Origin of the sequence: Mesobacillus selenatarsenatis SF-1 (genome assembly GCF_000813125.1) — a bacterium.
GTDB lineage: Bacteria > Bacillota > Bacilli > Bacillales > Cytobacillaceae > Mesobacillus > Mesobacillus selenatarsenatis.
The window spans coordinates 1-57,671 of record NZ_BASE01000113.1 but is presented as its reverse complement, the minus strand read 5'-3'; the positions used below and the strand labels follow the sequence as shown (position 1 = coordinate 57,671).

The window sequence follows — 57,671 nt, the reverse complement described above, 5'->3', positions numbered from 1 at the left end:
TACGCTTCCCCACTTTCCTAATTAAATAACATCCATATTGTTTCAAAGTCAGAACAAATAAAACCATCAATCCCCGGACAACCTAACCGTCAGCAAATATATTTTGACATCCACTAAGACCCAGGAATCATCCATTTTCTTAGAAATCTCGTAAGACGAAAGAAGCAAAAGGTACGTCCCCACGCTTCACCATGCTGTCATTCCTAACTTATTTGTTATAATTGAAAATTGATTGTTATAGGTTAATCACTAGGTTGGTTATTAAAACTTCAGGATATGTAGATAATAATCTGTCAGGAGGGAAATGATGAAGAGTTATTCTAGAATACATAAGCTTTTTCTTTTATTATGCCTTATGGTATTTAGTACCATAGTTAGTGTTATACCTGTATTTGCTGATGATTTCGGTCCTTCAGAATGGAGCCAATACAGATTGAATCCTGAAAATAATCCAGTTTACCACAGTGAGTTCGATTCTAGATTAAAAGATATTATTAATACCGGTGATGAAATTCGTTCAACTCCAGTTGTTATCGGAAATAATGTTTTCATAGGAAATCATAATTCTGGAGGCATATACTCTTATAATTTAATTAATAAAAAAATGAACTGGCAAACAAAAGCACCCAATTGGATTCATTCTGAAATTATAAATGTAAACAATCAATTATTTGTTGGTTTCGGAAATCGTTTCTATCAAGAAGATGGGTCGAGAGGTACAGGGAAAAGTGGGCTGATGAGTCTTGATCCTAAATCAGGAGAGATTTTATGGACTTTTGAAACAAAAGGTGAAGTAATGCCGACTCCTGCGTATTATGATGGTACTGTTTTTATAACTACAGGGGATAAGCATCTATATGCTATTGATCCCAAAAGCGGTACAGAAAAATGGAAATTAAAATTAGGTCATGTAGTTAGCATGTCTTCACCCAACATAAAGGATGGAAAATTATATGTTGGTGGTGGTCTTCCCCATCCATACAGTTTCTTTGGGATTGATTTAACTACTAAGCAAATATTATGGGAGACTGAATTTAATAATGTATATGCTGGCTTAGATGATGTACCACCGGTTATTTTTGAAAATTTAGTAATAACAACAGCACTAGAAAGAACTGATGAAATATTAAGTGTAAGAGAAGTATATGAGAGAAAAGGAATAGTCCAAGCCTATAAACAAATGATTAAACTTGCAATAGGAGACTTCATTAACAAACCTCCTCTGTCATTACCGAATCATGTAATGTATGCTATGGATATTAAATCTGGAGAAGTTATTTGGAAAGATAGTCTCGGTATTGGTCCTATGGTTACTAATAACAAATCTGGTGCACCCATTGTCTATGACGGGAAAATATTCGTAGGGAGCCCAATTAACGAAACTTTCTATTCCTATGATGCTAAGACAGGAAAAAAGTTATGGACCTATAAAAGTAATGTAAACAAGGTACCACCAGTAGCAGATAAAGGTGTCGTATATTTCACAGATACCAAAGGTCTGGTTTATGCTTTTAATGTAGAAAATGGTGAGTTATTAGGAAAGAAATATTTAGGCGGAAAGCTATCGCCCTCTGGACCTGTCCTAATGAATGATCATTTAATTGTGGGAAGCCAAAATTCAAATGTCTATGTTTTACCTACTAATGAGATCAATGGTGAAAATGATAGTAGTCCTGAGCAGCCTAATGTCAATGAGCAGACAAAGAAAAGTATATATTCATTTATCTTCTTAGTATATGTAGTTCCAATCCTAGCTCTCATAATCTTCCTGGGACTAACCATCTTTGTTATTAAAAAACTTAGAAAATAAATAGAAGAAAAACCCCAAGTTGTTCTGTTAATACTGAACAACTTGGGGTTTTTCAATTTTTATAATTCTTGCCTGTTTTTAGCTTAAACTCAGGATTATAGTGGATTGATCTTTCAGAAGTGCTCAAAACAGGAACTTGGACTAATACTTTCTTTTAGACTATCCCATATTACACGACAAACAGCCCTACCTACGAAAAATCAAAAAGAAGCAAAAGGTACGTCCCTACGCTTCCCCGTCATTCGTCCCAATACCAATCAGCAGGTTAGAGAAAAAGGCTGCTCGTTCAGGGATTGAGCTGATGATTATGTGTTCGTTTCTTGCATGGATTCCGTCTCCAATGGTACCTAGGCCGTCTAAGGTTGGGACTCCCATGCTGGCTGTGAGGTTTCCATCACTTCCTCCCCCAACAGAAGCTTCTTTTAACTTGATGCCTTCTTCTTTTGCTGCTTCTTTGGCGGTCTGGAATAGATCTTTCGTATCTTGATTTCGTTCCATCGGCGGGCGGGAGACGCCTCCTCTAACGTCGAGACTTGTCCCTTCTGTGAAAGGTGTCAGCCCATGAATTATTTCATCGATTCTTTCTTGTTCTTCACTAGTCCCTGCGCGGACATCGATGCCAATCTCTGCATGATCAGCCACAACATTCAGCTTTCCTCCGCCTTTAACAAATCCAACATTGACGGTGGTTCCAACCTCGTAATCTGTTAAGGACTCTAAAAAATCGATGGCCTTGGCAGCCTCTTGAATAGCACTAACTCCTTCATGATGGTTGTTGCCAGCGTGGGCAGCCTTGCCTGTAATATCAATATAATAACGAGCTGAACCCTTTCTTTCCGTTTTTAAGGCACCCGTCCGAACAACGGGCGGTTCCGTAACTAATGCATAATCGCAATCCTTCGCTATCTCTTCGATGACATAGCGTGATGTCGGACTGCTCACCTCTTCATCACTGGTAAAAAGGAAAACAATCTTCTTTGAGAACGGAATTTTCAGTTCCTTAATGGCTATTATTGCCCAAATCGCTTGTACAAGGCCTCCCTTCATATCCAGGATGCCAGGCCCGTATGCGCGATCGCCTTCGATTTTAAACTCTAAATCTCCAGGCTCCCATACTGTATCAAAATGGGAAAGGATTAAGATTGTTTCGTCTCTTTCCCCGTATTCAAATTTCAGATGATTTCCGAATTTCTCTTCTTCCAACACTTCTGCCCGTTTACCAAAGTAGCGATATAAAAGCTCCTGGATCCTCTCTCCACACTCGTCCATGAGTTTTTTATTCAATGATGGAGAATCACATTCGACCAGAAACTTGATATCCTCTATAATCTCTTGCAAATGGTCCTCCATAAACTGCCTTATGGAATCCATTATTATCACTCTGCTTTCCTATATTAATAATAAGGCTGCATAATATCTATGCAGCCCCATAATATAACTATTTTACTATTATATCATTCATATTATTAGTTTGTAGCCTGTCATCATAGCGATTCTAAGCATAATCGTAGAAACATCGGGACGTTGTTTCATCCAAACTAATAATCCCAATAGGGTGCGCCCTATTGGGATTTCATATTTCTAGGAGTAGCCACTTTTTATTCTGGGTAAGTTTTTCTAAATGGAAGTGAATCCTTGTGCCTCTCCCCCAATGTATATTCAACCCAGTCCCTCCCAGAAACTAACTTCTGGGACTCATACTTTATATAAAACTTTTTCTCATGACTTGAGAAACCTTCCCGCCTATGAAAAATCAAAAAGAAGCAAAGGGTACGCCCTCATATATCTTTCGCAACGCGAAAGAAGCAAAAGGTACGTCCCTACGCTTCTCAATCTGTTATCCTATTAATAGAATGAATAATTTACCATAGCAGTGAGGGGGAACAAATTTGAACAGGATATTTTTCTTATTATTAGCATTATTAGCAATGTCAATATTCCCAGCAGATGCATCTGCTCAGGAATTGGATCGTATTGCTGGGGACAATCGTTATGAAACGAGCTTGGAGTTTTCAAAACGTATACCAGCTAATAGACTGGATTATGTAATTGTTTCAAGCGGGAATAACTTTCCTGATTCATTAGCGGGAGGAGTATTGAGCAATACTTTAAATGGAAATGTTATTTTAGTAGATGATAGTAAAGTAAGTATGGTTATTACTGAAGCTGAACGGGTGTTGAAGAGTAACGGAAAAGTCCTCATCCTTGGTGGAGAGATGGCTGTTTCAAAAAATGCAGAAAATGTACTAAAAAAACATTTTAGTGTAGAACGTATCGGTGGGGTTAATCGAGTTGATACTTCGATAAAAATCGCTGATCGTGTAAACACAAATCCATCTGAAATCATTATAGTGAGTGGTAATAACTTCGCGGATGCATTATCAATCGTACCATATGCAGCTCTACAATTTATTCCCATTCTATTAAATACAGATTCAAATGATTTGAATCAAGAAATAAAAGACTACATAGAAGCACATTCTACTTCAAAAGTAACCATTATTGGTGGTGAAGCTGCCGTACCAAATCAAGCACAAAAGTATTTAGAAAACAGAGATATTGTTGTGGAGAGGATAGCGGGCAGCAGTCGTTATGAAACATCTTTAGCAATAGCAAATACCTACTTCCCTGGAGCGAAAAAAACAGGAATTGCAAGTGGGACCAATTTTCCAGATGCACTTAGTGGAAGTGGACTAGCATTAAGACAATCTATGCCTATCATATTAACTCATCCTGTTAATAGTAATAACGCTGTACTAAATTATATGAAAAAAATGGATAGTTTATATGTGTTTGGAGGAGAAGCGGCCTTACCAAATAAGGCGGTCGGCCGTTATACAGTGTTAGACATTCCGTTTGATGCTAGAACGGAGCTAACCTATTTTCATAAAGACCTTGGAAATTTGACTATGGTTTTTGATCCGAAGTTTGCCAAAGATAAACCAACTCTAGAGGGCAGAGGGATCAAGACTATCGGAGTCAAAGGAAATGGAGTAGCAAAGAGCTATTATGAATTAGATGATAAATTAATAAGACATGAAGTTTTTATTACTCTTGAAGGGACCTTGGAAAAAGGTGATTTTGGAGTTGGAATTGATGCTCAAATAAATGCAAGCAGAAAAAGGGAAATAAGAACTGATGGCAAACTAACTCATATAGATAATGCTACCATGAAAATGCAAAGCGTTTTTTGGGATATAGCATACTTACAGAAAACAACTCGAAATGGTACGACCGTATATACGGGTACGATCAATAACCATCCAGATTTTATTTTAAACTAAATTAAAACTTTATCTTTTGTGTAAAATCAAGATCGTGGGAACCTTCGTTTTAAGCATGAAAAGCTTGAGGTGCACTGGATAAGTTTTGGACCTTTTCATGAAAAAGTAAAAAAACTACTCGAGCTCATTATCCCAATAGGTTGAATCCTATTGGGATTTCATTTCTAAAAGATACTTTCGCATAAAAAAACTACACCTCCAATTGTTAGGTGTGTCTAACAATTAGGGTGCAGTTCACGTCCCCATGCTTCTACAGTGGGAGGAATTCACGCATGAATTTTTCTAACCCTTCTGAATCATAATATCCTGGGGAACCTGCGACAGGCTGTCCTTGATCTATCAGGATGGTATATGGGGTTGTGTTCACTTGGAATTTTTTTGCTAAGTCTGGAAATTGTTCTATTGGAATATTAACAAATATCATGTCTGGAACACGTTTTTTCATTTCTGGCTGATTCTGAATCATGTTGTAAGATGGCTGTGTATTTGCAAAACAGGAATTATCATAGAAAGTCATGGTTAAATACTTTGTATTCGCTGCCAACATATTAAGGTCTTCCATATTCCTTATTTTATAAATATTTCCTTGTTTCAAAATCTCCTGGTGCCTTTGTTCAATAGATATAGCCTGCGGGCTTTCCTGTTTTTGAACATCGATCTTTTTCTGCTCTTCTTTCTCAATATTCTCTGAAGGGATTGTAACAGCCACTTTTTCAGCCTCCGTTACCGCTTCTGTAACAGGTTCCTCATGAACCGGTATCACTTCAGCTTTAACAGATTGGTCTTCCTTTTTAATCAACTCATTTTGCTCTTCATTCCTAAACAGTACCAGGCTTACGCCTATTATTATAATCGGTATGAGTAATAAAAGGCTCTTTTTCATGTTTTTCCTTCCTAATTATCATTTTTCTTTTAAAGGGTTTCCGCAGAGTCTCCTGGGTGCCTGTCGGGAAAGTCTTATGCTGCTTCCGAAGGACATGCGCAGCCCCCACTTCCATTAAAGCGGAGAAAAGCATTTACCCCGCCTTCCTCTATTCCACATTCTCCCCTGTCAGATCAATTGAAAATTCTGTTGGACTTCCCAATCCAAAGAATACATCATGGAAGGTGATTGATTGGAGATCCCCACCTTCCAAATCAGATTGAATGATATAATTTTTCGATACCTGGCCAGGTTCAATCCTGAAAGCAAGCGGAACTTCCTTTTCCGAATCTGCTGATTTAAAGGTCGCACTTCCGTTCATGCTCCAGCCAACCTGGAATCGATCAGCGCTAAGGTTCGTGATATCGGCCATGAAAGCCATGCCTTTCACGGTTTTTACTTGTTTCATATTTTCGAATTTATAATAACCCTCATTCTCTACATAAAAATCATAGGGCTTTACTTCCAGGATGCCAATCGTGTCAAATTTCCATTTATTATCTTCATTTACATAATAAATAATAGATTCGTTTGTAAATGGCCCATTATTATTATCGCCTTTGACGATTAAAACAACTTTTTTGATTGAGCTGTCAATATTCTCTACATTCTTAATTAGATAATCATTAAAAGTTACATTATTTATGAAAATTATTTCTTCCTGTTGTTTAATGAATTCTTCTTTGGTTTGCCCTAACAAATTCCGCAGCTTCTCTGAAGATGAGGTATACACCCAATCCCAATTTCCTTCTTTATTCGCATTGAAATAGTGTTCGAAGGCTTTCTCTATATCCTCATTTGTCAGTTCTTCGTTTTGAGGTTTTTCATTTTCTTTACTTTGATTTCCTCCAGGTTCTTTACTTTCAGACACATCGGCTGCGTTGGCTTCAGAACTTTGTTGTTCACCACTGGAGCAGGCAGTTACGAGCAGGACAGAAGCCAGAAGGAAGTACATCAAATACAATGATTTTCTTTTCATGATATTCTCCTTATCATTTTATGTAATATATTGATTACTGTAATATATTGAATACGCGTTGTCAATCTTATTTTTACAAAGGAAAATAAACGTTTTGTAATCACAGTTTTACAAAGCAGAAAGATTACATTATACTAACGTTAGGAATTTTTTATAGGAAGTGAAGGGAATGAATGAGGCAGGCTCGAGAACATTGGGGGAAGTCCTTTATGATATCAGAACGAACAAACTTAAATTATCCCTGCGCAAGGCTTCAGATCTGGTGGGGATCTCCCATAATTATTTAAATTTATTGGAAAAGGGCATTGATCCAAGAAACCAAAGACCCATTCAGGCTACCCCGGAAATTTTAAAAAGATTATCAGAAGGATATGATTATCCATATTCAGAATTGCTATCCTTAGGCGGGTTTATGATAGAGCATGAGGAGACTTCGAATAAGGTGAACCTTAAAGAAATATTGCAGGGGTCAAAACAAGTAACCTTTGAAGACAAAGAACTAAACAGTAAGGAAAAAAGAAAGATAATCGATATAATTAAAGTACTTTTAAGCTAAAAAAAGGAAAACGAATTTGTTTTCCTTTTTTTATTCAAACTGTTTTATCCTTTAAGGTTCTTGCCAGTTCTTCAGCAAGAAAGTAAAATTCTTCTGCCACAATAAACTGGTGAATATCCTTTAAAGGCAAATCAAAAACTTCGAATTCCAAGGGCATCTCAATGGCATTTATCGATGTTGGACCATCCATCTCAATATATCCTTTTAAAAATAGATAATCCATGATTTCTTCCCGGTCATATCTGAAATCTGGCCAGTACTCCTCCGGTACATACAAAATAAGGTCGAAACTGTTTGGGTGCTTGGTATTGCCAACCAGCCATCCATCAAATTTTTCCTCATTAAAGAATACAACTAAATCATGTATTCGTAAAAATTCATTTCTATTATCTGTTATATGAGCACATAGTTTAAGAAAGGATTTCGGGATAATTTCCTTTAGCGGACGATTTAAAAATGTACTCAAATAAACTTCATACAAACCCGTACTGTTCAAGCCAAAAATAGTTGAGTATTTCATCATAAGTGACTTCATATTTTCTTCAAAGCTTATAGTTCTCAAGACATAGCCCCCACGATTATTCTTAGGACTATTTTAATATTTTTGTCGAATTTTATCTAGACTTCTTAAGTTTTTCTTTTCTAGTTGTCTGTGACTCAATATTAAAAAGAGCGAGTTTGGCAGTTTAAATGGAACCAAAGAGACGCAGGGACGGTTCTAATGTCTCAAAGAGGAATGAAAGACATAGAACTGTTCTTGTGGTCCAAATGTTAAGTTAGTTTTTACTTTCCTGTTAAAACTAGAACCTTCCCTATACTCCACATGCTCTATGCACTAGATCCTTGGATACGCCCAAAATCCTGGCTGCCTGTCGGAGGGTGATGCCTTCAATAGTTTTGACTTGCATGAGATAGTGATCCCTCTGCCATCCGGGCAGGCTTTTTACCTGGGCAATGCCCATGCCGCCGAGCAGCTGTTTGATTTCTTGCCGTGCCTGTTCATCTGTCAATTTCCGTCTACGATAGGTATCTTCAAGGCATTCATCATGATTGGATCGCTCATTGAATTCTTTGAAACGTTCTACAGCGGATGGACGATTTTCTCCAAACATATTCAACACTATATTTCGATCCAACAACCCTCCTGGAAAATACTTCTCGCCATAATATCCCGCACAGCTGCTCCATTCCCAGTCTTCCAACAGTGAACAGATACCTGCCTTGACGGGATTCTGGTGGATATACCGAACAACGGTGAGAAAGTATTCCTCGGTTTCGACATTTTCACTTTTGAACCGGTCCTGGAATAGATGTCCTGTGGAAACACAGGGACGGTTCTGTCGTTTCACACAATTACATTTTTTTACTTTTAACGAAATGAAAAGCCATTCCCCTGTCTTGTCCTTGTCTCTTCCCTTCAAATCCCCGCCCTATAAACCAGACTAACTGATACCCCTAATATCCTGGCAGCTTGCCGAAGGGTGAGGCCTTCGATTGTTTTGATTTTGATTAGTTGGTGGTCCCTTTGCCACCCTGGCAGGCTCTTCACCTGGGCAATCTCCACCTCTCCGAGCAACCGCTTGATTTCCTCCCTTGCCTGCTCGTCTGTCAGTTTTCTTTTTTTATAGATGTCTTCGAGGCATTCGTCGTTATTTGTTCGCTCGTTGAATTCTTTGAATTGATCTTTCGCAATGGAACGGCCTTCACCAAACATCTTGAACACCTTATTACGATCAAGCATTCCTCCTGGGTAATATACCTGGTCATAGTACCCAGCGCAGCTGCTCCATTTCCATTCTTCGACCCTGGGACTGATCCCTGCTTTCACAGGATTCTGATGAATATACCGAACGACGGTAAGAAAATACTGATCAGTTTCAACATTTTCGCTTTTGAACCGGTCCTGGAAAAGATGACCCGTCGTGCGATATTTCCAATTGTAAAATGAAGCGTAACTCACCCCGATACGCTTCATGGTTGTGTCGAGACCTTCTTCGCCTTCTTTTAAAAGCAGGTGGACGTGATTGCTCATCAGGCACCAGGCATACAGGGCAAATTTCGAGATCCTTTTATACTTTTTCAAAATATCAAGGAATTTCATATTGTCTTCGTCATCATGGAAAATTTCCTGCCGGTTCGCTCCCCGCAGCATCACATGATAGACCTCGCTTGCACTTTTCCTTCTCGCTTCTCGAGGCAAAGTGACCACCTCACTTTCCTATTTTGCGCAGCGTTAGCGCTTCTTCGATTGCCTCATCAGAAATAAACCGCTGACTTCTCATGTCAGAAATCGTTCTCGCCAGACGGATGAGCTTGATCTGAAACCTGTTGCTGAGACCAAACTTTATGGACAAGTCCTGCAATCGACTCTGCTGCGAGCTCGTGAGCGGACTGTTGCCAATAAGGTGCTCATACGGAACGCTGCTATTACAGATTTCTTTACCATATCGTTCATATTGCCTTTCCCTGGCAGCCATGACTCTTTTTCTAACAGTTTCTGATGATTCATTTCTGTTAAAATCGTGCCCTTTAAGATTGACAGCCTTTAAGGAAAGGAGAATATCGATTCGGTCTAAAATAGGCCCCGATACTCTGTTCTTGTATGACTTAATTTGTTTTTCCGAACAAGTGCAGTAATGACTGTCTGACCCTAAATATCCACATGGGCAGGGGTTCATGGCTGCGATGAAAATAAATTTAGCCGGATAAGTCACAGTAGAGTGGATTCGGCTGATAGTCACCTTTTCACTCTCCAAAGGCTGACGGAGCATATCCAATGTTTTTTTGGAAAACTCGCCTAATTCATCAAGGAAAAGAACACCGCGATGGGCAAGGGATACTTCACCAGGTTTGGGGTTCGTGCCGCCTCCTATGATCGAGACAGCAGATGCGGAATGGTGTGGATGGCGGTATGGGGGAAGAGTCAGCGAGGAGAACGGTGCACCTGCCAATTGATATAGACTGATTTTTTCTAGCTGCGCCTCTTCCGAAAGCGACGGAAGGATTGATGGGAATGTCTCTGCCAAGAGGCTCTTTCCACAACCTGGCGGCCCATCCATCAAAACATAATGGCCTCCGCTCGCTGCTATCTCAAGTGACCTTTTCGCAAATTCATGGCCAATGACCTGGCTGAAGTCTCTGTCGGTAATCTTTGGCTCCTCTACCACATCCACATCCTGCAGCAAAGGCAACATTTGCTGACCAGCCAGCAAATTCATCACATCCTGTAAGGTTTCAACATATACAAGTTCCAAATGATCGATTTCAATCCTTGGAATGGTAGGATCAAAAGGAAGTACCAGCCTTTTTAAATTCAGCTTCTTAGCCGCCAATATAGCAGCAATCATACCCTCAACCGGATGAATCGTCCCATCCAACGACAAGGCGCAGATAAAACCCGCATCCATCGGGATTTCATCCTGTATGAATCCCCCGCTTTTAAGAATGCCAAGAGCAATCGCAAGATCAAACAAAGGTCCGTTCTTCCTCTGCTCAGCCGGTGACAGGTTGATAATCACCTTCTTCTCAACCAGCGGGAATCCCAAAGTATGCAAGGCTGCAGAAACCCGCTCCTTAGACTCCTTCACAGAAGCATCAGCATCAGGCAGCCCAACAATCACAATCGACTCAAAACCTTCCTTCACCTGCACCTCAACCTCAATACGGTATCCCTCAAGACCCTTCAAACCAACACTTACAACCTTTGCCGACATAAACAAACCTCCATACAGGTCAATTTAGAAAAAGAAAAAGTAATTGCGCATAACAAAATGGGTGCAAAACATAATGAGGAAAAAACAATCGTAGGTAATAAAATAAATAGATTGGGAATCCAGTAATACAGAATGAAAACAGGAGACAACATACTTACAGGAGATTAAAAGGAAGAATAGGAGGAGAAATCTTCAAAACTATCATATACCAATTATCAGAAGTTAGCACTCATAAATTCCCAGCCAAACACCATTGGTTAACAAAGAAAGAGAGAAAAAACTCTCCTCCCAACAAACCAAGTCCTACTAATGATTGATTTTATTTTCCATAAGGGATTTAAAAAATAAGAATATGAGAATTAACTGTAACTATTTAAACTCTCGAATGAAAACGTGAGACCCGTCCTTGTGTTATGGGATTCTGCCTAAAAACAGGACTACCTTACCAATCCATAAAAATTTTCTGTAAACAAGCGAAGTGGTACGCGAACGCGTACCACTTCGCTTATCCAAAGATGATAGTTTTGGCTTATAGTCATTAGGAATGGGTGTAAGCTATGGCAGAAAAACAGGTGAAAATCAATTTGAATAAACTGTTAAATGATCATGGAATCTCATTAAGGGAATTATCAAGATTAGCAGACATCCGCCATGCAACACTAAGTGAATTGGCTAACAATAAGAGAAAAAGCATCCATTTTGACCACATCAAACGAATTAGCGAAGCACTTAACATCACAGACATCCGTAAAATCATCGAGATTGTTACCATAGAAGATGAACAACATTAAATATCCACAATAAAACACAAAGGTGATTATCATGATAACATCCGACTACCTCTCCTGGGATGTAATTCAGTTCATAAACGAATACAGTGACGAAATAGAAATGGATATCATTCAATATCCACACGAATATCAAATCACCGTCAATATCTGCGACGAACAACCACCATACAGAGACATAACCGCCACAGCCATACACCCCAGAAGCAAAAAACAAGCAGCCAAAAAAGCAATGATTCTACTATATAAACAAGCCTATCCAGAATTATTCACCGAAACAAACGTTAAATAAAGGACACAACATCCCACTCCAAAAATATTCCGATACCCGAAAGAAACACAAGAACCGTCCCTGTGTTTCTGACACAGCTGAAAGACAGCTATTTGCCGTTCTGAGTGGGGATAGTGGTACAGGAAAGACCACGACAATCCGTAAGTTTGTGGACAAATTGGATAAAGGGAAATTCCACATCCTTTACCTGTCCGACTCTAAGTTAACGCCTCGTCATTTTTACAAAGGTCTTTTGGAACAGTTAGGTTCTGAAGCGAAGTTTTATCGAGGAGATGCAAAACGGCAGCTTCATCGTGAGATTGAATTAATGAAAGGCATAGGAGGGCTACAACCTGTGGTGGTAGTGGACGAAGCCCATCTTCTGGACCGGGAAATGCTTGAAGAGGTTCGTTTCCTACTGAACTTCAAAATGGACTCGCAAAGCCCGATGGCACTCATTCTCGTCGGTCAAAGTGAATTGTGGGATCGGCTTCGACTCCAATCATACGCAGCGATACGTCAAAGAATCGATATTCAATTCCAGTTAGGACATCTCGATCGTGCTCAGGTTGAGGAATATGTTTCTAGGCATCTTCGTTATGCCGGAGTTGAACAACCAATATTCTCTGATGGGGCTCTTGACGAAATCCATCGGTTTTCTGGTGGTGCCGCAAGGCTCATAAATAAACTCTGCACACATAGTCTACTCTATGGCTCACAAAATGGCCGAAGAATTATTGACGACCATATGATTAAGCAAGTCATCCAGGGTGAGCTTTCATGAAAAGTCGCTTGAAAGAAATGAATTACAATGAAGAGTTGGATCGTTGGGTTGTGTTTTGGGGAGAAAATTCTGGTTATAAGATGCGATGTGGTGAATGGTTTGATCTACATCTAGGAAATGGGAAGACTCTTTCCTGCCGCCTGGAATTGGGCAGAGACTGGTATATTCTCACGGGTCGAAATGACGTTAGATTCTACCTTAAGAAAAATGAGACTTATCAAGTTGATTTGTAAAAACTTTTGGGAAGCATGTGAACTGCTTCCCTTTCATTTTTGGACAGTAGATCCGTCAGTTTTAGGACAATTAACATCGTCAAGTTCTGGACATTCTAGAACGTCATTAACACTATGCAAGAGAAATCAATCCCAGCAAACTTGGCTTAAATTATATTTAATTCGCCACCATAAACCAAAACAAAAGTTACAGTACAAAGGATCTAAAATAGAGTGCCACCATTATAATCAAAAACAAAAAACCATGTCAGAACCCCTTCCGACATGGTTTTAGATTATGCATTCACTAAGACTTATGTTGTTTCAAAGATCAAGACTAATAACACCGTCAAATCGCGGAAAAACTGATCGCCAGCAAACTATTTCGACTTACGAAGGGACATGAAAACCGTCCATGTGTCCCAGTGAAAAATGTTATGAAATTTATAAACTCACTTTAAAGCACTTGAAATCCATTTTTATTAATCTTAAAACCATTTAAATACTGTTTATAGTTTTCCAAAACAATACCATCCATATCTTCCCATATCGGTTTTTTTCCTCTTAAATGCGCGCTATTAGGTTTCCAATTCATAAAGTGGAAATATAAAAATTGTCTATTCCCATTTATATTATTTGTAAGTATCCCATTCTTCCAATACCATTCAGTGGGATGATTATCCCACACACCTCCATCTATCCAAGGTATCCTAGTATATGGCGTTGTATATTCTTCTCGAAACAAATACCTTTTATTAGAATTCCTTAACTTTCTTAATCTCGTTATTATACTACTTTGCTTTCCTAATATCTTACTTAATATTCTATACCTGCCTGCTAAATCTACCCCAAAGTAAAATTCATCAAATGCAACGTGTTTGTTACTTTCCAGTATTTCCTTCCAATTTTTAATTCTCTTAAAATATTCCCTATATTTTTGTGTGTTCTTTAAAAGTGCAAAGTGCCCACTTAAAAAGTTTTCATGTGTTGAAAAAACTTCATACTTACTAAGTAATTCATCTGTATAAATACTTTTAATATTTCCATAAATTAAATCTATATCACCATACCCAAAAAAATCATATCCAGCTAGATGCTCTTCATGTATATATCCTAAAGCAGGTTTTAAATCACAAAGCTTATATGAATTTGAAGGGTTAAAGTTAATTAATAGTTTTTCCTCAACTATTTTTTTGTAGTCAGCAAAAGTAATTTTATGATACTTTATATTTTCCGCCTTATTTTCTGGTTCATCACAATCCGTAAAAAATAGCCAATCTATTGAAGGGTTATTTTTACAAGACTCTATATATAGATTAAACCAGCTAGGCCACTCACCAAAATACGGAATAATAATTAATATCTTTTTCATCAATATCTCCCTTACTTTTTCTTATTTAACAATGTATTCAAAATAGGAATCATTGGTTTGCTATATGAAATTAGGATAAAGAATAATATACAGACAGCTATTAGCATATTATAAATAGACCAAACGTAAAAGGTACTATAAAGTGCGTAAAAGAACAATATAATAATTATTGAGTAAGTTAGTTTAAGATTATACTCTACTTTATATAAGCGTTCAGAAATAAAAGTTCTTAATATAAAGAACAGTATATATGAGATACCTGTCGATACTGCAGCGCCTTTGGCACCAATAATAGGAATTAATAATATGTTACCCAATCCATTTACAAGGAGTGTAGTTATATCGATAATTAAATTTAGCTTCACCCTTTTCTTAAAGGTTATTCCCATTACTGTGACTTCAGAAATTGTACGCATAATAGGAATAAATACTAAAAATGGCATTAACATCGCAGCTCCACTATAACTGTTACCTAGCAATAAACCAATAAAGTCTTTTGATGCAATAATTAATAGTGCTAAAATAAACATAATAAATGATACTATTGTGAAAGCTTTCTTAAAGAAAGCCTTATTTTCCGGTTTTTTCTCGTAGGTCTCTAAAGCAACTGGTACCCAAAAAACGGAAAATGAAGTTTGAATTATAGTCAGTAAGGCAATTATTTTAAAAGCTGCAACATATAGTCCTAATTCAGTAAAATTCGCTAATTCTTTTAACGCTAATCTATCAACAACCTGAAACAACATTCCTATTAAAGTAGTAAGCATAATTGGAAATCCATACTGCAGCATTTCTTTTCTTGAATGCCTAGAATTAACATTGGTAGTTTTTAAAATAGTCCAACTATACTTATCTAATAATATAGATAGTAAACTAATACTAACAAAGGTAATAACCGTTGAATAAATCATTATTTCGTATTGCGACCCAATAATATAAAATAAGAAAATAACCATTACAAAGTTAATAAGTTTATTAGCAATTTGCAACAAAGAGTATAACATTCCCTTTTGTTGCATCCGGATCGATAAACTTCCAAACCTATAGATAATATTAAAAAGCAAACATATCAGTAGTAAGTAAATTATTTTGGGAGAATATTCACCTAACAAAAATACAGAAACTGACTCTTTAAAAATAAAAACTAACACAGTGACAATAAAATATACAAACAGGGAGATTTTCAGACTATTTCTTAATAGTAGATTTCTTTTCTTTTCATTCTCTTCGTAATAAAATCTAACATAAGCTTGATCTGTACCCAAAAGTGAAATAACCAATAGGACTTCTAAAGCTAAGGTAAACATTGATGCTATTCCTAGTTGATTTGGATCAAGAATGCGGGTAAGTATTGGTGTTAATAAAAAACTTATAATTAAACCTACCCATTTACCATAAGAGAAAGACAAGAATTTTTTTAATAATACGTTCACTCAAATTTTTCCTTTCTCGAAACTAAACGCTATTATAAGTTATTAACTTGTTATTAGAAAAATCCTTAATTACTGAGACAAAATCTTTAAGATGGTATCAGGTAATTAAGGTTGAAAAATTTTTACATGTAACTTAATTATAGCTATTCTTTTTTAAGACTCTTTGATATAGTGATGCTAACTTCTCAATTACTGCCTCATTACTATACTTATTAATACAATCCGTTCTAATTTTAACCTCATCATACTCTTTTCTGTTGAAAAATAGATACTTCATTGCCTTTGCTAATTCTGCTGTATTTTCAATAGGCACAATTAATCCGTTATTCTCATTTACGATGTCTAATGGTCCTTCACACGAACTTGCAATAATTGGCTTACCGACTGCTAATGCTTCAATAAAAACAACTCCAAAAGTCTCGTGTCTACTTGGTAAGACAAAAGCATCACATACATTCATGTATTTATTTACCTCTTCCCTAGAAAGTGCGCCTAGAAATTCTACACGTTCCTCAAGACCAAGGTCTTTTACAAGGTTTTCCAAGTGCACCCTTTCCTCCCCATCCCCGCCGATTAGGAGTTTAACATCTAACATATTAAGTCTACTTAATGCTTTAATTAATATATCAAATCCTTTTTTATAAGTAAGGAAACCCACTGATAAAAAGTAAAAACAATTATTATCTTTTTTGTAGATGTCCATTTTTTTAAATTTATTTATATCAACCATATTTGGTATAATACTTATCTCTTTACTTGTATATTCTTTTAAATCATTGTATAAGCCCCTACCAACTGCAATAATTTCTTCTGATTGTTCTAGTACTTTCTTTAATACTGATAACTGGTTTTCAGAAAAAATACCTCTAGAAAATCCAGTGTGGTGCTCAGTTATTACATAAGGGATCTTATATTTTCGGCTTAATTTCTCAACTGCATATCCTGCACCGACAAAAGAATGTAAATGTATTACATCTGGCTTTCCCCTATCTTCAATTATCTTTTTCAGAAGAAGATCTAACTTTTTATAAATGATAAAATTCGTCCCATTTTTTATTAAAGGCAAATAGTTAAGTGCTTTGTATCTATAGGTAGATACATCAGTTTCATAACTTTTTTTATATCCGTATTTACAAAAGTCAAAAACATCTTTACTAAACATACTTTTCGTTTCTGTATATGCGACAGTAATTTTAAATCCATTATCTTTTAAAGCAATTGCCTGCTCCTTAAAAAAAGAGCCCAATACTGGGTTTTCATCTGATGAATACCATGAAGGGATGATTAAAATATGCATAGGAACTCCTTATCTTCTAGTTTAAAAATATTTTATGATCGAATAGAAAATAAAAAGGAAGATGAATATAGTGTAACTTATTATTAGGACTGTTTTCTTTATCTCTCTTCCACTTTCAAAGTATGCTTGTCCACTTAAAAGTATTGCAAATGGTAAATACATAACTATATGTCTAAATGTAAAGGTGGTGGTAATAATACTTATAAATATCAAAACAAAAATTATCTTCAACTCAAAATATTTGTTATTTTTAAAAGCTATAAATAAATATGGCAAAAATAATAATTGAAATATTGTACCTATGCTTAGCCACAAGCTTTCTATTTGTTCTAGATTAGGAAACGGAGTAATAAATGCATACGCTGTTCTAAAAATAATACCAAATGGAAATAAATCCATACTAAATATTAGATTGCTTAATCCATCTGCCCCTGAAACTAAGTATTCGCTATACCTACCATACGTATTGTAAAAAAAGAGTATAAACTCTTCATAAAAAAGCACATATAATATTAGAAGTAAAATTAAAGACTGAGTTATAGATCTTATATTTAACTTACTGTACCTAAGTATAAATAAAAATGGAATTACTAATAAATAATATGCGACAACCGCTCTAATCTCTAGAGAAATAACTATAAAAGCAACAGTTACTATAACGGTCAGAAGCTTGCCAAAAAAATTATTTCTTTTAAATTGTGACCACAAATAAAAGGTACATATGATAATAAAAACTAACATTATATCTCTAAAAGTATGGGCAGCTGTGTACCCTAATATAGGAAAAACTCCTATAATAAAAGCTAGTATCTTAGAGTTTTTATTGTTTAAATTTAGATATTTGGTTGAGATACTAAAAGCTAATACACTTATCAACCCCACGAGGAATCCATTAAATATCCTAGGCAATAACGTATGAAACTCTCCTACAAGGTTAGAAAAGCGCATAATTAAGCTGACAACATAAATATACCCAACAGAATTATGATATTTTGTTACTATATTTCCCCTAATATCTGAGTAATTAAAAAAACCTGTATTTTCTACTACTTCGTATGCATCTAGCTCATAGGTTAAATCATCTGAACCACCCTTATAGTAAGGTGAATCATACTGAACTATAGATACACAATATATAAAAATTATTATTATTAAGCTTATAAAAAAACCTTTTGGAATAATAAAGATTTGTTATAACTTTTATTCAGTGAAATGCTTGCAATTAAGTTTAATAATAACCCGAATATGAATATACTTATATTCACAAAAACTGCAGATAATATACTTAGAAATATCCAAGTGATTATCATATATAATAAGAGTGATTTTTTATTCGTATTTGAGAGCATATAAAATCTCCTATATACTATTTAAAAGTTCCCTTGCGATACATTCATCACTATAATCAACAAGTGCCTTTTTATTTCCTTCTAGTATTTCAGATTCTAATAAATTTAGTTTAGATAAAATTTCATTTTCATCATTTCTAACTATCACTGTTCTACCTGTATCATGAATAAACTTAGATACATTGTCTTTCAAATCATCAACAACAGCTAGAATACTTCGGTTTGTACCAAAATAGTCATACAATTTCCCTGGAATCTGGTGTGCACCTTTTTTATTTGAGAGAAACAATAATACATCTGAGTTTTTGTAGACATCTATAATTTTTTTATAGCTTACAGGTTGATTCCAATTAACAAAATCTTCGTATTGTTTTAGCTGTTTTTTTGTTTCATCATCACAAACACCATATATCTCCAACTGGAATTTCCTTACGGACTTTGAGTTAAATGCTTTAATAGCTTTTAATAAATTCATTATATTTCTTCCATAGCTTATAACACCGGTATACGACATTACATAACAATCAGAGGAAATTTGTTTTTCACTATTAACCTTCTGCAAATAACCTCTAGGTATATAACCCATTTTTGAAGAATAATTAATATTCTCCTTTTCCATACGTCTTAGAGTTGGTAATGACACATAAAAGATTTTATCTGCTAATTTCAATAATCTTTTTTCGGCATTCTTAGCTCTTAGCTTACTCAAACCTTTTATACCTATATCCTCAGCCCAAGGATCACCCCAGATTTGGACCCACTTTACCGTATTAAACTTCTTTTTTATTTTCATTGCAACAAAATGTGCAGTTTTCGAATCTGAAGACGAGATTATATAGTCATAATCCTTGAAATTCAGTTGTTCATTATAATTCTTTATCCACTCTTTATCAACTTCTGGAAAAAACAAAATGTCCCTTATTATGCTTTTCACCAATTTATAAATCTTTTTTCTTACATTTTCATTATGTTCAACGTACATCCCTTTTTTTAGTTTATTATTAAAATACTTATCTAAAATAAACAATTTATCTCTATATATATTTACCTTTTTAGAAATAATAGATTCTAAATAATCATCAATAATGTCCATTGGCCAATCTATAGTTAAAGCATCAACTTCAGCACCATTCTTAACGAGTCCATTTATTAGCGATATATTTCTAATTGATGCCGAATTAGCTTCCCTAGTTAACGTTGAAGTAATGTATAAAATTTTCATTGCAATCACCCTGCTTGTTCAACAAGAAACTGTTTTAAATTGTTTTTGAATTTTTCTTCCTCAATTTGTACTCTGTTCAAGAACTCAATACAACCTAATTTATAAGTCTCATAGTTAAATGAACTAATATAACTATTAATTTTTTCTTCAAGATTATCTGATTCTATATCAACCACTAACCCTAAATTATACTCCTGTACCAAATTAGACATATAACTATTATTTGATATTATTACGGGACGTTTGGCAACACAAGCATTATAAAGCCTATTTGACATTGAAGTCTGGGGACCCAAATCCTTGGTTGGCATAATTAAGTTTATAAGATCACTTTTATAATAAAAATCCAACTCTTCTTCTCTACTATATCTTCCGTGAAAATATACATTGTTTATTTTATTGTTTACGCAGTACAATTCTAAATCTTTTTCACAAATTCCAGTTCCTATATAACGCAACTGGAATTTAGTAGAATTTTTAAACATATCTAATATCTTTATGTTTTCTTCATAGTGTCTAATTGACCCAATATTACTGAACACAATTTCATTTTTATTTTTTAAGTTAGAGTTCAAGTCCTCTACTTGTTGGAGTCGGTTTATAAAGACATTATGTGATATGGTGTATCGGTCGAAACTAGGTAACCACTTTCTATAGCCTTCAGAAGAAATCACTGTGAAATTAGAGTTCTTAATAATTGCATTATATTTCCCAGCAAATCTATTCATCTTACTATAGTCCCTTATATCTAGTATATAATTATTTTTATAATGTTTTTCTAAATAATTTGCTAAAAAGAGCCCAATTTGTGGAACAAGGATAATAAGCTTATCATAGTTCCGCCTTTTAATTTCTCTAATTACAAACCTCGAAAATAGATAATAACCTATTAACTTTTTTACATTACCTGAATCATAGGAACAAGTATGATTAAATGCAATTGAATTTTTAACATTCTCATCTAAGTTTACTTTGTTCCAGTAAATAATATTATAGTTTATATTTTCATCATCTAATATCTCTGTATAATATTCCAAATAGGGTGCATGTAAAATATTTGCTGGTAAAACTAAACCTACCTTCATTACTCTCCTCCTAAAAATCTTTTACTATTATCAATCTATAGTATTCAATAGTTTCTTGTAAGCTTATAATTTTAATTAGTTATAATAAAATGGAATCTTTTAAATCAATTTTTTCTGGAGGACACCCTCTTAACCTCATTAACCCACATCGCAATTACTAATTTTCTTCCAGTATATCCGCGATCCGTACACTTGCTTGACCGTCTCCATAAGGATTACTTGATAGACTCATTTTTTCATATGCAAGATTATCTTCAAGTAATAGCTTAAAAGATTTATAGATATCTTCTTTTTCTGTACCTACTAATTTGAGCGTTCCTGCAGCTATACCTTCTGGACGTTCCGTGGTATCACGCATAACCAACACTGGTTTACCTAAACTTGGGGCTTCCTCCTGAATACCACCACTATCAGTCAAAATTAAATATGATTTCGATAGAAAATTATGGAAGTCCAAGACATCTAAGGGTTCAATAATCCTTACCCTATCACTATTTCCAAGAATTTCATTGGCAGACTCTCTTACAACCGGGTTCATATGAATAGGGTATATTGCTTTAATATCTGGATGTTCATCAATAATTCTTTTAATGGCTTTAAACATATTTTTCATTGGCTCACCTAGATTTTCCCTACGATGAGCTGTTATCATAATAAGTCGGCTATCTGCTGCCCAATCTAGATGTTCATGAGAATAATCATCCCTTACAGTAGTTTTTAGTGCATCAATTGCAGTATTACCTGTTACATATACTGTTGATGGACTTTTCCCTTCTTTTAAAAGATTCTCTTTAGACATATCAGTTGGGGCAAAATTATACTTTGCTATAATGCCAACTGCCTGACGGTTAAATTCTTCGGGATATGGTGAATAGATGTTGTAAGTTCTAAGCCCTGCTTCAACATGTCCAACAGGAATTTGCAAGTAAAAACATGCTAATGATGTAACAAAAGTTGTCGATGTATCACCATGAACTAACACCACATCTGGCTTTACTTCTTCCAAGATTTCTTTCATTTTTTCAAGAATATTGACGGTAACATCAAATAGCGTTTGCTTCGCTTTCATAATTGATAAATCAAAATCTGGTATGACACTAAATGCATTTAATACCTGATCTAGCATTTCTCGATGTTGACCTGTAACACATACAATAGTGTCTAAACTATCTCTATTTTTTAGTTCTTTGACAAGAGGACACATCTTAATAGCTTCAGGTCTTGTCCCAAAAACAACCATTACTTTTTTCTTCAACTTTTTCTACCTACTTTACTTATAATTTATAGACACCTTCAAAAGAACTAATATTTTTAGTATCAAGAACAATCTTGTTCTTGATGAGATCCATATTGTTTTTAATGTGATCATGTCCCACCATAACAACAAGAATTTCTATTTCATTTAAAAAGTCTTCAAAATTCATAAACTGGTGGTCTACAATTCTTTCTTTTACGAACGGGTCATATACCTTTACTCCAAATGCCAAGTGCTCATCCATTCTTTCTAATAATTGAAGAGTTGGACTTTCTCTTGTATCATCTACATTTTCTTTATAAGCTAAACCGTATAGACCAACTTTTGATATATCTTTAATATCATGCTCTCTCATGATATCTCTGATTAGTCCTAATACATGTCTTGGCATAGAATCATTAATTTTTCGAGCTGCCAAAATGAGGTTTGTTAAATCTGGGTAATCCCCAACTAAGAACCATGGATCCACAGAGATGCAATGACCTCCAACTCCTGGTCCTGGTTGCATAATATTAACTCGTGGGTGCATATTTGCTATTCTAATAATCTCATAAACATCCATATTGTCTGTATGGCAAATCTTAGCTAACTCATTTGCAAAGGCAATATTGATATCACGATAAGTATTTTCAACTACCTTTGACATTTCCGCTGATCTTATATCAGTTACAACAATTTCAGCTTTACAGAAGTTTGCGTAAAGTCCCTTAACCTTCTCACCTATCTCTTCATTATCAGCACCAATTGTTCTTGAGTTATGTTCAAGCTCGTAGATCATATTTCCGGGAATAATTCTTTCTGGAGCATGCAGCAAATGAACATCTTCACCGATAACATAGCCTCTTTTTTCAATTTCAGGGCGTATATATTTATCGATTGTTCCCGGTGATACTGTTGACTCAATAATTAGTACAGCCCCTCTTTCACAAACATCAAGAACACTATTGACAGCAGAAATTACATACTTCGGATCAAGTTTCTTACTATCTTTAAGGAATGGTGTTGGAACTGCAATAATATAAGTATGAGCCTTCTGATATTCGGTTGTAAATTTAATCCCATTCCCATTAGCTGCTTGAAAAAGTTCTTCCAGTCCTTCCTCTTCAAATGTAAGCTCACCTTGACATAAAGAATTAACTAATTTTTCATTGAAGTCAGTTCCAACTACCTTAATTCCAGATTTTGCAAACATAAGTGCTGTGGGTAATCCTATATATCCTAATCCAATTACATTAATCATTTGTATAACTTCCCTTCTGGTTTTTTAGTTTGTATCTTTTAACTCTATCAAGAGCTCCAAACTGCAATTTTTATCAATCATATTAGTACTAACAACTACACAGTTTATTTCTTCTTTCTTTAAATAATATAGGCTTCTATAGGCCTTTTTAACTTCTATATCCCCTACCGCTCTTACACTACATATAGGCTTATTATTTTTATAAAGCTCAAACCCATCTTTTACTTTTATTACATCACAAGGAGTGTGAAAATAAAATTCACAAACTTCTCCAACTCCTACAACAGAATCAGTTATCAAGTAACCAAGCTCATTTTTTTTAATTCTTCTTGTATGTGAATAATTATTTTTAGAATTCATTGTCCCTATAAAACTATCAGCATCATACTCTACTTTTCCACGCATGGTCCAATCATAGATTAGAAAAGGGCCATGTTTTTTCATTTGCTCCCTGCCTTGTATCACAGCAGTATTATGAGCTCTTGTTAGGGCCATCTTTTTACCAATATCAGTTGCATAAGAGTATGTACCACTATCACAAAATACATTAATTCCTCTATGCCATAAGTCAATGTGAAGTTGATCCATCTGTGCAGGACGAGTCTCATAATTTTGTAATACAGTCATTAAAAACCCATTGTCATGTCTTAAAGAATAAAAGCCTGATTCATTAAAAGATGCAGATTTTCTATCAACTGTGGTAGTTGATAAGTCTTCCATATTCCTTTTTCCAAACCACATTAGCTCTTCATCATAATCACCGTTCTCAAATATCCTTTTCCCTTCAATTAAGGAGATAATTGTATTTACAACTGGCCTGAAATCCCTATAACCACAAGATGTCACCGGAAATATCAAAGCTCCATCATTTGATCCATAATTAGGGACATCGCCAGTTTGATCTTGCAATTGATATATCAAGTAAGCACTCTTTTTTATTAATTCTTTGCTTCGATTGGATATTTGAATCTTAGTTTGATTACTAATATTTAAAACGAATTCCATTATTTGAAGTGCGAATCGTTGATAATTAAATGAGTATTGTATATATCCCCCATCCTGAAGAAACTGATTTTGAATCTCTTTATCAAGCAATACATAGGCTCTTTTCAATCCTTTATCATTACCACAAGCCCAAGCTCCGATTATTAAACCAGTAATCTCAGAAAGGGTATGGTTATTCTTAATACACTTATGGGCATAGAAAAAATTTGATAAGATCTTTTTATAGCTCCCTTCTACAAGGTGTCGAACATTTTCATCATCTTTAGAGGTTACCAGTCCATATGATTTAAATGCGGAATAAGTAATCAATACATTAATCATTCGTAATGTCGCTTCTTGACCACATTTATAATTAGAACCATAAGGATATACATTTTCTTGTAACCAATAATTTAGTTGATTGGAAAATGCATCAAAATACTTTCTATTTTTAGTAATCATATATGCCCTAATAAAATAAAAAAAATGGGTGAATCTTGAAGCTTCCCAAATGACTTTTATATCCCCTCGTTCTGGATCAAAGTCCGGAATTTGATACCACTTTAAAGATTTATCAACCTCATTTTTTGTGATAGGATTAAAATGCCAGTTTATAGGGCTACCATAATCAAGTTCTACTGAGGAAAAACCCTTTATTTTACCTTCTATTGCATTATCGGCTAGCAGCACAATTTCCATCTGCTTATCTTCCGACAATCTCTTCAGAAATTCTTCAATAGGTTTAGTTTCTAGTTTAAAAATATCTATTCTTTTGACTAAAACTTTTTTCTCATATATTTTTTCGGTAATTGGTATTGCTCTCATCATCTTCAGCTTTGCCGAATAGAGTGAGCGGTAAAAAACCCACGGCATCCCATATTCAGTTATTAATGAACCAATCATTGCAATACCTCATTTTCCATATTTTTATTTAGCTCAACAATACCATTAAATATAACAACTATATATTGTTGATTTTTAAATTACATTCTTATATTTCGTAGAAACCTCTTTTTCTTTGTTTATATCAACACTATCTATCACATCAACCAATTTCATAGTTAGTTTCTTAAAATCAAAATCCTTTGCGCCATTCCTGGCATTTTGCCCCATCTTATTATATTGATTTTTAGACATATTTTTTATTTCTAAAATTGCATCAGCCAATTCTTCTGGATTATCTATTTCTAACTCAATTCCACATTTATACTTATTTAATATTGAATAACCCATTTTCACTGTTGAAATAATTGGTTTACTTGAAGCCATATATTCAAATAATTTATTGGAACTATTTCCTCTAGCCCAATTGTATTGTGTTTGAGAATAGTTAAGAATATTTACTGATGATCTGCTTAGTATATAAGGTATCGAGCGTTTGTCTACAAAGCCTTTCATTTTAACATTGGTTAGCTTTTCTTCAGCAACTCTCTTATCTAGCATATCCTTTTGATTACCATCACCATAAATCAAAAACTGAATATCTTCATCATGCTTTAATATTGATGCCGCATCGAGGATATTACCAACATTATTAACCGGTCGTATCGCTCCAACATAAATCACATTAAACTTATCAGCATGTAAATCATCATCTTCAACCTTATTTTCATTAGAAGATATTTCAAATCCTCCTATATCAACTCCATTGTTGATGTAGTAACATTTATCAAGATTAATATCTCCACCCTGTCCAGTATCCCATTTTTTTTCAATTATATAGTCAGTATCCCCTTCTTTTGTGAAAATAAGAGCATCCGCCTTTTTATAAATCCAATGCTCGCCTGCTGTTAATAATCGTCCTAGTAAACTTCTTTCTTTGGCCTTATTGAATGAAAATATTGCTTCCGGCCATAAATCCCGCACCTCACATATACATGGAACATTAAGTTTCTTAGCTATCTGAATTCCTGCAACCATTGTTAATGGGTGCACACTTGAAGCAAGAATAATATCAGGTTTACCTTGTAACTTTACATATTCTTTTGCGACAGAGAATAGGTTAAAATAAAATAATCCCATGTTTTTTACTCTATCAATCCCATTTCCTAAAGCCGTTGTGGTCTTTACAAAGACAAAAGGAATATTATCCACAGTATCGGTAGCATACTTCTTATTTTTTGTATCAATATATTCTGATTTGTTATGATAAGTATTCGCACAAAAGACCGTTACATCGTATCCTTGTTTAATAAGATTCTCTGCAAACCAATAATGCCGTCCTCCTCGGTTTTTGTACATATCGGTCGCATAGTGATTTAACAACCAAATTTTTTTCTTCAATTCCTACCACCTCAGTTAAACTCTGCAAATTTATAATCTATAATAATACTATTCATGGAGCTTAATAGGTTTTGCTGGTGCTCCAACAGCAGTACAATTTGGAGGTAAATCTCTTACTACCACTGCACCTGCCCCTACAACAGTATTTTCTCCTATCGTTACACCTTGAATTATTGCAGAACCTGTTCCAATACTTACACAATCTTTTGTTTCTACAAACCCAGATACATTTACACTCGGGAGAATTGTTGTATAATCACCTAATATTGAATCGTGACCAATAGTACAATCCAGATTAATTATTACATGTTCTCCAATTTTTATATCAGTTGTTAGAATGTTTGCAGCACATACAATTGACCCTTCTCCTAATGTCACCCTATCAGAGTAAATTACACTTGGGTGAATTATGACTGGATATGTGTTCTTACTGCCCTTTAACCTTCCAATTACCTTCTTCTTTATAATAGGATCTCCAATAGCACTTACTACATTTAGTTCTTGTTTATTAAGCCATTCTATATTACCAACAACTTTATATCCATTCACTTCTGTTCCTTGAAGCTCCTCATTGTCATCAACAAAACCCAATATATTCCATTTTAATTTCACTTTATTAATTTCTTCAATCAGCCACACAACTTCTCTTCCAAATCCACCTGCTCCAATTATTACAATATCTTTCATTTACTTTTCCTCCGATTTAAAATTACCTTTAAAAGGTTCCATAGTTGCGGCTGTTTCTGAGTTAATGCCTTCCCTAACAAAAACCTTTTTAATAGTAGAAAAAATAATCTTCCAATCACTAATAAAACTCACGTTATCTACATATTTCACATCTAGGTTAAACCTTTCTACCCAACTAATTGAGTTCCTACCACAAACCTGAGCTAAACCAGATAGCCCCGGTCTAACTTCATGACGTCGTTTTTGATGATTGTTGTACAACGGCAAATATTGCACTAATAATGGCCTTGGACCAATAATAGACATATCACCCTTCAAGATATTAAAAAGTTCCGGTAGTTCATCAAGAGATGTAGAACGTAGTAACCTACCAAACTTCGTTAACCTAACGCTATCAGGTAGTAACTCCCCTTTATTATCTCTTTCATCCGTCATAGTCCTAAACTTATACATCATAAAAATCTCTTCATTAAGCCCAGGCCTCTTTTGCTTAAAAAGAACAGGGCTTCCTAATTTTATTCTAACAAGAATTGCAACTACTAGAAGTATCGGACTAAGAGCACTAATAGCGATTAATGACAGTATGAAATCCATCGGTCTTTTTATGAATCTCCTATAAATACCACCTTTGGAATTATTCATTACTTTAACCACAACCCCTTAATAATCTTTACAACTCTTTCTAAGTCCTCATCCGTCATCTTTGTATCAGATGGCAAACAAATTCCATTTTCAAACAATTTCTCCGATACACCTTCACCAACATAATCATATTTCTCGAAGAATGGCTGCATATGCATTGGTTTCCAAACAGGTCTTGACTCGATATTCTCTTGCTCAAGAGCCTCCATAACATCAATTGGTCTAACCGTTCCAGTTAAAACCATTGCACTTAACCAGTAATTAGGTTCATTCCACTCGTTTCCAGGCATAAACTCAACACCCTCAAGTTCACCAAGTTCTCTCTTATAGAATTCATAAATGTAGTTCTTTTGGGCAACTCTTTGATCTAACACTTTAAGCTGTCCTCTACCAATCCCTGCAACCACATTGCTCATTCGATAATTAAACCCTAATTCACTATGTTGATAATGTCTTGCTTGATCTCTGGATTGAGTTGCCCAAAATCTTGTTTTAGCAATTCTCTCTTCATTATTAGAAACTAGCATTCCCCCACCAGAAGTAGTGATAATCTTGTTTCCATTAAAAGAGAAGATGCCATAGTCACCAAAAGTTCCAGTATGCTTACCTTTATAGTAAGTACCTAGAGACTCAGCAGCATCTTCAATTACCGCTACGTTATGCTTCTTACAAATCTCCATGATTTTGTCCATATCTGCTGACAAACCGTATAGATGGACGACCAGTACTGCCTTTACTTCAGGATACTTTTCAAAAGCTTCTTCTAATGCTTTTGAGCTCATATTCCAAGTTTCATAATCACTATCGATAAATACAGGAATCGCATTTTGATAGATGATTGGATTTGCAGTAGCAGAGAACGTAAGCGTTGGACAGAATACAATATCTCCTTTTCTAACTCCTGCTGCTTTGAGGGCTAAATGAATAGCAGCTGTTCCAGAGGATAGTGCCGCAGCTGCTTTAGAACCAACTTTTTCCGCCAGCTCCCTTTCAAATCCATTGACATTCTCACCAAGGGGGGCAATCCAGTTTGTTTCAAAAGCTTCCTTTACATATTGCATTTCATAACCCTCATCACTCATATGTGGTGAAGAGAGGAATATTCTTTTTTTCACTTTTGTCGTCTCCATCTTCTAGACTTCCTTTCCTTGTTAAGTCAATATTTTAGTAGAATAGGACTTAATTAGAATCTGTTATTCTTCAATTCCAACCAACTACTAAACTACTAAATTAGTATCTACTAGTAATAGCTACCTCGTAATATCTATTCACTCAACCATACAAATACGTATTAGATATTCATTTCATAATCAATTCAAAACCGAGTTTCTTCCTACTATATAAACCACTCAAATAAGCAATCTCAGGAGCTCAAACCTCAAAAAAACACCCCGAGTCCATGTCAAACTCTATATGAACCCGGGTACCAAAAAAATTATTTAACTTTTTCCTTCGACATTACCTCATTAAGATAATCCAGCAACTCAGTCCGAAGCTCTTCATTCTGTAGCGCAAACTCTACAGTTGTCTTAACAAACCCAATCTTCTCCCCAACATCATATCTCTTGCCCTCAAAATCATAAGCAAACACCCTCTGGATCTGATTCAACTTCTGAATCGCATCCGTCAACTGAATCTCTCCACCAGCACCAGTCTCCATTTGATCCAGGAACATGAAAATCTCAGGAGTAAGTACATATCTCCCCATAATCGCTAGGTTCGAAGGCGCTGTCCCAGGTGAAGGCTTCTCTACAAAGTTCTCAACCTGATATCTTCTATCACTTTGAATAGAAGGCTCAACAATTCCATAGCGATGTGTCTCGCTATCCGGCACCGTTTGCACACCAATCACTGAGGAATGAGTTTCTTCATATTGCTCAATCAACTGGCGTAAACACGGAGTTTCACTCTGCACAATATCATCGCCGAGCAGCACCGCAAAAGGCTCGTCCCCTATAAAGTTACGCGCACACCATACTGCATGCCCAAGCCCCTTAGGTTCTTTTTGCCTAATATAGTGGATATCAGCCAGGTTTGTAGAATAACGAACCTTTTCAAGAATCTCCAACTTACCCTTTTCAAAAAGATTCTGCTCAAGTTCATGCGCAAAATCAAAGTGATCTTCTATCGCGCGCTTTCCTTTACCTGTAACAATGATAATATCCTCAATACCTGAAGCAACTGCTTCTTCAACTATGTATTGGATAGTCGGCTTATCAACGATCGGCAACATTTCTTTCGGCATTGCCTTCGTTGCTGGAAGGAAACGTGTGCCTAATCCTGCTGCCGGAATGATCGCTTTTCTAACTTTCTTCATTTACTTTTACCTCCTAATTACTTCGCAACCAAAAAAATCTTATTCTTCTTCCGATTAGCCAAATTAATCACATACTCTTTCAGCTGCGGAGAAGTGAAATTCTCATATCGCTCCAGAAGATAACTAATTTCCTCTTCCTGATCCAGCACAGCCTTCCCAATAAAAATCTTAGGGAAAATAGGCTCTGGATGAATTTCTTTTTCATTCAACAGCTCTTCAAACATTTTCTCACCAGGTCTTAAGCCAGAGTACCTGATTCCGATTTCTTCTATAGTATAACCAGACAATCTGATTAGATTTTTAGCCAAGTCAGTAATCTTTACTGGCTCACCCATATCCAACACAAATATCTCCCCACCGCGAGCAAGTGAACCAGCTTGAATAACCAGCCTAGACGCTTCAGGGATGGTCATAAAATATCTTGTCATATCAGGGTGGGTAACCGTAACCGGCCCGCCAGCCTGAATTTGCTTCTTGAATAGAGGAATGACACTGCCTCGGCTGCCAAGTACATTACCAAAACGGACAGCGACGAATTTTGTCTTGCTGTGCTGATCGAGTTTTTGGATGATCATCTCTGCAATCCGCTTAGTCGACCCCATGACATTTGTAGGGTTTACTGCTTTATCTGTAGACACAAGGACAAATGTTCCGACACCAAATGTATCGGCGGCTTCGGCAACATTCTTCGTTCCGAACACATTGTTCTTTACTGCTTCTCTAGGGTTGTACTCCATTAAAGGCACATGCTTATGCGCCGCTGCATGATAGACGACATCCGGTTTATGCTCTTCCATCACTTCGAACATACGGTCACGGTCTTGTACATCACCAATTACCGGGATAATTTCAATAGCCTGTCCATACTGGTTTCTCAGTTCCATATCAATTGTATAGATACTGTTTTCACCATGACCAACGAGCACTAGCTTACCAGGATTGAATTGGCAAATCTGGCGGCAGATTTCTGATCCGATCGAGCCTCCCGCTCCGGTAACAAGGACCGTTTTGCCTGAAACATATTCAGAAATACCCTCAATGTCCAGCTTGATTGGTTCACGCCCAAGCAGATCTTCAACCTCTACATCACGGAATTGGCTTACTGCTACCTTGCCAAGCATGACGTCTTCGATTTTCGGCATGATTTGTGTCTTTATATTGGTTTTTGCACACTCTGCAAAGATACGATTTAACTCTTCTTTCTTTAATGAAGGAATCGCAATGACAATTCGATCAATTCGGTACTTTTCAACTGCCTCCACAATATTTTTGGAAGTTCCTGCGACCGGAATGCCTAATACCTGCAGCTTAAATTTCCTTGAATCATCATCTATAAATGCCGCTGTCACCATTCCAAGTTCGGGGTTGTTCTTCAGTTGCCTTGCCAGCAAAGTACCTGCTTGTCCGGCACCGACGATTAATACTCGCTTCGTATTATCATCTGGCTTGATGTATCTGTCACGATAGACTCTCCACAAGAAACGAGAACCGCCAATTGTCAATATAAGAACGGACCAGGCACTAAAAAGCACTCTCCCGTAAAAAGGAACATTGAATGCGAATTGGAACATCGCAACTGTAAGAATTGCAAGTGTTACTGCTCTGAAGATTCCGACCAATTCTCCGATACTCGCATACTCCCATGCTTTGTTATATAGCTGAAGAAATGATGCAAATAAATGATAGCTGCTGACCAAAACGATCGCACTCAAAAAAAGATGTTCATAACTGAAGGTTTCAAGTGATGGATGAAGTGGTATGTAACTTAAGTAAATTGCGGATAAAACAATTATCGAATCAAGACCGGCTAAAAAAAGCAGACGCTTATGATAACTCATCGTATTCCCCCTCTATTATTAACGCTCTACTACACTAAAGGCTGACTGACAAAAATAAATATCTAATGAAAACCCACGTCCAGACATGTACTTTCATCAGATATTTATTATTCTTATTTCCAATTAAATTCAACTTTCATTTTTTAAAAACCTATAGGGGGAATTCCCCCCTATAGGCAAACAATGGGCATCTAACCCACCCTCACACCACACTATTGACAACCGAAGTGTCTAAGGAGTACACGTTTGTATCCCACAGCATGATCGAGTGCCCCCGTGGGTATCGGGCAGGAGGCATCGCCGGTCAGTCTCACTGACATTCAATATGTTGATTCTGGATGTAGGCTAAAAAATTCCGAGGAACTTTTTCTTTTTTACTGGTTCCGGAGTTTCTTGATAGACATGATTCCCTTGAACCAATAATTCAGCATTCTCTTGAAAGTAGTAGACTAGGTCGATTCCATATTTTGATTCAATTAGTTCCATCGTTTCAGCCATTTTAAACCCTCTGTTCCCAACATTATGGGCATCAGAAGCGATAAAGTGGGTAAGGTTGGCTTCAATCAGTTGATAGGAGAAATTCCTGATTTTCTTCCCGAAGTGACCGCTCACGCTCGATGCTGTCACTTGTGTCAGCGCGCCTTTTTTGACGAGATTGTATAGAACCTCTGGACGCTCGATGATTTCCTGATTTCTCTCAGGATGGACAATGATCGGCGTGACTTCCTTCAATTGCAAATCGAACAAAAGTCTTTCTGCATACCTTGGCACATGATTCGAAGGGAATTCAATGAATAAATACTGAGTATTGTTCAAGCTCAATAATTCATTTTTTTCAATACCCTCAATCACATCACCGTAGAGCCGAACTTCCTGTCCGGGAAGGACCTTCAAATCGACTCCCTCGTTATTTAGGACCGTGTTCACTTCTTCTACTATAGGAAGAATGAACTCTTTCGGATTATCATATTTGCTATTTTTATGGTGAGGAGTGGCGATAATTGTATGAATACCTTCATCTACTGCTGCACGGGCCATTTTGATGGTATCTTCCATGCTTTGGGCACCATCGTCAATTCCTGGCAATATGTGACAATGTATGTCAATCATCGCTATTCTCCTTCCTTTTAACTGTAAATTTTCTATGACTTTTCTAATACTAGCATTCTATCAACATACCTACAAGGGGATGATTTTGTCGAATCGTGTCAGTTTGCCCCGTAATAATAATATTGTTCTTTTCCGTCCATCTTTTTATTGTTCAGGACAACTCCCAGCAGCTTACCCTTTGCGGAAGTGAGCATTTCTTTCGCTCTTAGCGCCTGATCTTGTTCAGTTACTCCAGAGCTAACAACAAGAATCGTCCCATCACACTGATTCGCAAGGATTTGTGCATCTGTTACTGCCAATACTGGCGGAGTATCGAATAAAATCACCGAAAAATTCTTCGATGCATCCTCAATGAACTGTTTCATTGCTCTAGAAGACAATAACTCAGATGGGTTCGGCGGGATCGGACCACTTGAAAGCACCATCAAATTGGCAACATCCGTTAGTTTCACCGCATCCAGCAAAGGAGTCTGATTTGTTAATACACTTGTTAAGCCTACAGAATTTGTCTGGTTAAAGGTATAATGCACTGTCGGCTTCCTCATATCGGCATCGACAATAAGGACCTGCTTGCCTTGCTGTGCAAAGGTAACGGCAAGGTTTGCCGCGGTAGTCGATTTCCCTTCCCCTGGCCCTGTCGATGTCACCATTAATGTAGTGATCTCTTTATCAATAGAAGAAAAATGGATATTCGTCCTGATCGTCCTGTACTGCTCAGAGATTGGGGACTTAGGATCCAGCTTCGTAACCAACTTCCTTTTATTATCCATTAGTTTTTTCTTCGTGCTTTTTTTATTTACCATGCGACTCACCTCTTACCCTGCTATTGCTTTCCTGGCGGCTGGCTCTTTCCTTCGTATCACTGATTGTAGCGACAACTCCGAGCACTGGCATGCCAAGGACCTTTTCGATATCTTGTTCTGTCTTGATTGTGTTATCGAGATATTCGATCAGGAACGCGATTCCTACACCAGCCATTAAACCGACAACCAATGCAATCGCGATGTTTAGAAGTGGTTTCGGTTTGATCGGTGATTGATTTTCAACTACTGCTGCTTTTGCAAGGATGTTGACATTGTCCACATTCATGAGAGTGACGATTTCTCTTTGAAATACTTCTGCCGTTTTATTTGCAATATCCGCAGCCATTTTAGCATCCTGGTCTTGAACAGTTATATTTACAACCTGGGAATTCTGCTCACTTTGTACGTTAATTTTCCCCATTAGTTCGTTTGCTGTCATATCTAAATCCAGCTCTTTGCTTACTAATTCTAAAATAGCTGAACTCTTGATGATGACGTTATACGTATTAATTAACTGCAAGTTCGTCTGTACCTCGCCGACGCTATACGCCGCCTGGTCATCCTTTGTCTTATTAACTAATATTTGTGTAGATGCCTGATATATAGGTGTCAGGAAAAAGAAACTGATGATCCCGCTGATTAAAACTGCAATCAATGTCACTACTAAAATCAAATTCAATCTTTTCCTCAATGTCTGCATTAATTCCTTTAAGCTGATAGTCTCTTCCATTTGCTCCTCCATTAATTCTGAATTAAACCTCAGTATTATATCATAAATTGTTGTTTTTTTTGGATTTTCTTGTCATAATTTTAATGATATTGTAATTTTACTAACCTTATACTTAATTTAACAGGATATGTAATTAGCGGAAAGAGTTTTTTGAGCATTGGAATTATTTTCAAGGTTTAAAGTTATACCAGTTGGTTAAATAAATATATTTGGAGGTTGTTATGAAACCATTTCTTACTACTTTACTGGCAATCATATGCGGAGGAGTCTTGCTGTGGGGGAATATTCACTGGAGCAACAAGACTGCTGTCAAGGTGGACGGAGCTAGTGTAACGAAGGCGGTTGAAAAACCTGCTGAGAAAAGCAAAGCAAAGAGCGAAGATACACAAGGACAGGAAGTCGGGCTCCTATCTCTAACTAAAAACTGGCCCGTAGAAGCTGTAGAAACCTTCAAGAAGGCTCAAGAAGAAGGACAAGAATATAAGGTGCTGATTGTCGGATCCAACGCATTAGGAGAGGAACCAAACGGCTGGGCTTACCAGACGAAGGATGGACTGACGGAAGCATTCGGTGATGAGAACTTGATTGTTGAAATATTGAAATATGAGACCACTTCCCTGAATTTTGTTCAGGAAAACCATCAGGAAGAACTGGTAGCGGCTGAAGCTGACTTAATTATTTTCGAACCATTCACTTTGAATGATAATACCAATGGTGTTGGTGCGGAAAATTCATTGATAAATGTCCAGCGGGTTTTAGATCATATTGGAGATGTAAGTGCCAATACAGTGGTAATCCTGACTCCTCCTAATCCTTTATATAATGCGAAGTATTACCCACTACAGGTAGATGCACTGAAGGAATATGCTGAGGAAAACGACATTCCATACCTGGACCACTGGACAGCATGGCCAGAGCTGGACTCACAAGAAATGAATGATTACTTGACCAATGGCTCGCCTAATGAAAAAGGACATGAACTTTGGGCTCAATATATGCTGGATTATTTGGTTGCTAAGAATTAACTAATATCGAGATCAATGCCCTTTCATTTGGAAGGGCATTTTTTATTTAAGTTTTCTGCGTACATGTCGATAAAAGGAATGTTATGGAAGAAAAATAAAAAATGGGGGTCTTATTTTGTCGAAAATCAAGTTTTCTGCTTTACTAGTATTTTTACTAACACTGACTGGATTTGTTGCCACTTCCTATCAAGCGTCTGCGGCAGCAAATTACGAGAGGGTTGCCGGTTCGAACCGGGTTGATACCTCTGTACAAATTTCGAATATGGGCTGGGAGCAGGCAGATGCAGTCATCCTGGCACGGGCTGATAATCCAGCGGATGCCTTATCATCAGCTTCCTTATCAGGTGCTTTAGATGCGCCTATCCTGCTTACCTACCCTAATAAAATCTCTCAATCTGTCATTGATGAGATTGACCGCTTAGGTGCTGCGAATGTTTATATTTTAGGTGGCACTGCTGCCATCAGCATTACAGTTGAAGCCACACTGGACAAGCTGGAACTTAATACGATTAGAGTGAACGGGAACAACCGTTTTGAGACCGCGGCTAATATCAATAAGAAAGCCGGAAGTTCATTGGGAACTAAAGCAATCGTCGTCAACGGCTTTGCAGTTGCTGATGCTTTATCCGCTTCAAGCAACTCAGCGATTAACCAGATTCCAATTTACCTTGCGAACAAAACGAGTCTGCCAGTCAATTTGCCAGCCAATATTAAAGAAGTCCTGATCTATGGCGGAGAAGGCGTAGTCGGAAAACAGGTTGCCCAGTACCTGCAGAACCAAGGGAAAAAGGTGACGAGGATCGCTGGCAGCAACCGATATATGACTAACCTTGCGGCGGCTGACCCTTCCCTGGGTAATCATGTCATTATCGTACGCGGAATCAGTACAAGCCCAACAAGTGAGGAATACCCTGATGCAGTCGCCGGAGCTGGGTTATCCCACAAAATCGACGCGAATATTATCTTAACCCATCCTGATACTCCAGTATCGGCTACATTAGATTATTTCAACAAGAACCGTTATTGGGGATATTTCATACTTGGCGGAGAGAAAGCTGTATCAACTAAAACCGCAATCGACTTGAGCTTTCACCCGGATTCAAAAGTATTGAAAACCTTCGGGCAAAATATCATTGCTTCTGCGATGGACCCGACAAGACCAGTTTTATATTCTTTAAGCGATGACGATAATAGTCTGCATTCCTATAATTATGTAACAGGGGAGCAGAAATCTATCAAATTCAACGACATGCCAGAACAGCTTTATGTTGCGAACAACAAGGTCTATGTTACGCTCGTTCATGGAGAGCATGATGATTATTGGTTCGATGATCAATCAGGCGGAATTGCCATCGTAAATGCAGAACAATTCAAGCTGGAGAAGGAATTCGAAATTGCGCTTGATCCATTTGATATAGTTGTCGACCAAGAAGGTTTCATTTATGTTTCCGGCGGGTCCGGCCAGTGGACGGAGCTAAAAAGCTACTCAGGAGTAACGGGCGAAGAACTATCAGGGGAAAGAATCTACCAGCAGGGCTATCTTGAATTAAGCCCTAACCAGAGCAAAATATATTCTATTGATACAGGTCTATCTCCTCGTGATATAAGCGAATATTATATTTCAGGAGGAATGATCACAGGGGAAAAAGATTCTCCATACCATGGTGATTATGATTTAGGCGATTTCCATACTATTACAAACATCAAAGTTTCTCCTGATGGAAAATATCTATTTAATAATATGGGCCATGTATTCAAAGGGAATTTAGACTATGCTGCCGAGCTGTTGTTCCCATACGATGATTTGGCCTTCGACCTTGACCGGAACAGATTTTTCACAGGCATCAGCAGCTTTATCTTCAAGCATGATTACTCTGACTTTATGTTTAACCGTTATTACCAGCTTAATGGGGAACTAGAAGCGATATATCAGAAAGACGGAAAGCTATATGTCCTTTCTTTACTTGAAGTCAGCAGCACAGGACTTCAAAAATATGCACTTGAACAGCTTGATCCTGCCAAAGGTGTGGAACTCAAACTCAACACACAATCAACAGAGTCTACAGAAAAGACGCTTCAAAGCTTGATGAGATAATACTAAAAAATGAGTGTGAGGATGACCTCGCACTCATTTTTTCATCAATCGCCTTAGAAAATATAGGATATGGAAATAAGTATGTACCGCTATTGCGAAAACAAGCCAGCCTTGATACCCAATAGTAAACATAGTTGATGAAACAATTACAGAGGATATAGTATATAGAACGAATTGTAGTATATAAGCATACTTATTTATTTTTGCTTCTTTGATAATCAAGTCAATCAATAACGTTGTAGGAATGCCGAGTATTAAATAGAAAGGAATCTGATAGACCGTTAGAATCAGAATTGTATCCTGATAGGGGTTATAATCATAATGCCCTGTCTCCTGGCTTGCACCAAATGTTAAATAGCCGTAGAAGGTGATCAGTGCAGCAGATGTGGGAGCAGCTAATATAATGGCCAGCAGTATTTTTTTCATTAACGTTCTTCCTTTCCGAATTTTGCCAGTTTCATATCTACTCCATTACTATATCATCATCAACTACCTGCTAATAGAGGGTTATTTTCTTTTTTTGTCCATGTTGGTGTGAAGAACAATCTAGGTCCGATGTAGGTCCTCTTATTTAATCAATACCGGCTCGTCCATTTATAAAAACAAGAAACGGCTTCAATTTTTCTATTCATGTATGATTAGCGGTATTTGATACAAAATGAAAAGTCCTTCCCGTGTAGAGAAGGACTTTTGTGTTATTTAATAAATCTGTTCAATTGCTTCTCTATATCCGGTGAAATCGCTCCGGTACCGCCAAGGATGTATATATTATCGATTTCACTGCTTTTGGCTGTCAGGAATGCACTCACCTTACTATGCATTTTATTCGCAGGTGTAAGGATGACCGGCGCATAGAACATGTTTGCCAGAGGTGCTCCCGAAAGCGCATCTGGGAATAGGTCTCCACGGGCGAATGTCAGGGTACTAGCATCCATGCCAAGATTATTTATCCCGTATTTGGCTACATTGACAGACACCTCATAGCGGTCACTTCCTCCAATGCGTTCGACCTCTGCACCCGAGCGTATGCGTTTCAATTTTGTGGCTACTGATTCATTTACTGCAGCAGGACCACCAATGATAATGAAGTTTTCTATGTTTGGATTATTTTTAATGAACGTTTCAATAGGTGCCGGCACGCCGTCCTTCTTTACCAACAGGATCGGCATTCCTGATGGACCTGCAATCGTAGAGGCTGAGAGGGCATCCGGGAATGCTTCGCCGCTGGCAATGATGGCTGTACCTTCACCCCATTGATCTGCCACTCTTTCTGCAATGCTAGCAGAAACAGCATAACGATCATTTCCTCCGATTCGATCTACCTCTATCCCAAGGTCTTCCAACTGTTCTTCCACATCAGGAGATACTGAAGCTGGTCCCCCAAGAATGATCGCCCGTTCAGGCTGAATATTTTCAAGTTCTGTCATCACTGAGTATGGAAGGGACTTAGGATTCGTCAACAGGATTGGTGCGTCCTCTGTAAATGCAAGTGGACCGCCTGAAACTGCATCGGGGTATAAGTCCCCCCTCGTAATAACTACTGTTCCGCTGCCATAGCCCCAGTACCTTAGAGTCCGGCTTACATTGCTTGACACATGGTATCGGTCATTCCCCTGGATTCTTGATACTCCCGGCAGAGTAACAGAATAAAATGAAATAACCTTATTTCCACCTAATTTCATCGCCTCGAAGGTTAAGAAGTTATATCCCTGTCCCAGGACTAAATGATCCCACTTAAATAAACCAGGTGCTTTTAAAGCGACTTCCTGCTCATAATTGAGGGTGACATTAAGCTTAACAGCATCTGAACTTCCAGAGACCGGATAATTAGGTGCTGAATCCTTAGGAAGCCTGGTATCTGCTGAGGCTGGATTGTTCACCGTCAATTTTGGCAATACAGAGTCCGGTGCATTTGAGAATTCACCCTTTACACGGTATTGATAACTTTCCTTTTCTTCAGAGTAGCCCATCACCACAAGATAATAAGCTCCCTCAGACAATTCGAATGTATCATAATCTATAGGTTCAATTATTTCCTCTGAGTTCATTTCGTAGATAAAGTAATCGGGACCAAAAGGGTCATCAGCATTTCCATGAAGTGCTTCTACAGTGAATTCACCGCCTCTTGTGGTAAAAAAGTACTCGTGAATCTGGTTATAGTCAATCTGCTGTTTATATTCAATCTCAGTCACGACAGTTTGCGAGGAAAGTGATTGGCTTTGTAATTGATAAGATTGTGAACTTTGCTGCTCCAACTGCTGAATCACAAAGTTTTTTCTCTCGTCCATTCGGTCTTTCAGGAGACTTTCATCGGCACTTACGAATGGAATCGATAACGAAGTGGACACCATTGCAACGACTGTGGCTGTAGATAACACTTTTAAAAACGCCTTCAATATTAACGCCCCTTTTTTTCAATTAAGTTAACAAGCTAATATTATTTGATTTTACAATATTTGTAATGGGTCAATACTACTATTATTAATCGAGTTACACTAAAACCCTAATAAACGATTGTTTTCCTTCGAATAATCTGGGGTATATAAAGATACCAATACTTCCAGGAGGTAAGCTGACATGAAAAAGCTTATTTACCGCGTTAAGTACCATTGGCATTCTTATCAACATGGCTATAATAAAGCCCTTATTAAAGATTGTATCTGTCCGGATCTACGCAAGAAACTTGCGAATAGAATGGAATTCCACGAGAAGATGGCGGCCGATCACCATCGCCAGATTCAAAGCTTACAGACTAGTTTTTCATAAGAAAGCTGAAGTGACTTGATCAACACAGAAAATGGCTGAAACTAAACACAGCTTCATTGTAGCAAGAAGAAAGGAGGCGGAAATCCGCCTCCTGAATTTTTATATAGTGATAATATTCTTTAGGTCGATCTTTAATTCTTCCAGAATCTTTTCAACAGTCATTTCTTTGTCATTCAAGCCTTTTTCATAGGCATTCTTTAACACTGCGACAAAATCAAGATTACTAGCCTCTTCCACTTTCACGTCTTTCAATGAATAAATCCTCCGCGTTCGCTAAAATATGACATCATTCTATTAAACTTCCAGCCATTTGTAAATATCTTTCCAGTAATATTTTGTTACATTTTAGTTAAATTTGTGTTTTTTTAACAAAAACTCTTTGATAAATTCGGCTGTTGATTTCCGTTCCAGGCGCTTCGCTTTCCGCGGGCAGTCGGGGAGCCTCCTCGGCGCTTTACGCGCCTCCGGGGTCTCCCCATGACTTGCTCATCCCGCAGGAGTCTTCGCGCCTTCCACTACAATCAACAGGGTGTAAAAACAACAATTGACGTTAACAGAGCAAAAAAAAAAAGACAATGAGCGATAAACTCATTGTCTCAAATTACTACCTTATTAGTTCAGCTAGTTCATACTGGATATTCATGACGTCGTTTCCACCGAGCAGTGTGTAATGGTTGTAATCCTGTTTGATCATCGTGTTATGAACCGCCCATGGAATGTTGTCTGCGTTTGATAGCAGCAGCGGGGCGTTATTCTTTGCTGCCAAAACCGCTCCTGTCAACGCATCCGCGAATCTCTCTCCATTGGCAATGTACGCTTTCTCTTTTCCAAGTGGAAGCCTGCTTACAATATCAGCATTCGTTGCGTAGCGGTCACTGCCGCCATAACGCGTTACATCAGGGAGACCACTGAGAATCTTTTGGTTGATTACATCTTCGCTTCCTACAACGATGGTGTGCTTATATTTCTTTAATTCGTTAAAGGTAGCAGCATTAAGTGTCGATTTATCAGTCAGGAAGATCGGGTAGTTATTTCTTGCCGCATAAGCAGCAATCGATAGAGCATCCGGGAAATTGCGTCCGTTAGCAAGTATTGCCGTATCACCCTTCACTGGAAGTTTCTCTGCGATTGTAATCGCTGTAGCGAAACGATGACTTCCCCCATAGCGTTCTACCTTCAGACCCATGTCCCTAAGCTGATCCCTTACCTTATCACTAATCGCGGACGTGCTTCCGAGGAGAATTGCTCTTTTCGCCCCTAAGTTAATGATTTCTCTCTCTGTCGCAAAAGGTAGTTTGTCCGTTTCTGTCAAAAGCATAGGGGCATCTAGCTGGTATGCCAGCGGAGTTCCTGCCAATGCATCCGGGAAATCAATCCCCGTTGCCAGGACAACTGTGTCGGCTCCCCTTTCCCAGCCCTCCTGTGAAATGGCAGCAGCTGTCTCATAACGGCCAGGACCTGATAGCCTGCTGGCAATGTGCTTGAGCTCATGGGAAGACGTGTATCCAACGGTACCGTCTTTCGCTTTTACCTTATACCATATAAATTGGTCATAATCATCGAACTTTGCAGGCTCTTTGGATTGATCGTATTTAAAATCTTCTAGTATCGTTACCGGTTCGCTTACACCTTTAGGAAGAGTCTTCACAGCTTTTGAATCCTGTGTTGGTTCTGTGCGAATATTGGCAGCTTTAGCCGAAAACACAACATCTTTAGGCTTGAAGAAGTACTTACTTTCGGTTAGAAGATGATCAGGCACTTCATAGTGGTCTTTTTCAAAAGACAATCGATAATTAGGCCAACCTGAATAAGTAAAATCTTCCGCCTTAAAGTCAAAAGGCAAAGGGTAAACTCCCATACCAGGGTGTTTCTCCTCAATGTAACTATAGACTATTTCTTGATAAGCCTCATCATTGGTTTCACCAGTGGCCTTAACAATAGGACTATTTTTTTGGACCTTTCCATTGTAAGCCAATACCGCAAAATACCAACTTTCTAGAATATGCCTGTCATTATTATTGATCGTTGGAAGCTGTTCGTTGTCGTTCAAAGCACTGAATTTTTCATTAAGGATTTGAACTCCAGCGTCTATATTAAATTTAATATCTGTTCTAAGTCTATTAATGTCAAAGCGGGGATCATTCGTTATTTGCATAATGCCAATCCCTGCACCATCATTTCCTATTTTAGGCTTCCCGTTTTCAAATTGTTCCCAATCACTTTCCTTCATGGCAATTGCTTTGACGATTTCCGGCGGCACATCATGTTTCAGCGCTGCATCCGTCAAATACTGGTCAATAACCTTTAATGGCGGGTTCTCATAATACTCGGCTCCTTCTGCTTGAATACCTTGAAACGGTACTACAATTAGCAAAATGGCCAGCATGATTGTTACTAATCTATTCATTCCCCTTCTCCTCTCAATCTATCATTCTTGTTAAATGGTAACATTCTTCCAATCATCTTTCTATACAAAATGCTCTTAAAATAGAAAATTGAGGAAAATCGAGAATTCACTTATTTCGTATATCCCTAAAACCCTTCTCATATTATTGGAATAAGCCATCCACATTAAAGGAGTCCCACCAATGCATAAGAAAAAGCAGCAACATCTTGTCCTTTTCATATTTCTAGCGGTCCTTATGGTCATTGGGTTTCTTGGAGCCCGCTTTTTGCTAAACTCGCCTACCAGTGAGGCAAAAGAAGTTGTTGACCAGTTCTATTCCTTCGAGCAGGATGCGAACTTTTCTGGCTCCTGGAAACTGTTCCACCCATATATGAAGGAGAAGTTCCATAAAGCCGCATACATCCAGGATCGATCACATGTATTTATTGGCCATTTTGGCGCAGAAACATTTTCATATGAAATCAGCGAAGCGGAAGAGCTGAAAGGATGGAAAGCAGCTAAGGGAGAAAAACCATTTGATACTGCTTTTAGGTTTGAAGTCAAACAAAGATATACAGGGAAATATGGAAGATTCAGCTTTTTGCAAGAGGTGTATGTTGTTGAATATAAAGAAGATTGGGTCATCATATGGGACTTTAATCACTGATATATAAGAAAATTCTTGATATCATTAAAATATATAATACTTTTTACCCTTAAAACCTCCATAAAAAGACAATTACTAACAATTTAATCCATAATATCAGCCTGAAAGCTCATTATCCGTCGTTTTTTATCGAGAACATTTTATTTATTTACGTTCTTTATTTAGGTACAATTTATGTATACTTTACACGGGAGGGTTTTGAGATGCCATTAGTACAAATGAAAGAAGTGTTCACCCCATTGAAGTTCATAGGAATCAAACTTTATAAGAGTAAAGACGGACATACATTTATCAAAGTAGGCAATAAACCCCGAAAGAAGATCTTTGGCTGATACCATTTCCGTACATATAGAAACAGAGTATCTATCCTGAATAATAGTAGTAATACAGCTTGTTGCCCACGGTAACTGGCTTTTTATTTTCTATATATATATTCATAAAAAAACGGGAGTATTCCCCCCGTTCTTTCTTACTTATCCTTAATCTCCAACAGCTTCAACCTCAACTCATTCTCCATTGAAGCCAGATCCTGTTCTGCCTGACGACGCTTCGTCCGGCCTTCTTCCTGAATCCTCAATGTTTCTTCCAATGTCGTGATCAGGTTTTCCTGCGTTTTCTTCAGCGTTTCGATATCGACAATGCCGCGCTCGTTTTCTTTCGCTGTTTCGATGGTATTTGTCTTAAGCATTTCAGCATTTTTCAGCAGTAGTTCATTGGTTGTCTTGGACACCTGCTTCTGTGCCTCCACCGCATGCCGTTGCCTAATCAGTGTCAGGGCAATGGCGACCTGGTTTTTCCAGAGCGGGATCGCTGTCACGATCGATGACTGGATTTTTTCTACAAGCGCCTGGTTCGTATTCTGGATCAGGCGAATTTGCGGCGCACTCTGGATCGTGATTTCCCTGCTTAATTTCAGGTCATAGAGACGCTTATCCAGCCGGTCAGCAAACTGAATCATATCATTGACTTCCTGGAACTTCATTTGATCCTGTGAAGTTTCTGCAGCCTTCTTAAGTTCAGGAATTGTTTTATCATGCAGTTCCTCAAGCTTCAGTTCTCCAGCAGCTATATAAATATTCAACGCATTGAAATATTCCTTGTTTGTTTCGTACAATTTCTCGAGCATGCCAATGTCCGACAGCAAGACGTTTTTGCTTCGGTCTAGCTTCACGCTGATCCGGTCAATTTGTGCCCCAGTCTTCTGATACTTGGAGAGGATCTCCTGAACAGAACCTGAAATCTTGCCAAACATCCGAGCAAAGAAAGATTGCTTTTCGGTACTGAGTTCATCGGGATTCATATCATTGAGATGCTTCATCAAGTCATTGATGATTTCCCCTACTTCGCCGATATCCTTCTTCTGGACATGGTCAAGCATCGCATGAGAAAAAGTCAGCAGTTTCCCTTGTGCCTGGGTACCATATTGAATCATCGCCTGATGATTCTTCGGGTCAATCTGCTCAGCCAATTGATAGGCTCGCTGACGATTTTCCTCAGGGATGACATCAATCAGCTTAACTGGTTTGCTGTCCTGTCGCTGCGGGCTGGGCTGCAGCTGCAGTTCAGGTGAATCTCCAAACGGGTTCGTTAAGATATCGTCCATGATATTTCCGGTATTTTTTAATAGGTCAGGATTTTTTTCCGTCATTATTTTAACCTCCTGGTTTCATCAGGAATTTCATTTCGTTTCTTGATCGAATGCTTTGCCACGTCTATTTCAAAATTCAAATGGTCAAGATCTTCTTCCAGCATATAATTCAAATCTTTCTCAACGATCTTCGTAAGATCCTTTAAAGTGTCCTGCGTATCCTGTAACGAGTACTCCAATTCCCGATTTTTGGCTGGCTGGGAGGATAGGAAGGCATACTTTTCACTTAGTTCCATGATCGAATCAAGATGAGAAAAATAAAACTGTTCCGCCTTGAAGAATCTTCTTGGTTCGCGATTGCTCAGCTTCTGGATGTTTTTCACAAGCCGCAAAAGCTCCATCCTGTGTTTCAGCGAACGGATATGCCGGACGGAAAAGAGCGACTTCTGGATTCTGTTGATCTTCACATTCGCTTCTTTAAGATTTCTCTTAATATATTTGTATTCCTTCATGGTCAGCCTGTTTTTTTCCAAAAAGCGTCTTTGCATGTATGAACCTAGTCCAAAAAACATCACTCCGCCGCCCATAAACCCATAAAGCGACGACATCCAGAATGTCTGGTCAAAACCTGCATAAGCCAGCAGCCAGATGAACGCCGAAAAGGGGATTGCCGCACCAGTTTGCATAAATCGTAAAAGGAATTTATTCATTAGTATCGACTCCTGTTTTGAATCTTCCTATCTATACGAATAGGAGACACAGAATGTTTCATTCGCTGTAAAAAAATGTTTTCTCCCTTATACAATACTTCAAAACAAGCTGTTTTTCTACAGACTCAGTTTGTACTGTGTTCTAGGTCTTGAGACGTAGATGAACTCAAACTGGAAATATTTAATATCGTTATATATCGACTTTTCGACAAAAGATGTGGACTAGCTTGCAGGAATACATGGTAATTTGTAGAAATTTTTGTTGTTTCATTTTTCAAAAAAGGCGGTATATAGGGATTAACAGAAAGCAATAGTAAAAAAAATACATTTTAAAGGAGTGTTTCAAATGAAAGTAAAAGCAGGAAGCTGGAGCATGTTGAGCCCGGAGGAAAAATTTTTATTGTTAACAGTTATAAGCAAACAAAATAAGAAAGGTCATAATAATGATTAATTTTGATGAATTTGTCTGATCCCTGTTAGAAGCTTTTGATTTAACCGGGATCAGACAAAAAACCTTACCCTCAACGGAGGATAAGGTTCCTTGATAAGATATTATGCTCTTCTGCGCTGGCGGAAGAGAATGAAGGTGCCACCCATTAATAGAAGCAGGCCAGCAATCAAGTAATTATAGATATTCGTTGCTGTCTTTGGCAGTTTATTGCCTTCTTCAACTGTAACCGGAGCTCCTTTTGTTTCTTCTGTCGCTTCGAAAACACCGAATGTACTGAAGTGTGTAGTCGTTGCTGTTACAATTCCTGTCTTAGCATCGTACACGCTATCTTTCAGAAGTTCCCATTTCTTGGTGGATTCGTTGTAGTAGTACATTTTAATATTTGCCGGATCAATTCCCTTTACAGCATCTTTGTCGACATTCAGGGCAATAGTGATCTTCTTGCCATTAAAGTCATGCAGTGTTTCAGTACCTGCAAGAATAGTAAAGTCGTACACAAATCCAATTGCACCTGGAGCGGACATTTGCTTCAAAGTAATAGAAATGTCCTTTCCTTTAGCCAATTCCACCATCATTTCAAGCATTGCTGGCGGAATAACTAACTCAGCATCTGTCTTATTGATCTTCATTCCACTATTATTTTCAATCAAATTCTCAAGTGCAGTTGAAGTTAATGTTACTTTAAGCACCTCAGTTGTAGATGAATCCTTTGGTTTGATTGCAACCACTTGACCTTTTTTGATATCTTCTAAATTAATTCCTTCAATAACTACAGTCATTGACTTCTTATCTTTAGAAGTCTTACCAACTGGTGTAATGACTCCATTAACTGGATTTACGACTGTTCCTGGCTTGGTTGGATTATCTCCTGGTTTCGTGCCGCCATCGCCTGGTTCAGTATCACCATCACCTGGGTCTGTGTCACCGTCTCCTGGATCTGTGTCACCATCACCCGGGTCTGTGTCACCGTCTCCTGGGTCCGTTCCACCAGGAAGTTCAATTACCTTTTGCAATTCTTTCGTATCACGTACCCTGATTCGTTCTCCCTGTGCAAATGAACCTGAAAGACCGACTGCTTCCAGCGTTTCACCAATCATGAGCAAAGGAACAGGTCCGCTTTGGTTCACAATGTAACCGTCAGTAAATACTAGTACATCACCAGAACCATCATTAATTACATAAGAGTTATCATCAAATTTGGAGACTACCTTACCTTTGACTTTAACAAGCAATCCCTGGTTAGCTTCTGATGTTGCTTCTCCAGTTGTCACTTGTTTTGGCTGGATAGGATCTCCCTCGCCAATCTTGATGACATCCTGATCGAATTTGACAAACTCGATTTCCTTGTTGTTATCGAATGTGATGATATGTCCATATATACGGACCTTATCACCCGGCTTGAGCGAGCCATCAGGGACTTCCTGGAATGCCATGATTCCGCCAGTTTCATCCTGGACGTAGAATGCGTCAAAGAATACTCCTGCACCTGTAGTGACTGTTCCTTCGATCACTGTGTGTGTATCTTCAGCAAGCTTTCTTGCATCGCCGATTTTCTTGATTGTAGTTTCACGATTCGCGAGCCAGTTGACCGCATTCAGCGTGAACTCATCATTACCTTTTGGTTCATAGGATTCATCCATTTGCTTATCGTTGAAAATATTCATACCAGATACAATGATACGTCCCTTTTCGCCGATTTCTTCTGATGCAATCATCGGAATTGCAGATCCGCCGGTTTCATCTGAAACAGCATCATAAGTGAATCCACCTTTGATATTGCCCTGATAGGTTGTTTCATTACCTTTTGCAAGGATCGTCACTTTTTCGCTGTCAGTCAAAGCTGTATCGTTCGCACCGGATAAGCTTGTTCCGCTGTAATAATCAATGAATGATACGCGGTCAGTAATATAATTTGGTACCGAACCTGGGAATAATCTGACTGCGAATGGGCTCTTTGCTGGATCGCTCCAGAAGTTTCCATCTTCACTTACATCAAATACTCCATCATTCCCCATGCGGATTTCTGCTCCAATTTCAGCGAGCAGGTCATTGTTAATAGCAGGATTTGTGCTGTAGTTGCTCTTCCCTGCCATCAATAAGCTTCCGCCTTCTTTGACAAATTTGGCAACAGCAGTATTTTCCTCTGGAGTCAAATCGGTCTTAGGATGTGTCAGCACCAATAGTTTCACATTGGATAATACTTCATCTGTGATCGTCTTCGTATTTTCCTCAACTGTATATCCTTCTTTTTGAAGAAGGACAGTGAATGCCTTAAGGTTGTCTTTATACGAACCACCATCACTGCTTGTGTTTTCATTACCGTGCTTCGCATCGATCAGCACTTTGATGCCTAATGGTTCTTTGACCTGTACTTGCAGCTCAAATTTCGTATCACCCAGATCAAGACCTTCCAGTGAAGTAACAACTGCGATCAACTTATGGTTGCCTTTGACAGGGCTGCTCCAAGTGAATTCCGCTGTTCCCACACCTTTTGACAAGATCGAAGAGAGTGTTTGTGTACCAATCTGGTTTGCTTCCTTCACTTCATCATAGTAAAGGTCAACCTTGATATTCTTGATCTCTTGAGTTCCGTTGTTGCTGATATTCGCTTTTAATGTAGCCGGGTTGCCCTCAACAATGACATCGCCTGCAACATCAATTCCGTTGACTTTGACATCAACAGCTTCTTCTTTAGACCAGATCGGAGCAGAATACATGCGCTCTCCATCAGCCTGAGTCACTCTTACAACAAACCATTGCTGGCCGCCAGTAACAGTGTAAGAAGGCTCCCATGTGAAATCTTTTTCCATCGGAGAAATTGAATCTACTACAGTGCCGCCATTTGAAATCAATTCAACTTTTTCGACTCTGTCGTCCGATTTATAGTCAGCGGATAAATAGCTATAATCAGCCATTGACTTGTCTTCCGCTACTGCGTCACTTCCTGAAATGTTGAATTTCAGAGATTTACTATCGACAGTTGAACCCATGTAGAATCCGTTTGCCTTTACATCCAATGTAAAGTTAGGGTCTTCTACCATGTACACACGCATATTGCGCATAGAGTGCAGCAGTGATTCCTGTGACAAGCTGTCAGCAACGATCACTGTTCTTGCCCTTGTCTGACCCCATGTGCCTTCATGATTGTCCTCACCATATGTCGGTGCTACATGCCATCCTAGATCAAGGACCGAGAAGAATTTTTTCTCTGCATTCGCGTAGCCATAGTGTCCGGAACCATTTCCAACCTCAAGCATCGTGAAGAGCCTGTCAGCGTCTTTGTCGTATGGCTTAAAGTTGTTGAATGCGTTTTTAGACATATCAGGGTGGTTGAACTGCCCGACAATATCGTCATATGTCATGACCCATGCATAATAATTATTCAGGTCCTGATACATCTTGCCATTAACATTACGGTCAATGAAGTTTTCTGTTCCAAAAACATTCGAGTGGCCCCATGTAGTTGACGTCATTTCGAACGCTGGGAATACAACGTATTCGCCATTCTTCGTATATTGATCAGATAGATCCTTCGTTAACTGCCAGTCTGAACCGCCAGTCCGCTCCGCCAGTCCTTCGCGCTCAACTGTATCCATTTGTCCAGGATCGATATCATGTGAGTGGTCGGAGAAAGCGAACCAGTCATATCCATACCTCTGGCCAGCCTTCAATGCATCCAGAGGTTCCCCTGTAGCATCATGAGAAATCTTTGTATGGTTATGTGTTGTGCCACGGAAGTGCTCGCCGCCAGTAAAACGAGTGACGACTTCAAATGTCCATTCAAATTCGCTTGCATTGCTTAAGCTATCTTCAGCAACTACTTTTACAGTGTGTTTTCCAAGGGACAGTCCCTCTGCAGTTGTGAACTTCACCTGGCTTTTGCTGATGGATGCAGATTCTACCGCTGTTCCATCCAGCCAAACCTTCACTGTTGTTTCATCAACTTCGCTTGGATCCTCCATCAGTACGGAAATTTCCGGTTTTGGACTCTCTACTTTCGAGCCGCCAACTGGTGTTTCACCATAGAGGCGAGGACCTTCTTTGTCCTCTGTCAAAGTAACCTGATGTGGTTGATCACTTGATCCTGATGTTTGCGTTTTGCTGCCTTCAACTGCTTCAATATAATACTCAAAGCCATCCTGAGGAACTTTCGCTGCTTCTAGCACAGCCGTATAACGCCCATCGCTGCCTTCTGCCATCGGCAAAGCAGTATAATCCACCGTACTGTTTGCACGATAGAAAACAGTGACTTTTTCTGCTCCGCTTGCCTTTGCGACAAATTCAACATCAGTATTTTTATAAACCTGAGTTAAAGGTGCGTGGTCAATGCTTAATTGTGCCGTTATATCCTTCACGTTTCGCGGAAATACCTGATACCCGCTTACATGTGTAGCATTTGATGTGTATTGTCCGACAATCCCGGTGACAGTGTAGCTCTTTTCAGCCGTGAATACTTCATCACCCTTGATTCCAGTAGCTTCCATGATCCTGACTGTCGTTGCTTTGTTATTTTGATCGACTAAAGTTACATTCCAGTTGGATCCTTGAGAAGCTACAGCTGAAACCTTCCCGGTAACTTTTACAAGGCTGCCTTCAAGAGGCTCAACGGTAGTGAATGTATTCAAATCCAGGATTGTAACATCCTTAGGTTGAGGCAGTTCATTGCCTTCACTTACTTTAGTGATAGCTGTTGCATCCAGTTCAGACAAACCTTTGTACTGAATAAGTTTACCTGTTACTTTCAGCTTATCGCCGCTTTTGATTGTCAATCCAGTATCAAGATAACCGAATATATTGATCCCGGCTGTCTCGTCCTGAATATAGAAATTGTTTTTCTGGGTTCCCATTACACCATTATCAACGGTGACAATCCCTTCAACCGTGAAAAATTGATTTAGGTTTTTGAGGATTCCCTTATCATCCGTTTGTTTCACTTCGCTTAAAGGTGTAGTTGTAGAAGTATCTGCCTTCGTGACCGATACTGGTACACTTTCGAGCATGATGCCGTTGTCCGTTGTTGTTTGCTGCGTTACATAAACTGTATCTGGAGCATCAGCAAAAGAAATCGCTGCGAAACCGCCCGTGCCTAGAACTTCTACTGCTTCGCTATTCAATCTTTCCTGTGAATCAGCTGATGAATTTGGATATACGTTAATGAGGGAGCGCGAAATTGCCGCTCCTGCATTTCCTATAAGCGTACCTTTGCCATCTCCATCAATGCTGTAGCTTAATTTATCTGCCACAACACTTTCACTTGCTGTCGCTACATCGACCTGGACCGCTTCACTTTCATCTTTGCCGTCCTGAGTGGCCGTGATGAATACAGCATCCACTGCACTTCCAACCGTGAAACTTACTTCAAAAGAACCATCAGCAGCTGCTGATGCAGATGCAAGCTCGTTTACTTTGGAGCTAGTTTCATAGACTTTAATCATTGAGTTTGCAAATGATGCTTCTGCAAGAGCGCTGATTGTCGCTGAGGAATCTTTAAGTGTAAATAGAACCTTGCTGCCAACAGGCTGCAAGCTAATATTAGACTCCATCGGCTTTTCAGCAGGGCTTTCACTGTTTTTTGGAACAGGAGTCGCTGCTACGAAGTCCAGAGCATTATCATCTGAATCCCACGCATTACCTAAACCTGCTGCTGGATCAACGTTTGCATAAGGACGACGTTGAGCACTGGTTGAATTAGATAAAGTAGGAGTAGGGCCTGAACCTTCATATCCCTCAGTACCGGATCCAAAACCAACAAAATCCACTAGATCTTCAGGATTCTTTCCGGTTAACTCATCGGTATGTTTTACTAGTGCTACCTTTCCAGTCTTTGCTCCCATATCAAAATTCGGATCATTGATATCATATTGTGGCAAAGGCTTGTCTGTAACAGTTTTACCTGCCTTACCTTCGATTAAAAAATAACTGTAAGGTTTAATTACCCCTGCCAGATTAATCTTTTGCCAGCTTGTCCCCGTACTGCTGGCCTTCTGAATCGACCAGCCGTCCAATGAGATTTCTTGAGCTGTTGGATTATATAATTCTATGAAATCATTTGAAAATGTCGCTCCGCTATTGCCACCTCCGCCATAAACCTGGCTGATGACAACATTACCAGCTATGGAGGCGCTTACACTTTTTGCCGCACTGCTTGGTAAAAACGTACTAATAAGCAATAAAGCAGCCATGAACACACTTGTCCATTTTCTGTAACTTCTCATTTTCCTGTTCATCAAATTACCTACCTTTCTCTCTTTTTCTATCTGATATGTAATCTTTTTAATGTGCACTCCTTCCCTAAAATACCGTAGTTAATTCAATTTTATAATTAATCTAGTTCTAAAGATATATAAAATTGTTTAAATTTAGTTAAAATTCGACATTTTGCCAACACTTATATACTAAATTAAGAAAATATGATTATACTAAATAGGAATATATAGCTATTTTTACATATCAGGAGGGCATCAAGTGAAAATGGATAGACAACGAAAGATCCAATCAAAAACAGTTTTTCGCCTCATCGCAATAATCAGTTTAATTCTTTTCACCTTCCCTGCGCTTACTTTTGCGCATCCTTACAGTGCAAGCTTCACAAATGTTGAATTTAATGAAGATGAGACAACCTTTCATTTTTCCATAGATACACTATCAATCATTGAACTTCAGGAAGATATCGACCAAAATAACGATAATATCCTTCAGATGAAAGAAATCAATAATGAGGAAGACCATCTCGTTGAATTTCTTACACATAGCGTGATTCTTGATAAAAATAACGAGCAGCAAGAACCTGAAGTGATCTCGATGGAAATTGAGGAAAAGGATAATAAAGAATTTCTTTCTCTTTCGTTAAAATATTCCGCTTTTCAGCCTGGGGATACCATTACCATCAATGACGGTCTCTTTTACAAAGACGCAGATACCAATTATGTGAACCTGCTATCCGCGACCATGTTCGGAGAGTCCAGTCAAGCTGCTCTTCAGGGAGAAAATAGGTCCTGGACCATCCTGCTCACAGAACCTCAGCAAGAACAGCAGGCAGGGGGAGATCCTTCATCCAGCAGCGGCCAGGCAGACGAGGCACCTGGAAATAAGACAGCGGGTTCTTCCTGGTTGTCGTTTTTCAAGCTTGGAATGTCGCATATTTTAACTGGTTATGATCATCTCTTGTTCCTGTTCGCCTTATTGCTGCGGAAGCAAACATTCAAGCAATATGCACTGATTGTGACTTCCTTTACCGTTGCACACAGCATCACGTTAAGTCTTGCTGTTTTGGGGATTATGGATTTGCCTTCAAAATTTGTGGAGTCTATGATTGCATTGAGCATCATCTATGTGGCAGTCGAGAATATTTTTAGAAAAGAAGTAAGCCATCGCTGGGGTTTGACCTTTGTCTTCGGACTGATCCACGGCCTTGGGTTCGCAAATATCCTTCAAGAGATGAATCTTTCAAAGGGGAACCTTGCATCTGCACTTGTAAGCTTCAATATTGGAATTGAAGTTGTCCAGATTATGATTGTGCTGCTGTTACTTCCTTTACTGACTTATCTTCATCGTCTTAAGGATTCGAGCAAATATATTAAATACGGATCGATTGTGATCATTCTATTTGGAGCCTTCTGGCTGTTTGAAAGACTATTTTAGTAGGAAGGAATGCAATGCCTCTGCCCTTTTGGGTGGAGGCTTTTTTCATCATAAAGATAACCTGGGATTATTTTTGACATCTGAAAGATTGCTAATAAAGTACTTTCGCCAGGAAATTTTTCCTCATTCTGTTACATTTCCTGTTTCTTCTTTGGGAATAATGTCGCAATTTGTAATATAAATGTAATTCCACCGTTATTTGTTTGTAACCCCTTTCGCTATATACTAGGTTTAACTTTTAATTAACGGGGGTAAAACTACTTGTTTAAGAGAATCCTAGCATCTATGTTGCTCTTCACTTTGGTAGCTACTGTCGCACCGTCTATCGATCAAGCCTCTGCCTCTGGAACGACCTATTATGTGAAAGTTAATTCTGGATCATTAAATATGCGCAATAAACCAGCTACTTCTGGAAAAATTGTAGCTAAACTTCCTAAGAACCAATTAGTAACTGTGTCTTCCCAATCAAAAGGTTGGGCAAAAGTTTCAACAAAAGGAAAAACAGGTTATGTAAGCTCTAAATATATTGCACCAAAAACTACTAAGAAAACTTCTGCACCAAAACCTGTTACCAAGACTGCTGATTATAAAGCCAAAGCAATCTCAGTTGCGAAAAGCAATTTGGGAGTCAAGTATAAATGGGGTGGAAATACCACAAGCGGATTTGACTGCTCAGGTTTGGTAACATACTCATTCGACAAAGCTGGAGTAAAACTACCTCGTACAGCATCAGAAATGTATAGCAAGGCAGGTACCAAAGTTACTTCCTTCCAACCTGGCGATCTATTATTCTATGCAACTAGCGGTGGCAAGAAAGTAACCCACGTCGCCATCTACATTGGAAATGGACAAATGATCCACTCTGCGACTTCAAAGGGTGTATCAATCGTAAGCATCAATAATTCATACTGGAAGCCAAAGTTCATTGGCGCTAAGAGAATATAAATTTTTATATAAGACAAATAGACCATCAAATTGAGAGGTAATTCAATTTGGTGGTCTATTTTTTGCAATTGATTTTCTTCAAACTGCTATATAGAAAATGATCTGGAAGTAAACTGTGAAAACCATGAGTGAACTTAACACTAATATGGCCATTTCATTGTTAATATAACTAAACACCAATTTTGTCAGTAAGCCAGCCTTCAATAAATTGCTTCAAGGAAGCTGCTACCCATGTCCGACTATCATCCTCGTGATTCCAGACGTATATATCATTCTTTTCAATATTTCCATTTTTTAATATTGCGTAGCAAAATAAATCTCCGTTACCAGCTTCCGAGAAAAAGAAAAGATTATCAAATGGCATATAAATATCTTTATAGTCATCAAAATTTCTAAAGAAAAGATTGTCTTTGACAATTTGAGAAGCAGACCAAATGAGCGGACAATTCCAATTGTCGAAAACACCATTTGTTTCATTCAATAACCCAGCTAATTCTTCAGGCAATTCAACATTCAAATCTTTTTGAATTTGATCAATTTCATACTTTGTTGCAGGTTCTTTAAAGTAGTGTTCGTTCGAAATAGAAGTAACAAATTCTCTCCACATATATTTGCTCCCTTAATTGCAATTTATTTGCCTAATTTTATTTTCGACTCCCTTAATGAAAATCCCTCTTCAACTGCTAGTACTGCTTCGTTTAATAAGGGAATTCAATAAAGGCGGTGAATCCTTCAAAGTAGGAATGATTTTAAATACAAAAATAAAAGGACCAATCGCTAGCATAGCAATTTGGTCCACATAACCAGTGAAATATTTATAGACAAAAAAGATTACTTTTCTTTTATAAATCTACTTTCTGGTCTGAACCTGTTACTTTTCGCTACTTTTTTGTTGTTCAAGCACCTGGCCGTTCGATCCATCCACCGAAATGCATCGCAATCAATGCTACTTCATCATCTGATACCCTTTTGCCAATGGCCTCTTCAAGGTAATGTATTATTTTTTTTGTTTCCTTGTACAGATCCGGGAAATTGCTGATGATGGAGTCAGCCAGTGGATTGTCGTATTCTAGTCCATAAATGATCCGATAATAGGCGGACTTCAGATGAAAATATAGACTGCGTTCAAGAACATCCCTGTCACGGAAAGCGAGGTGAAAATCCTCTTCAAAATCACTGACCATCTTTTTAATGATTTTTTTCAAGAGTGCAAGCTCGGCCTCTCCTGCACTGCTTGGACAATACTCCTCAGTCTTCGCCCCCATCAGGCATACGGTGATATAACAAAGTTCATCATCTGGAATGCTCAAGTCGAATTGTTTCTCAATTTGATTGCCGATAAATTTAGCTGCCGAATATTCTTCGGATGGCTTCAGGATAACTTTCTCCATCGGGTCCATGTGCATCGTCTTTCCCTGACGATATCTTTTTAGCAAGAACAGCAGGTGAACACTCAAGATTTCCATCATGTCATCGGGGTAATGGATATCAAGATATTTCTCAGATTCAATTAAAATACGGTAAACTCCAGCTGCTTCTGGTGAAGCAAATAATTCAGTCGTCCAAGTTCCTTCTGAGATTTGTTGTTCTAAGCTTAACCAGTGGCTTTCTTTTACAGGATGAATCCTGGCAAGGAAGTGGACAAGGCTGCGCCGTTTATCCTCCTCTGCTCCTACGATATGGTACCCATGCTCTTTTTCCAGCTGCAAATCCAGCCTATGGTGAAGAAGCCTCGCCTTCAATTCTTCTAAATCGCGTAAAATCGTACTCCTGCTTACGTTAAGCTTTTTCAGCAAATCCTCCAGAAAGACTGGCTTCTCCCTGGTTAATAACAAGACGCCTATCCATGCTCTTCGTTCTTTCGCTGAAAGCTGGTATTCAGGGTCCAGCGTAAGTTTACCAAGTTTGTTTTTTATTCGTGCCTTTTCAGCGGAATTCAAATAAAATCCTTTATTCCGTGCATGCTGAACAGACTGCAGATGATGTCTCTCCAGCCACTCATTAATTCCCTTTATATCACGGTAAACAGTGCTCCTGGTGATGCCCAGTTCTTTGGTGAGTGTTTCCATAGAAATATATAGATCCGTCTGAATCAACATGCTCAATATCTCTTTTTTACGTTTATTTATTGTCATGAAAGAGGCTCACCCTTTTTTAACTGACATACAAAAACGAAAAAACTCTACTTGATTTCATTATAAAGGGTAGTGCATTATTTTCATACCCCAGGGGTATTTTTGGTTCGATAAGAACAACAATTTTTTATGAATATTGACTATTGCAGGGCGGGATATGACGAATGCGAAGTGGTAGATGATGAATGGATTGGTTCGGACATAATTACTGGCTGTGGCGCAGGATTTGTCCGAAGTCGGGGGCAGTTCAGACAAAAATACTGGAGTTAGCGTTGGTTTTGTCTGAAGTTGAGGGC

46 protein-coding genes and 1 pseudogene are annotated in these 57,671 nt (G+C 38.0%); 14 read left to right on the top strand and 33 right to left on the bottom strand.

What is annotated here, in order from left to right; translation table 11 throughout:
* The first annotated feature begins 304 nt into the window (after nt 1-304).
* On the top strand, nt 305-1,810 hold the full coding sequence (locus TY49_RS21015; RefSeq protein ID WP_084135566.1) for an outer membrane protein assembly factor BamB family protein: 1,506 nt from the start codon (nt 305-307) through the stop codon (nt 1,808-1,810).
* A gap of 225 nt (nt 1,811-2,035) precedes the next feature.
* Here the strand turns inward: TY49_RS21015 and TY49_RS21010 are convergent, their stop codons facing one another.
* Entirely contained in the window at nt 2,036-3,148 is a 1,113-nt protein-coding gene (locus tag TY49_RS21010; protein WP_369390570.1) for a M20 family metallopeptidase, read from the bottom strand.
* Between the two features lie 551 nt (nt 3,149-3,699).
* Here TY49_RS21010 and TY49_RS24020 point away from each other — a divergent pair.
* Nucleotides 3,700-5,094: a cell wall-binding repeat-containing protein gene (locus TY49_RS24020; RefSeq protein WP_052442259.1), complete on the top strand. Its 1,395-nt coding sequence runs from the start codon at nt 3,700-3,702 to the stop codon at nt 5,092-5,094.
* Nucleotides 5,095-5,344: 250 nt separating this feature from the next.
* Here TY49_RS24020 and TY49_RS21000 read toward each other — a convergent pair whose 3' ends face one another.
* Nucleotides 5,345-5,977, bottom strand: coding sequence for a thioredoxin family protein (locus tag TY49_RS21000; RefSeq protein WP_156972742.1), 633 nt, complete (start codon nt 5,975-5,977; stop codon nt 5,345-5,347).
* A 148-nt stretch (nt 5,978-6,125) separates the two neighbouring features.
* Nucleotides 6,126-6,995 carry a hypothetical protein gene (locus tag TY49_RS20990; protein WP_041967849.1) on the bottom strand — a complete coding sequence of 290 codons (870 nt, stop codon included), beginning with the start codon at nt 6,993-6,995 and terminating at the stop codon, nt 6,126-6,128.
* Nucleotides 6,996-7,164: 169 nt separating this feature from the next.
* Here TY49_RS20990 and TY49_RS20985 point away from each other — a divergent pair, with 169 nt between their 5' ends.
* Nucleotides 7,165-7,551: a helix-turn-helix domain-containing protein gene (locus TY49_RS20985; protein ID WP_052442258.1), complete on the top strand. Its 387-nt coding sequence runs from the start codon at nt 7,165-7,167 to the stop codon at nt 7,549-7,551.
* Nucleotides 7,552-7,585: 34 nt separating this feature from the next.
* Here TY49_RS20985 and TY49_RS20980 read toward each other — a convergent pair whose 3' ends face one another.
* The 4 genes from TY49_RS20980 to TY49_RS20965 form a co-directional block, all read right to left on the bottom strand.
* Nucleotides 7,586-8,113, bottom strand: a complete 528-nt coding sequence (locus TY49_RS20980; protein ID WP_041967848.1) for a hypothetical protein — start codon at nt 8,111-8,113, stop codon at nt 7,586-7,588.
* Between the two features lie 250 nt (nt 8,114-8,363).
* Nucleotides 8,364-8,972: a hypothetical protein gene (locus TY49_RS20975; protein WP_052442257.1), complete on the bottom strand. Its 609-nt coding sequence runs from the start codon at nt 8,970-8,972 to the stop codon at nt 8,364-8,366.
* The gene (locus TY49_RS20970; protein ID WP_041967847.1) at nt 8,969-9,751 is read right to left on the bottom strand and encodes a transposase; all 783 of its coding nucleotides are present in this window, start codon (nt 9,749-9,751) and stop codon (nt 8,969-8,971) included. Before TY49_RS20970 ends, TY49_RS20975 begins: the two co-directional genes overlap by 4 nt.
* Before the next feature lie 10 nt (nt 9,752-9,761).
* The gene (locus TY49_RS20965; RefSeq protein ID WP_041967846.1) at nt 9,762-11,264 is read right to left on the bottom strand and encodes a YifB family Mg chelatase-like AAA ATPase; all 1,503 of its coding nucleotides are present in this window, start codon (nt 11,262-11,264) and stop codon (nt 9,762-9,764) included.
* A gap of 557 nt (nt 11,265-11,821) precedes the next feature.
* Between TY49_RS20965 and TY49_RS20960 the strand changes: the two genes are divergently transcribed.
* The 4 genes and pseudogenes from TY49_RS20960 to TY49_RS20945 all read left to right on the top strand — a co-directional run bounded on the left by TY49_RS20960 (nt 11,822) and on the right by TY49_RS20945 (nt 13,340).
* On the top strand, nt 11,822-12,055 hold the full coding sequence (locus tag TY49_RS20960) for a helix-turn-helix domain-containing protein (protein WP_041967845.1): 234 nt from the start codon (nt 11,822-11,824) through the stop codon (nt 12,053-12,055).
* A 31-nt stretch (nt 12,056-12,086) separates the two neighbouring features.
* A complete protein-coding gene (locus TY49_RS20955) occupies nt 12,087-12,344 on the top strand; it encodes a hypothetical protein (RefSeq protein ID WP_041967844.1) in 258 nt (85 codons plus the stop codon).
* 76 nt (nt 12,345-12,420) lie between these two features.
* Nucleotides 12,421-13,107 (top strand): annotated as a pseudogene (locus TY49_RS20950) (ExeA family protein); the annotation flags it as partial.
* Complete coding sequence (locus TY49_RS20945; RefSeq protein ID WP_041967842.1) at nt 13,104-13,340, top strand: DUF5348 domain-containing protein; 237 nt, start codon at nt 13,104-13,106, stop codon at nt 13,338-13,340. The pseudogene TY49_RS20950 and the gene TY49_RS20945, both read left to right, overlap by 4 nt.
* Before the next feature lie 436 nt (nt 13,341-13,776).
* On the opposite strand, the gene TY49_RS20940 is transcribed toward TY49_RS20945, so the two are convergent.
* The 17 genes from TY49_RS20940 to TY49_RS20850 form a co-directional block, all read right to left on the bottom strand.
* A complete protein-coding gene (locus TY49_RS20940; protein ID WP_041967841.1) occupies nt 13,777-14,691 on the bottom strand; it encodes a DUF6625 family protein in 915 nt (304 codons plus the stop codon).
* Nucleotides 14,692-14,702: 11 nt separating this feature from the next.
* Entirely contained in the window at nt 14,703-16,124 is a 1,422-nt protein-coding gene (locus tag TY49_RS20935; protein WP_041967840.1) for an oligosaccharide flippase family protein, read from the bottom strand.
* A 133-nt stretch (nt 16,125-16,257) separates the two neighbouring features.
* Nucleotides 16,258-17,421 (bottom strand): glycosyltransferase, encoded by a 1,164-nt coding sequence (locus TY49_RS20930; protein ID WP_041967839.1) that lies wholly within the window; start codon nt 17,419-17,421, stop codon nt 16,258-16,260.
* 1,359 nt (nt 17,422-18,780) lie between these two features.
* Complete coding sequence (locus TY49_RS20915; protein WP_041967836.1) at nt 18,781-19,992, bottom strand: glycosyltransferase family protein; 1,212 nt, start codon at nt 19,990-19,992, stop codon at nt 18,781-18,783.
* A 5-nt stretch (nt 19,993-19,997) separates the two neighbouring features.
* Nucleotides 19,998-21,077, bottom strand: coding sequence for a glycosyltransferase (locus TY49_RS20910; protein WP_041967835.1), 1,080 nt, complete (start codon nt 21,075-21,077; stop codon nt 19,998-20,000).
* Between the two features lie 157 nt (nt 21,078-21,234).
* Nucleotides 21,235-22,332, bottom strand: a complete 1,098-nt coding sequence (wecB, locus tag TY49_RS20905) for a non-hydrolyzing UDP-N-acetylglucosamine 2-epimerase (RefSeq protein WP_269745783.1) — start codon at nt 22,330-22,332, stop codon at nt 21,235-21,237.
* A 19-nt stretch (nt 22,333-22,351) separates the two neighbouring features.
* A complete protein-coding gene (locus TY49_RS20900) occupies nt 22,352-23,572 on the bottom strand; it encodes a nucleotide sugar dehydrogenase (protein WP_084135565.1) in 1,221 nt (406 codons plus the stop codon).
* Nucleotides 23,573-23,596: 24 nt separating this feature from the next.
* On the bottom strand, nt 23,597-25,459 hold the full coding sequence (locus TY49_RS20895) for a heparinase II/III domain-containing protein (protein WP_041967833.1): 1,863 nt from the start codon (nt 25,457-25,459) through the stop codon (nt 23,597-23,599).
* 75 nt (nt 25,460-25,534) lie between these two features.
* Nucleotides 25,535-26,839 carry a glycosyltransferase family 4 protein gene (locus tag TY49_RS20890; protein ID WP_041967832.1) on the bottom strand — a complete coding sequence of 435 codons (1,305 nt, stop codon included), beginning with the start codon at nt 26,837-26,839 and terminating at the stop codon, nt 25,535-25,537.
* 48 nt (nt 26,840-26,887) lie between these two features.
* Nucleotides 26,888-27,526 (bottom strand): acetyltransferase, encoded by a 639-nt coding sequence (locus TY49_RS20885; RefSeq protein ID WP_041967831.1) that lies wholly within the window; start codon nt 27,524-27,526, stop codon nt 26,888-26,890.
* Nucleotides 27,527-28,168 (bottom strand): sugar transferase, encoded by a 642-nt coding sequence (locus TY49_RS20880; protein ID WP_041967830.1) that lies wholly within the window; start codon nt 28,166-28,168, stop codon nt 27,527-27,529.
* Nucleotides 28,168-29,283: a DegT/DnrJ/EryC1/StrS family aminotransferase gene (locus TY49_RS20875; protein WP_156972743.1), complete on the bottom strand. Its 1,116-nt coding sequence runs from the start codon at nt 29,281-29,283 to the stop codon at nt 28,168-28,170. The genes TY49_RS20880 and TY49_RS20875 overlap by 1 nt, the downstream gene beginning before the upstream one ends.
* A gap of 320 nt (nt 29,284-29,603) precedes the next feature.
* Entirely contained in the window at nt 29,604-30,485 is an 882-nt protein-coding gene (gene galU, locus TY49_RS20870) for a UTP--glucose-1-phosphate uridylyltransferase GalU (protein ID WP_041967828.1), read from the bottom strand.
* Nucleotides 30,486-30,502: 17 nt separating this feature from the next.
* A complete protein-coding gene (locus TY49_RS20865; protein ID WP_041967827.1) occupies nt 30,503-32,323 on the bottom strand; it encodes a polysaccharide biosynthesis protein in 1,821 nt (606 codons plus the stop codon).
* Between the two features lie 345 nt (nt 32,324-32,668).
* Nucleotides 32,669-33,433: a tyrosine-protein phosphatase gene (locus tag TY49_RS20860; RefSeq protein WP_041967826.1), complete on the bottom strand. Its 765-nt coding sequence runs from the start codon at nt 33,431-33,433 to the stop codon at nt 32,669-32,671.
* A gap of 98 nt (nt 33,434-33,531) precedes the next feature.
* Nucleotides 33,532-34,236 (bottom strand): CpsD/CapB family tyrosine-protein kinase, encoded by a 705-nt coding sequence (locus TY49_RS20855; protein ID WP_041967825.1) that lies wholly within the window; start codon nt 34,234-34,236, stop codon nt 33,532-33,534.
* Nucleotides 34,226-34,966 carry a YveK family protein gene (locus tag TY49_RS20850; RefSeq protein ID WP_041967824.1) on the bottom strand — a complete coding sequence of 247 codons (741 nt, stop codon included), beginning with the start codon at nt 34,964-34,966 and terminating at the stop codon, nt 34,226-34,228. The genes TY49_RS20855 and TY49_RS20850 overlap by 11 nt, the downstream gene beginning before the upstream one ends.
* Nucleotides 34,967-35,187: 221 nt before the next feature.
* Between TY49_RS20850 and TY49_RS20845 the strand changes: the two genes are divergently transcribed.
* Both TY49_RS20845 and TY49_RS24015 read left to right on the top strand, forming a co-directional pair.
* Nucleotides 35,188-35,991: an SGNH/GDSL hydrolase family protein gene (locus tag TY49_RS20845; protein ID WP_041967823.1), complete on the top strand. Its 804-nt coding sequence runs from the start codon at nt 35,188-35,190 to the stop codon at nt 35,989-35,991.
* A gap of 115 nt (nt 35,992-36,106) precedes the next feature.
* A complete protein-coding gene (locus TY49_RS24015; protein WP_052442256.1) occupies nt 36,107-38,086 on the top strand; it encodes a cell wall-binding repeat-containing protein in 1,980 nt (659 codons plus the stop codon).
* A 33-nt stretch (nt 38,087-38,119) separates the two neighbouring features.
* Here TY49_RS24015 and TY49_RS20835 read toward each other — a convergent pair whose 3' ends face one another.
* Nucleotides 38,120-38,512: a hypothetical protein gene (locus tag TY49_RS20835; protein ID WP_041967822.1), complete on the bottom strand. Its 393-nt coding sequence runs from the start codon at nt 38,510-38,512 to the stop codon at nt 38,120-38,122.
* Between the two features lie 269 nt (nt 38,513-38,781).
* Nucleotides 38,782-40,482, bottom strand: a complete 1,701-nt coding sequence (locus tag TY49_RS20830) for a cell wall-binding repeat-containing protein (protein WP_041967821.1) — start codon at nt 40,480-40,482, stop codon at nt 38,782-38,784.
* A 181-nt stretch (nt 40,483-40,663) separates the two neighbouring features.
* Here TY49_RS20830 and TY49_RS20825 point away from each other — a divergent pair, with 181 nt between their 5' ends.
* Nucleotides 40,664-40,852 (top strand): hypothetical protein, encoded by a 189-nt coding sequence (locus TY49_RS20825; RefSeq protein WP_041967820.1) that lies wholly within the window; start codon nt 40,664-40,666, stop codon nt 40,850-40,852.
* Nucleotides 40,853-40,951: 99 nt separating this feature from the next.
* Here the strand turns inward: TY49_RS20825 and TY49_RS24825 are convergent, their stop codons facing one another.
* Nucleotides 40,952-41,095: a YwzD family small protein gene (locus TY49_RS24825; protein ID WP_500778260.1), complete on the bottom strand. Its 144-nt coding sequence runs from the start codon at nt 41,093-41,095 to the stop codon at nt 40,952-40,954.
* Between the two features lie 361 nt (nt 41,096-41,456).
* Nucleotides 41,457-43,259, bottom strand: a complete 1,803-nt coding sequence (locus TY49_RS24010; RefSeq protein ID WP_052442255.1) for a cell wall-binding repeat-containing protein — start codon at nt 43,257-43,259, stop codon at nt 41,457-41,459.
* Nucleotides 43,260-43,440: 181 nt separating this feature from the next.
* Here TY49_RS24010 and TY49_RS20815 point away from each other — a divergent pair, with 181 nt between their 5' ends.
* A complete protein-coding gene (locus tag TY49_RS20815; protein WP_041967819.1) occupies nt 43,441-43,905 on the top strand; it encodes a hypothetical protein in 465 nt (154 codons plus the stop codon).
* A 203-nt stretch (nt 43,906-44,108) separates the two neighbouring features.
* Nucleotides 44,109-44,237 carry a hypothetical protein gene (locus TY49_RS25490; protein ID WP_267892335.1) on the top strand — a complete coding sequence of 43 codons (129 nt, stop codon included), beginning with the start codon at nt 44,109-44,111 and terminating at the stop codon, nt 44,235-44,237.
* 137 nt (nt 44,238-44,374) lie between these two features.
* Here the strand turns inward: TY49_RS25490 and TY49_RS20810 are convergent, their stop codons facing one another.
* The 3 genes from TY49_RS20810 to TY49_RS20800 form a co-directional block, all read right to left on the bottom strand.
* Nucleotides 44,375-45,553 (bottom strand): toxic anion resistance protein, encoded by a 1,179-nt coding sequence (locus tag TY49_RS20810; RefSeq protein ID WP_041967818.1) that lies wholly within the window; start codon nt 45,551-45,553, stop codon nt 44,375-44,377.
* On the bottom strand, nt 45,553-46,203 hold the full coding sequence (locus TY49_RS20805) for a 5-bromo-4-chloroindolyl phosphate hydrolysis family protein (protein ID WP_041967817.1): 651 nt from the start codon (nt 46,201-46,203) through the stop codon (nt 45,553-45,555). Before TY49_RS20805 ends, TY49_RS20810 begins: the two co-directional genes overlap by 1 nt.
* A gap of 552 nt (nt 46,204-46,755) precedes the next feature.
* Nucleotides 46,756-52,881 carry a DUF4350 domain-containing protein gene (locus TY49_RS20800; protein ID WP_052442254.1) on the bottom strand — a complete coding sequence of 2,042 codons (6,126 nt, stop codon included), beginning with the start codon at nt 52,879-52,881 and terminating at the stop codon, nt 46,756-46,758.
* A 244-nt stretch (nt 52,882-53,125) separates the two neighbouring features.
* Between TY49_RS20800 and TY49_RS20795 the strand changes: the two genes are divergently transcribed.
* Together TY49_RS20795 and TY49_RS24005 are read left to right on the top strand one after the other, a co-directional pair.
* Nucleotides 53,126-54,295, top strand: a complete 1,170-nt coding sequence (locus tag TY49_RS20795; protein WP_041967886.1) for a HupE/UreJ family protein — start codon at nt 53,126-53,128, stop codon at nt 54,293-54,295.
* A gap of 261 nt (nt 54,296-54,556) precedes the next feature.
* Nucleotides 54,557-55,240, top strand: coding sequence for a C40 family peptidase (locus TY49_RS24005; protein WP_156972740.1), 684 nt, complete (start codon nt 54,557-54,559; stop codon nt 55,238-55,240).
* Nucleotides 55,241-55,409: 169 nt separating this feature from the next.
* Here TY49_RS24005 and TY49_RS20785 read toward each other — a convergent pair whose 3' ends face one another.
* On the bottom strand, nt 55,410-55,847 hold the full coding sequence (locus TY49_RS20785; RefSeq protein WP_041967816.1) for an SMI1/KNR4 family protein: 438 nt from the start codon (nt 55,845-55,847) through the stop codon (nt 55,410-55,412).
* 289 nt (nt 55,848-56,136) lie between these two features.
* Complete coding sequence (locus TY49_RS20780; RefSeq protein WP_084135564.1) at nt 56,137-57,375, bottom strand: BglG family transcription antiterminator; 1,239 nt, start codon at nt 57,373-57,375, stop codon at nt 56,137-56,139.
* Between the last annotated feature and the right edge of the window lie 296 nt (nt 57,376-57,671).

What these genes read in the sequence shown, in the direction of transcription:
- TY49_RS20845 (WP_041967823.1), top strand. Translation starts at nt 35,188, where the DNA reads ATGAAACCATTTCTTACTACTTTACTGGCAATCATATGCGGAGGAGTC.
- TY49_RS20910 (WP_041967835.1), bottom strand. Translation starts at nt 21,077, where the DNA reads ATGAAGGTAGGTTTAGTTTTACCAGCAAATATTTTACATGCACCCTAT.
- TY49_RS20965 (WP_041967846.1), bottom strand. Translation starts at nt 11,264, where the DNA reads ATGTCGGCAAAGGTTGTAAGTGTTGGTTTGAAGGGTCTTGAGGGATAC.
- TY49_RS20930 (WP_041967839.1), bottom strand. Translation starts at nt 17,421, where the DNA reads ATGCATATTTTAATCATCCCTTCATGGTATTCATCAGATGAAAACCCA.
- TY49_RS20800 (WP_052442254.1), bottom strand. Translation starts at nt 52,881, where the DNA reads ATGAACAGGAAAATGAGAAGTTACAGAAAATGGACAAGTGTGTTCATG.
- TY49_RS20805 (WP_041967817.1), bottom strand. Translation starts at nt 46,203, where the DNA reads ATGAATAAATTCCTTTTACGATTTATGCAAACTGGTGCGGCAATCCCC.
- TY49_RS20900 (WP_084135565.1), bottom strand. Translation starts at nt 23,572, where the DNA reads ATGATTAATGTAATTGGATTAGGATATATAGGATTACCCACAGCACTT.
- TY49_RS20895 (WP_041967833.1), bottom strand. Translation starts at nt 25,459, where the DNA reads ATGATTGGTTCATTAATAACTGAATATGGGATGCCGTGGGTTTTTTAC.
- TY49_RS20865 (WP_041967827.1), bottom strand. Translation starts at nt 32,323, where the DNA reads ATGAGTTATCATAAGCGTCTGCTTTTTTTAGCCGGTCTTGATTCGATA.
- TY49_RS20795 (WP_041967886.1), top strand. Translation starts at nt 53,126, where the DNA reads ATGGATAGACAACGAAAGATCCAATCAAAAACAGTTTTTCGCCTCATC.
- TY49_RS20835 (WP_041967822.1), bottom strand. Translation starts at nt 38,512, where the DNA reads ATGAAAAAAATACTGCTGGCCATTATATTAGCTGCTCCCACATCTGCT.
- TY49_RS20860 (WP_041967826.1), bottom strand. Translation starts at nt 33,433, where the DNA reads ATGATTGACATACATTGTCACATATTGCCAGGAATTGACGATGGTGCC.
- TY49_RS20940 (WP_041967841.1), bottom strand. Translation starts at nt 14,691, where the DNA reads ATGAAAAAGATATTAATTATTATTCCGTATTTTGGTGAGTGGCCTAGC.
- TY49_RS24010 (WP_052442255.1), bottom strand. Translation starts at nt 43,259, where the DNA reads ATGAATAGATTAGTAACAATCATGCTGGCCATTTTGCTAATTGTAGTA.
- TY49_RS20915 (WP_041967836.1), bottom strand. Translation starts at nt 19,992, where the DNA reads ATGAAAATTTTATACATTACTTCAACGTTAACTAGGGAAGCTAATTCG.
- TY49_RS21000 (WP_156972742.1), bottom strand. Translation starts at nt 5,977, where the DNA reads ATGAAAAAGAGCCTTTTATTACTCATACCGATTATAATAATAGGCGTA.
- TY49_RS20815 (WP_041967819.1), top strand. Translation starts at nt 43,441, where the DNA reads ATGCATAAGAAAAAGCAGCAACATCTTGTCCTTTTCATATTTCTAGCG.
- TY49_RS20985 (WP_052442258.1), top strand. Translation starts at nt 7,165, where the DNA reads ATGAATGAGGCAGGCTCGAGAACATTGGGGGAAGTCCTTTATGATATC.
- TY49_RS20885 (WP_041967831.1), bottom strand. Translation starts at nt 27,526, where the DNA reads ATGAAAGATATTGTAATAATTGGAGCAGGTGGATTTGGAAGAGAAGTT.
- TY49_RS20850 (WP_041967824.1), bottom strand. Translation starts at nt 34,966, where the DNA reads ATGGAAGAGACTATCAGCTTAAAGGAATTAATGCAGACATTGAGGAAA.
- TY49_RS20785 (WP_041967816.1), bottom strand. Translation starts at nt 55,847, where the DNA reads ATGTGGAGAGAATTTGTTACTTCTATTTCGAACGAACACTACTTTAAA.
- TY49_RS20880 (WP_041967830.1), bottom strand. Translation starts at nt 28,168, where the DNA reads ATGAATAATTCCAAAGGTGGTATTTATAGGAGATTCATAAAAAGACCG.
- TY49_RS20825 (WP_041967820.1), top strand. Translation starts at nt 40,664, where the DNA reads ATGAAAAAGCTTATTTACCGCGTTAAGTACCATTGGCATTCTTATCAA.
- TY49_RS20810 (WP_041967818.1), bottom strand. Translation starts at nt 45,553, where the DNA reads ATGACGGAAAAAAATCCTGACCTATTAAAAAATACCGGAAATATCATG.
- TY49_RS20855 (WP_041967825.1), bottom strand. Translation starts at nt 34,236, where the DNA reads ATGGTAAATAAAAAAAGCACGAAGAAAAAACTAATGGATAATAAAAGG.
- TY49_RS20780 (WP_084135564.1), bottom strand. Translation starts at nt 57,375, where the DNA reads ATGACAATAAATAAACGTAAAAAAGAGATATTGAGCATGTTGATTCAG.
- TY49_RS20955 (WP_041967844.1), top strand. Translation starts at nt 12,087, where the DNA reads ATGATAACATCCGACTACCTCTCCTGGGATGTAATTCAGTTCATAAAC.
- TY49_RS20990 (WP_041967849.1), bottom strand. Translation starts at nt 6,995, where the DNA reads ATGAAAAGAAAATCATTGTATTTGATGTACTTCCTTCTGGCTTCTGTC.
- galU (WP_041967828.1), bottom strand. Translation starts at nt 30,485, where the DNA reads ATGAAGAAAGTTAGAAAAGCGATCATTCCGGCAGCAGGATTAGGCACA.
- TY49_RS20945 (WP_041967842.1), top strand. Translation starts at nt 13,104, where the DNA reads ATGAAAAGTCGCTTGAAAGAAATGAATTACAATGAAGAGTTGGATCGT.
- TY49_RS21015 (WP_084135566.1), top strand. Translation starts at nt 305, where the DNA reads ATGATGAAGAGTTATTCTAGAATACATAAGCTTTTTCTTTTATTATGC.
- TY49_RS20960 (WP_041967845.1), top strand. Translation starts at nt 11,822, where the DNA reads ATGGCAGAAAAACAGGTGAAAATCAATTTGAATAAACTGTTAAATGAT.
- TY49_RS25490 (WP_267892335.1), top strand. Translation starts at nt 44,109, where the DNA reads ATGCCATTAGTACAAATGAAAGAAGTGTTCACCCCATTGAAGTTCATA.